The sequence below is a fragment of the Symmachiella dynata genome, from assembly GCF_007747995.1.
Classification (GTDB): Bacteria; Planctomycetota; Planctomycetia; order Planctomycetales; family Planctomycetaceae; genus Symmachiella; species Symmachiella dynata.
Window position 1 is genome coordinate 4,619,823 of the sequence record NZ_CP036276.1, and the last position, 57,671, is coordinate 4,677,493.

Here is a 57,671-nt window from a genome sequence, read left to right on the forward strand (position 1 = left end):
ATAGCCAATTGTACCCACTTAGGAGGGTCAGATCCGCGAGTTAACTTCGTTTCCAGAAGTCCTTCGTCAAAATAAGACGCCAAAGACTCCCAGTCTTTGTCCAGCTTTTTGAATGCCAGTTGGGGCGAGCCTTCACGAAGTTGTGCTCCCACTGTCTTCCAATCACATTGATCTTCAAATGAAAAAACACTTTCGGTAACGTCAAAAAAATCGGGATGTGTATATGCTCCTGACTGCTCAAGTAAAGTAGCCATAGCGGCAAACAGATCCGGTGCCCATTGGGGTACCGCGGAAATCGGTGCGTAACGTTCGCGAGGTTGCGAGGCGACGTCATGTGTGCCGTTAGTACCCATGGGAAATAACGACAATAAAAGGCCTCCGATAGTGGGGCCATCTGGCTGAGGATCGCGGGTAGTTTTTTTTAGTTTTCCACGGGAACGTGGTTTTTTCTTTTTGTCAGAATTGTCTTTTTCTGCCATCAGTGAGTGACTCCGCTACCATTCGAGAAGCGTTTTTCGACGGGCAAATGTTCTACAAAGCTGAATTCAAAGCTAACCATTGATATGGTCAAAAGCAACTTAAACAACGTCTTACCCGTTCCATTCGTCACTCTTGGTCTATCATGTCTAGTTTGGGGCACCTCGCCGCTGGCGACCGGGTGACTGCGGACGTCGCTGCCGCTCTGGTCGCTGACGCGGACGGCTAACGCCTCCTCCGGCTCCCTGGTGCAAGCGGGACTGACCGCCCCGCAACCGACGCCTGCGGCGACTGTGGGAGTTGCATGTGAAAAAGGGGGCACATCCCCCAGGTCCGTCAAGGATCGGGGCCGCGCTGCCTCTGCGGCTGCCTCCCCATCTTCATCCGCTGCGCTGCTTGCAGATCGGTGCCCTCCCCGCCGGCAGTCCTGGACTGACCTCTCCCCCTGCTTTAGGGACTTCTCGTCTCCGCTTCGCCCAAAGCATGTCTGCTTTGACTCAACGAACGAAGTTCCAATTCAGAAACGGAGAATGCCCCATGGCGACCAAGACTTCCACTGCCCAACGCGTTGACGTTTACACCCAGGTGACCAATCGCATCGTCGCAGAGCTTGAGCGCGGTGTAAGGCCTTGGCTCAAACCCTGGAACGCCGAACATGCCGCCGGACGCATTACGCGACCGCTACGGCACAACGGCCAGTATTACCTGGGAATCAACATTTTGATGCTGTGGGCTTCGGCCGAGATGCAAGGTTTTGCCTGCCCGATCTGGTTGACCTTTCAGCAAGCCAAGGAACTGGGGGGACACGTCCACAAGGGAGAGCAGGCTTCCCCCGTGGTCTACGCCAGTACGTTCAAGAAGACCGACAAGAACGAAGAGGGACAGGAACTGGAAGAAGAGATTCCGTTCCTCAAGCAATACTCGGTGTTCAACGTGGAGCAGTGCGAAGGCTTGCCGCAGCATTTCTACGCCTTGGCGGAACCGCCGAAAGAGACACTCGAACGGATCGCACACGCGGAAACGTTCTTCGCCAATACGGGAGCGAAGATCGAACACGGCGGGAACCGGGCGTATTACGCCATCGCGACCGATTCCGTGCGGATGCCCCCCTTCGAGACGTTTCGGGATGCCGAATCCCATGCGGCGACGCTGGCCCATGAGTTGACACACTGGACGAAGCACCCCTCCCGACTGGATCGCGATCTGGGCCGGAAGCGTTTTGGCGACGAAGGGTACGCAATGGAAGAACTGGTCGCCGAGTTGGGTTCCGCTTTCTTATGTGCCGATTTGCGGATCACGCCGGAATTGCGAGAGGACCACGCCAGCTACATCCACAGCTGGCTCAAAGTCCTGAAGGATGACAAACGGGCGATCTTTACCGCCGCTTCGCTCGCATCCAAGGCAGTCGATTATCTGCACGGCCTGCAACCGCAGCCGGAAGCCTGATCGGTTCCTGATGCCCGACCGTTGCGGCGGTCGGGCATTTTCTTCCCCTTATGCTTTTCTCCGATGGGAGTCTATTCCATGGACCCGAATCAAACCTTTCTCGATATGTTTAACGCCATGAAGACAGAAGACTTCGCCACCGCCCGTGAATTGGCCTTGGCTCTCCAGGAGTGGTTCGCCAAGGGGGGATTTTATCCCTACCAATACACGCCTGAGGCAATGCAGGCTTACATTGCCTCCGTCCTGCGCCGCACCGCCGGTTGCGACCCGTAGCCGATCTTTTCACTGGCCTGCTCGAAATGCGACGTCCGAACGGAGATCGCCACCGAAGTGGAAGCGCTGGAAGCAGGTTGGACCGAGATGGAATCCGCCTGCGCGGTGCAGCAGGTCTGTTTTTGCGGACGCGTGTCCTGCCTGTGGCCAGCAGGCACGACACGCGTCATAACGGCAATTGCCCGACGCGGTTCGCTGCATATTCTATGTGTCCCCGAAAATGGGGATGCCAATCTCGACGGAATCCTTAACTGAACCGCGCAAGCCAATGCAGCGGATGACGCCGGGCGTGGGTGATCGCGACGATCAGGATTTCTTTCTCCTGCTCCGGGAAGACGACCGCATAGGGAAATCGCCCCAGTTGGGCACGGCGAATCTCGTGTTTCCCGGAGTAGAACTCCCAGCGTGGGAAAGATTGGGAGCGTTCCTCAATGAGTTGAAAGGCGCGACGGACCTCCCCCAGGAACTGTTCCCCCAGTCCGGTCCGTTGCGATTCTTACCAGAGCGAAGCGTCGATGCCGTCACTCCGCGCTTCTGGAAGAACGTGCAGATTCACGCGGGCTTTCCGCTCCGATCAGCTTGCAAATGCTGTGAAATCTCCGACAAGGCGGACTCCCCATCTGTCACACGACTCGAATCCTGCCGGTGAGCCTCTAGCCGCCGGTCAATCTCCGCCGTCCAGGTGGCGGTCAGTTCTTCCAAAGAGTTCTCATCTTCTCTGAGACTCTGCTCCAGTATATCCGCCAGAAAGGCGCGGTCGTCGAGCGGCAAAGCCAGAGCCTGTTGGGCAATTTCATCACGGGTGGGCATGTTGTGACCTCATTATTATTGGGATACAGCTATTTTCACATTTCCCGGACGAATTATCGAGTTGTTTTTGAAACGCCAAGCGATCCAAGCGATTCGACTTTGCCATTTCTTGTTCGTGCGGATTCCGTGTCCCGCAAGTCCACCATCGGCCCTTGTCACTCCCAATGTCCACATCTCCAACGTTCGCCCCAACTACTTGCCCAGAATCTTGACCGATGAGACCAAAGACAAGTAACACACGATCCACAATGTTGCTGGCCCAGCCGGTCCAGAGAATTTTAACCCGAAGGCATCAAAACTCAGCAGCTTGTCACTGCCGGATTGAAACCCGAGGATTGAGACAATTGCGAAAGCGCCAATCGCTGAGAATGGCAAGGCGAAAGCATAATGACCCTTGCCTTGCCATATATCGACGATTTTCTTCCAGCTACACAGGTAGGCGATAACCAGTCCAGCGTAGACAATCAGCCCGAGTACAGTCAGAATGACGACTGCGGCACCGACATATCCCAGGAATTCTTTCATGTGTTACTCACACGTCTCTGTGAACGAAGTAGGGTATACGAAGTTGCCGCCTAATTCGCAGGTTGGCGATTCTCGAAAGTTGCATTTTAACTACTGGTTACATGTTTGTCATGCATTTTCCTGCATGAATGGCCGCCCCTGCCTGGCTCTGATCGGGACGATAGGCCAAACCGCTTGCGGGATAGCAAGTCTATTTGGGCCTAATCCTATGTCCAAACTCACGAGGCGGTGCCCGTCGCTAAGTGCTGCTGACTCGGCACGCCATTGGTTTGCCGGTAGAATTCGCGCTGCATGTCTCTAGCCCATACCACACGGTGCAGCCCAATGAAACTTACCCAGGCGTACATTCGGAACTTCCGGCGACTCGAAGACGTATCGATCGACTTCGAACCGTCCGAAACGGTCTTTGTCGGGCCGAACAATAGCGGCAAGACGTCCGCGACCGAAGTTTTTCGCCTGTTTTTGAAATCGAACGAATTCTCCATCCACGACTTCTCCGTCTCTCAAATCGCAAGGCTGGATGCGTTCGGCCGCGGCGACAACGATGAATCCCAAGAAAACGCTGACAGCAAGGGCGGGGAAGCCCTCCCCCGCATCGAGCTCGACATGTGGTTCTCGATCGATCCCGATACAGAGTTCGGCCGCGTGGGATTGCTGCTACCTGACGCTGAGCAAGTTTATGACAAGGTGGGCATTCGTCTTTGTTACGGGGCGACCGACCCTGACAAACTCCGGGAAGATTATAATTCAAAGCCCACTCTCCAAGCGACCGGAACCCCAGCAAAGCCCCTTTCACACTACCTGACGCAGCCTGGAACCCTGAAACGATATTTTACTGTTGAATATTTTTCCCTCGAAGAGGACGGCGAAAAGGTTAACGCAAGACTACTGAAGCCCGAGGAAGGAAAACGTATACTGAACTCGCTTGTTCGTGTTGAGTGTGTTGAGGCCCAGCGTAAGATTGACGACCATGGACACGGAGGGAGCACGCGACTTTCGAACGTGCTGACGACGTATTACAAACGCAACCTTGAGCAAGCTGTCGCAAGCGACGAAGCAAACCAAATCGTCGACAAACATAACGAGGAACTCACGGACCACTACACTACGGTGTTCGGCGAGCTGCTTGAGGTGATACAGGGGCTAGGCGTGCCGTCAGTTAACGACCGGCTTCTCAGGGTAGTGTCTTCACTCATCCCAGAAGTTGCGCTTCAAGGCAATACGACCCTTACATATATCGACACGCGCCGGAACCACGAGCTGCCCGAGAATTATAACGGCCTAGCAGCCCGTTGAAAAACCCCCGTTTGACACATCGATTACAATCTCCACCTGAATATGATCATCGTACGGAGGATTCCAAAATGGCGTTGGGGAAGCGGCGGTCGGAACGGCAGGGGGAGTTTTGGGTGGCGGCGACCGACTTGTCGAGCGGGCCGCAGCATCTGTTTTATGAAAAGCTTAATGCGATCCTGGCCGAGGCTGACTTCGATGACTTTGTCGAAGAGTTGTGCGAACCTTTTTACGCAGGCGGCGGTCGGCCGTCGATTCCGCCGGGCGTGTTTTTTCGCATGATGTACGTGGGCTATTTCGAGGGCATCGATTCGCAACGCGGCATCGCTTGGCGGTGCGCAGACAGCCTGTCGATCCGGCGATTTCTGGGCTACCGGCAGCACGAAGCGACGCCCGATCATTCGAGCCTGAGCCGCATCCGCACCCGCTTGCCGCTGGAAGTCTTTCACGACGTGCACGTCTGCGTGCTGCAGTTGTTGATCGCAAACAAGCTCGTCGACGGGACGACAGTCGGCGTGGATGCGACACTGCTTGAAGCCAACGCGGCGATGAAATCGATCGTCCGCAAAGACAACGGCGAGGATTGGGAAGAGTACATCAAGCGACTGGCGGCCGAGGACGGCATCGAAATCAAAACCAAGGCCGAGCTCATTCGCTACGACAAACAGCGCAGCAAAGAGGGAAAGAAGAAAGTTTCCAACGACGAGTGGGAGTCGCCGTCCGACCCCGATGCTCGCATCGCCAAGATGAAAGACGGTCGCACGCATCTGGCCTACAAGGCCGAACACGTCGTCGACCTCGACACCGAAGCGATTCTCGACGCGGAAATTTATCACGCGAACGAAGGGGACACCGCCACGCTGATTCCGAGTCTTGAGCAGGCGCAAAAGTATTTGGATCGGGCGAGCGGTTGGACACGGGACATTAAAAAGGTGGTGGCCGACAAAGGTTATCACGCAGTTGAAACGTTGGCGCGTTGTGCGACATTGGGTTGGGGGTGCGGCGGCATGAAGACGTATATCCCCGAACCGGAAAGGAAGTACGAATGGAGTTGGCTCGACCGGCCCGATGCACAACAGCAAGCCGTGACGAACAACCACCGCCGCATGCAGCGCGCGTACGGCAAGCGGTTGCAGCGTCGTCGCAGCGAAGTGGTGGAGCGCAGTTTCGCACACGTGTGCGAGACGGGCGGCGGCCGTCGCAGTTGGCTTCGCGGGATCGACGAAGTCAGAAAACGGCACCTGATGACGGCAACAGCGCACAATTTAGGCCTGGTGCTGCGCAAGCTGTTGGGAACGGGAAAAGTGCGACAATTCGGGTCGTTGTGCGCGGGAGTTTTTGTGCAATCTTGCGGCGTAATCCGCCGATTCGCGTGTCTGGGGTCGTGTGCTAGACAACTGCGCGCCATATTTCGCAAACATCACATCAACCAAGCCCAGGCCGCGTGAGCCCAAAACCAATCGTGACAGTCGCGGACGCGGAGTAATTCAACGGGCTGCTAGGTTTTAAGAACCTGATCTACTTGGCCGTGCAGCTCTGCGACTATCACTTGAGCTGGATATTCACCGAGATGAATCGGCCGCTGTCGCTGGTACTATTCATCGAGGAACCTGAGGTACACCTCCATGCCCAGGCCCAACAAGCATTCATCGCGAATGCGTGGGGCATTATTGAGGACGCGTCGAAGCGACATGGCGAAGTTGGTATGGCGCCGCAGTTGGTGGTGACGACCCACTCGTCCCACATCCTCGACACCGTCGATTTCGCCAACGTACGTTACTTCCGTCGCCGTCTATGTGAGGGGGACGACCCAACAAATACAATCACGCTGAATGCCTCGGACGTGCTGAGCCTTCGCGGTTTCCGACCTACCCAGAACACGGCTGGTAAGAACGAGATAGCAACGCCCGCACAAGTAAAGGCTAAGAAGGAGATGGACGACGAGTACGAGCGGGTAACGCTAGACTTTCTTAAACGCTACCTTAAGCTTACACACTGTGATCTCTTCTTCGCCGATGCCGCAGTCTTAGTTGAAGGCGCCGTCGAAAAGATTCTACTGCCAGAAATGATCAAGAAGACCGCCCCAGGGCTACGGCAACGATACCTCACGGTGCTTGAAGTCGGCGGCGCCTACGCGCACCGCTTTGCGAGCCTGCTTGAATTTTTGGCGGTCCCTTATCTGGTAATTACCGATATCGACTCAGTCGCCCAAAAGGACGGGGCCAAGAGGGCATCGACCTGTCGAGCAGACACGATGGACGCCGTTTCGTCAAACGGATCACTTAAGTATTTCCTCGAACTCTCGACCATTAAGGACCTCATTGGGCTAAAATGCGACTCGCAGTTGCTCCAAGATCGGCGTTGCTACATTGCCTATCAGCGGCCCTCGCTCGTTGACGGGTACACTGAGGAACAACCAATGCACGGGCGTACCCTCGAAGAAACGTTCGCCTATGAGAACCTGCCGTTGTTTCGTAACGGATCGCTCAAAATAGCGAAGGACCTCCCGGCCGAGCTAGACCACGAAAAGGAGTACGATGCGGTTTTTAAAGCAGTAAAGTCGTCCACGTTCAAGAAGACCGAGTTTGCGCTAATGGTGGCCTCATCAGGGGCCGAATGGGCTACGCCTAAGTACATCGCTGATGGCCTGAGGTGGCTCGAAGGCGAGCTACAAGCCGCTGAACCCAGTGGTCAGGAAGGTGCCGAGTAATGGCAAACTACGTTCCAACACAGGCGGATGAGGAGATCCTTACTTGTCTTAGCGAGCGGAGATCCTTTTCGGTCGTCGCTGGGGCCGGGGCAGGCAAGACCACCTCGCTGGTTGAGGCGCTCAGGTCACTCATAAGAACTGATGGGCCACGCATGCTCCGTGACGGCCAGCAGGTCGTCTGCATTACCTACACTAATCGGGCCGCTCGCGTTATCAGTGAGAGGCTTCAACAAAACCCGTTATTCGTCGTGTCTACCTTGCACAGCTTTCTCTGGGGAGAGATCCGGCATTTCCAGAAAAGCATCCGAGAATCGCTCCGCTGCCACATCCTGCCGGGGCATATCGCCAAACAAAAAGAGAAAGACAACGGCGGAAAGAGCAAGGCGGCAATTGAGGCAAGAGGGAAAGTAGCCACACTCGAGCACGCACTCCAAGAACTCGACTCAGTACCATTCTTCCGGTATGGCGACGACACCCCCTTTAGTGACTACTTGCTCGGTGAACTCGGGCACGATGATCTTCTATTAATCGCATCCGACATGATCACGACCAAGCGTGCTTTGAGCCAAGTCCTAGGCCAAAAGTATCCTTATTTTTTCGTGGACGAAGCACAAGATACGTCTCCAGAAATTGTCAATGCACTAAACGTCATTTGCTCCGGCGAAGGCCCGCCTATCATCGGTTACTTCGGCGACCCAATGCAACAGATCTATGACGAAGGCAAGGGAGACTTCGCAGGACCACCGGGATCAGAGACGGTTACCAAAGTCGAGAATTTCCGAAGTGCTCCCGAAGTGGTTACCCTACTCAATGCCTTCCGAACCGACGTCACGCAGGTTCCTGCCGGTAAGAACGCCTCAGAAATAGGCAGTGTAGGTTTGATCCTCGCGCGGTCTGAGACTCCCGAAGAACCGAGGCGGCGGTACAGCGAAGCGCAGCTGGAGCGCGCAACGCGACGGCTCGACGAAGCGGTTGAACGCTGGGGATGGGCAGTGAACACGTCGGCCAAACAGCTCTTTCTGGCACGGCGGATGATCGCTCGGCGACTTGGCTTCTTGTCCTTGCACGACCTTTTTACCGGCCCTTACGCTTCAACGAGGGCAAAGAACGATTACGAGTCCGGGGAGCACTTCCTTCTCAAGCCACTGGTTGAAATCGTCGTTCCGCTGGCCAGGGCCGACAGTGAGGGAAATACCGGGGCGGTTTTGCGACTGCTATCGACTAAGACCGTCGCCTTCAGCGCCGGCGGCCAGTATAATAAAGCGTCCATTGGAAAGGTTAAAGAGATTGCTAAAACGGTTACGAAAACGTTAGTAGGTCTGTTTTATTCAAACAAAATTGGAGACGTGATACGGTATTGCTACGAGCAAGACCTCATTCACGCGTCCGAGCGTCTCATAAAGCACCTCAACCGCGTTCCACGCGGCGATGTGTATAACGAGGAGTTGCACTCCAGAGAAAAGGCAGATTGGCTGGCCGACACATTTTTCGAGATGCGAGGCGACGAGGTCGAGAAGTATTGCACTTATCTCGACGAGAACACACCATTCAGCACGCAACACGGAGTAAAAGGTGAACAGTACGATGACGTGATCGTCGTCTTTGACGACATTGAGGCCGCTTGGACCAAGTACAGCTTTACTAAGATGCTCACCCCTGGCGTGTCCGGCGAGGCGAAAGACAGCCAGAAAGAACGGAGCCGCAAGCTAGCCTACGTCTGCTTTTCAAGAGCCAAACGAAATCTGCGAATCCTGCTGTTTACACCTGACCCGGAAACGGCCAAAAGTGAACTAACCAATCACAGGTTATTCGAGGAGTCACAGGTCAGCATCTTGGGCTAAGCTACAAAAAAGCGTACTAGCAGCCCGTTGAAAAACTCGAAAACACCATTTCAGCGGGTGCCATGTTTCATAGCCAGGGTCTAAAGCGCCATGCGAGTAGGCTTGTTTCGTCCGGCCCGGACGTTATACAAACCTACCTGGATGGCGGCAATCGTTTCCTCCCGGTCTCTCTTGCCTGCCGCTTCGACCAGTTTCTGGTAGGTCGCCGCATCCTGCACCACGACAAAGGCTTTTCCGTGGACGATCAAAACCACTGGTTCGCCGGTCTCGTCCAGCCGATCGACATACCCTGCCGTCTGGCGTTTGAAACTTGTCAATGAATCGAAGCCGCGTTCCAGATTCAGCATGGGATTCCCATTCGCATTCTATTCGATGCTAGCGGATCCCGGGTGGCTGCGTAAATGCGATCTCATTCATCCCGCATTGTGGAACGATAGTTTTTCAATGATCGCGGAAGTTCACGAGGCTAGCGAAGATTCATCGATGTGGCCAACTTTCAAACAGCAATTCGGCATCTTTGGCCATGGACACGAATTCACCATGATATTTCTTTGTTCACGCTGGCAAGTACGTCATTCCAAGAAATACTTTTGAAGAACGGATGCCAATTTGGTGGCGCGATGAAAACAGTTCGATTCCCAATGTTCCAGATCGGGACAACCGTACCAGCGAGCCCTGCGGATTTCGCGGCAAGTTGCATCGCGTCGATGGTTTCTTGCTGGTCGGTGTCGGATTTGCGGCCGAACGAAGAATTGACGGGGGCGATGACGAGGTCGACGCCTTGTTCTCGGACGTGCGCACACTTAAAACTTGGCATTGTTGAGTGCCCCAATTTGTGACGGAGAACCAACGTTTTTCCGGACTTGGATACCCCCAGTCAGTACTCGACACCAATACGGGTAGGAATTGTCGATTGTGACGCAAAACGCTGCACGAAGGCAACTTAATTCCAAAATTAGATTATGTGTCTGGAAGACTAATCGGCACTCCGATACCGGACAACGTCCCGTCTCTTGTCCGACCGCTTTGCTCGAAGCAATTTTCGAATCCCTTGCAAATGAGCACCAGGATATATCCCGGAACCTCAGGATCTCGCATTATCAAGAACACGGAGAGTCCCGTGTTTGTCGCTCATGCAAATCATTGCCGAATGTTTGCAAATAACTCGCCGGGACGAGGGATTGTTTAATTGAAAATGTCCGGCTTCGTCGCTCCAGCGGAATCTCGGCCAGCCCGTCATGCAAAGAATCCTTTCTTATCGTCCGGGAGCGGAGTATCCCAAGCGCCATCAAGCAATTTCTTTAGTCGGCGCAGCGATGTGGCCGTACGAGGGCAAACATATTTGTAATTCGCTACCGAGTAACGCTGCGCACTTGGCGCGACGATCGATTCAATCGCATCAGCCAGATCGCCAAGTATGGATTGTCCACCGTCGGAAACAGAAAACACAAGCCGACTTTGAAATCCGGACGAATTAATTTCAAGCCGATTGGTTTTCAGCCATGCTCGAACCCGTTTCCCCTTGGGCACATTTCCGCTGAGGGTTACCGTGATCTTAGTATTGGCTGTTACGTCTGCGAATATCATGCAGAAGTACGAATATAGTTTTCGATCAGCACCATTGTCCCTGTCGTCTCGGTCATCAACGATGAATGTTGACCCCTTTTCAAGGTTTTTGAGTCGTTTGTCTGCGAATCCGCCATACGCATCGAAGAAGATTCGTTTCAGTTCATTCATGAGTTTTATGCCAGATAACTCGCTTTTTCAGAAGTTCTGCCAAGCAACTGATCATCGCAGCTCGAATTGTAGCGATCGGTTTCTCGCGTGTCACTCTTTATCTACAGGTGTTAGGCCGTTTCTACCCCGCGCTCGTAGGACCGACGTGGGTGAGTCGTGTGCAACCACACGCATTCGGTTCATAGTCTCTGATACTCTTCTCACGGTGAGACGCAGCACTATTTGACTGCGATCTCTTCAATGATCGCCGCTCCCTGGGGGGCTTGGAGGTTGGCGGAACCGTCCGCTTCCTGGATCCACGGTACGCGGTGCCGCACGAGGCCGTCGAAGAGGCGAATGTTGGGGCGAACTTCCCCGTTGAGGTTCCTGCCGATGATTTTCACTGTTCTTCCTGAGAAGCGGAGGGTAATGCCTTCGGAGGGATCGAACTCTGCCGAGTCGAGCCAGGCGTAGCCCAAGGCGGTGATCCGGCCGTTCTTGTGGCGGATCTCCAGCATGATCGCGTGGTCCCGAACGCCCCGCAGCCAGCCAAACGCGCCGCAGTCTTCAAAGCCGTCTGTCTCCGGCTGAGACGGGGTGTCTTGGCTCTCGGATCGTTTCCCGACATATTTATCCAGCAAACTATCGGACATATTGCATCTCCTCCCGTTCCCGAGGTTGGCTCTCGTGAATGTTTTCGTGTTCCCGCTCCCGCAGCATCGTCGACTGCCGCTGTACGGCGCCGTTGACGAACTCGGTCGCTGAGAGGCGCTCGTCCCCATGGTTGATGGCATCGCGCAGCGCCTGCTTATCGTCGGTGTAGATCGTGACCCGTTCCCTCGCCCGTGAGGCCGAGACGTAGAACTGTTCTCGTGAACTTGCCGGGAACGATTGGCTCGACTGGCCGACGAAGACGCGATCGACCGTTTTCCCCTGGCTGCTGTGGGACGTGACGACGTAGCCATGCGTGAAGTGACCGAAGTTTTTGCCGACGGTCCAACCGTTGTTCAGGAGGATGTTCCCCTGGTCGTCGAAGCCCCGCACCTCATAAACCGCCCCGTTGTTGAGCTTGTGCTTTCCGTCCGCCGTCTGGCCGTTGTGCGTGATACGGATTTTGTCCCCCTGGGCCAGCGCGAGCGTGCGTGCCTGAAACACTTGAAACCGATTGGCCTGATCGAACGGCAAATTCTCAATGTCGTCCGCCGTCACCCGCTCTCCGCGCCGAAAGCCCTTCGCATTCTGATGGAATTGCAACACGTCCCCGGCCCGGTAATTCACGCCGTCCCCTCGCTCCGCTTCGGTCAAGTAGGAATTTTGCAGCACCTCAAACGTTCGTTCGTCCGTGCCAATGGTTCCTTCCGCTTTCAAGGACCGGCGAATCTCACTCGTGATGCGATCCCCTTCGGCATGGGTTGGTGAGACAACGAGAGCGGTTTTCCCCTTCAAGACTGACGCAACGTAATCGACGGCCAACTGCCGGTCCCGTTGATCGTCCGCAATCTCGTGCACCCAGCCGAGGTCGTCCAGCCGATCAAGTCCCACCGCTGCGTTCCCTTCACTGAGCGCCTTCACCGCTGCTTTGTACGAGCCGCACTGCCGTTGGATTTCTTTCACTTCTGCCGGTACCAACCCCGCCTCTTCCTCTAGGACCCGCAACGCGGCCCCCCGTTCCACCGAGCCGTGCTGCCGCCAGTCCCCACTGAGTAACACGCGAGAGTCGAGCTTCTCTGCCAGCTGGAAGACCTGCCGCATGGTCTTCATCCCCAGCAAGCCCGCTTCATCGATCAGGATCATTTGGCCGGCAACTTTGCTTTGGAGTTGTTCATCGACCAGCAACCGAGCCACCGTCTCCGCGTCAAAGCCCTCGCTCCGCAAGACACCACGACTAGCATCCGCCGAGGGGGCGAACGCATAGACTTTGGTTCCCGCCCCTTCGATCGTCTCGACCGCTTCTTTGAGAAGTGTAGTTTTGCCGACGCCAGCGGCCCCGCGAATGACCATCACCCGGTCGCGGGATTCGACAACATGCCGAACCGCGCGCTGCTGGTCCGCGTTGAGCCACTCCCGTTTGAATGTCTCCAATTTCCGGACAAACGGAGCACAGGTTCCCCGTCCCCGCCGCGCAAATTCGATCACCTGCTTCTCTTCCGCCAGCACGTCCAGCGTGGACGCCATGCGGCGTCCCTGTCGCTCCCCGACAATCAGCTCACTCCGTTTCGCCCGATCAAGAACCTGTTCGACCGTAGCTTGACCCACGGAATGTGTGAGCGCCGTCGCCAACACCTTCCGTTCGGGAACGACCGACTTTCGTTCGAACTCGTGGCTCAGCGCATGTTCGACGGCCCTCACCGCCGCATTTCCATCTTGCGGCTCGGCAGCCGTGCCGATTCTCTTTTCCAGGGCATCCAGTGAATTCCATTCCTGATCGGTCATCCGTTCCCGCCATGTCCCCTGCAAATCGCCGAGTGTCAAGTTCTGCTGTTTCCGTTCCCTGGTTCTGGCTCCCAGATGCGACTTGGTTTCCGGATTGTCGATCCCCAGTTTCTGCGCTTGTTCCTCAATCAGCGCCGTCCGTCGCGAAAACTTCTGGACTAACTCCGGCGTCACCTCGGCCAGTTCCCAACCATGCTTCGAACGTGTAACCGGCAAACCGAGATCCGACAAGCGACTCGCCAGCCGCGAATGGAACACCGCTTCGAAGTAGGGAGCGTCCTGCTTCAGTCCCCGAAACTGCCCCGCCTTCCAGGCTTGCTCCTCCTTGTCGTGCGTGACGTTGAAAACAAAGCAATGTGCGTGCAAATGCGGATCGGGGACACCGTCGACCGGTCTGGACGTGAAGTGGATAAACTCTCCCCAAGTCATGTTACCGGTGCGTTTGTTCTCGTTCTTGCCCTGCTTCCGGACTCGGGTTTGCATCTCCGCTTCCATATCGTGCATCGTACCGTCCACGGCATCCCGGAAAGCGTCGAGCAACCGCTCGTCCCGGGACATCCCGTAGAGCAGCGACAGACTTTTAGGGACATGGAAGTTGAAATCGTACCCCACGGTCCGGTCAGCGTTTTGCCGCAACGTCAGTTGCCGGCCGGTCCGAGGATCGCGGTTTTCGCAGAGGGCTTCCCAGTCAAACCGATCGACCTCGCCCGCCAGTCCCAGGCGACGCGCCCCCTTCCCCCGCCAGCGGCCGGGGAGTTCCTGTTCTCCGTCGAGGTAGTAATCGGCCGTCGAGTAATAACTCTTCGCGCGATCCACCCCTGTGCTCTGAGTGATGCGTAGCATGCCTCATTGTACGCCCGGAAGCTCTTAAGAAACGTTAATGCGGGTCACTGTCCCGGCGTGTCAATTTGTGGCAGGGATTGTCCGGCGATTCGGTAGTTCCGGTATCAGTCAGGCCAAGTGTCTCGTTCGTTTTCAATAGCTTGGTTCTCCGGAAACGCGCCACACGACCATTGATGAAGCACCCTAACGCCTTCGTCGTCCCACTCCAGCAGAAAATCGGCTCCCCCTGAAGGTCGCCCCCAATTTTCGACTGGATCGGGGCGCTGCGCTCCGACCGAGTGGCGTTTTCGTGAGGTGCCATCAAGGTCGCGATGGGCGTGACCGGGAACTTCAAAGGAAAACGAACAAGGAGACCAAACCATGACTGACACGAACACCAAGGAAACCGCCGCGACGAAACCCCCCAGCCACAGTGCCTATCAGGTCCGTGACCGCGAAGGCCGCAAGAGCTTTTGGACGAGAATCGGCTCGGCCTGGGCACATGCCGACGGACAGGGGTTCAACATCCAACTCGATTGCGTTCCGCTCGATGGCAAGATTGTCCTGCGGATCATGACGGAGCACAAAGAGTAACTCCCTAACATCAACCGCTGGGGCGGATCGGCAACGGTCCGCCCCCTTTTCTGTTTCGATCACGGCGCCGGGTCCCACCGCCGTTCGAAATCCATCGTCCAATTCACCGCCGACCAGCCAAACGGAAAGGTCCCCTCCGGACCGGCATTTTGAATTGAACGGTATGACGCGCCAGAGTGCGCCCAACAATTGGCTCATCTGCAGTCCGGATACGGCCTGCACTGATGGGCAATAATAGCCTCCCCGAGACCAAAGTCGACTGGCTGAATACGGGCCTCTCTGGCTCTGTTGAACAACGGCGAAAAACGAAAGAGTTGAAAACTGAACAGTAATAAAATCTGTCAGACGTCTTCCCTTAGCCCAGCTCTAAGGCTCCCAAAAATTTTTTTCACCGTGAAAACGATTCCACGACGAAGCGTGTCGGCGACTTGGCGACGATACGGAACGTCGTGTTTCCGTAAATACGACTTCACGACAATACGCTCAATCGACCGTGCGCGGCCTAAACCGTCACAGTGATCTTGATAGTTGATTTCAGTCGCGAAGAAAGTGATTGACTCCGTTTCCAATCCGGTTTACTGAAAAGGGAGAATCGTAAAATCGTAATCACGACGGAACATGCCCAAAGTCATCGCGTTACTCAATCAAAAAGGAGGTGTCGGCAAGACGACCCTCGCTGTGCATCTGGCCACCGCATTTGCGCGGAAGGGCCGCACGGTCCTGTTGCTGGATGCCGACCCACAAGGAAGTGCCCTCGATTGGGCAGCCGCCCGTCACGGCGATCCGCTGTTCCCTGTCGTCGGTCTGCCTAAGTCGTCAATCCACAAAGAACTCCCGGCCCTGACCCGTAACTACGACCTCGTGCTGATTGATGGTCCGCCGCGCGTCTACGACGTGGCCCGCTCAGCCATCATGGCCAGCGATCTGGTGCTCGTCCCTGTGCAGCCGTCCCCGTACGATGTCTGGGCCGCCAAAGAGATCATCGATCTGATGAACGAGGCAGACGTCTACAAGCCGACCCTCAAGCGGGCGTTTACGATTAATCGTAAAATCGTAAATACGGCGATCGGTCGTGACGTGGCCCAGGCCTTGTCCGAATATCCGATTCCCGTGCTGAACACGGCGGTTTGCCAACGCGTCGCCTTCGCGGAGAGTGCCGCGCAAGGGATCACGGTCTTTGAACTCGATCCCCAGATGCTGGCTTCCCAGGAGATCAGTCAACTGGCGGACGAAATCCTGGAGTTAATCGCATGAAGAAGGTAAATTTCGGAGCTAAGCGTCCCAGCCTTAGCGGACAAGGAACCGTCGATGATTGGGTTGGCAACAAAGAACCGACGAAACGACTGACGATCGACGTCCCGGTGAGTCTCCACAAACGAGTCAAGAGCCGTTGTGCGATGGACAACCTCGTGATGGCGGACGTCATTCGGGAACTTCTGGAGCAACGGTTTCCGCATTCCCCCGAAGCGGAGCACGGAGTGCCATCGTGAATACGACGCATCGTAAATACGACTTCACGATCAACCGGCTGCTGCACCTCTTTATACCTCTGCGGTGGCGTTGAGATGGTCGGCCGCCGCAGACCTCTGGGAGATCAACAACCGGACCTGTTCGCCGCCAGCTTTGCCGATATTCCCGTGCGGGATCAACGGGATACAATGGAGCGACCCTTCTTCAGTCTGGCCAAGCGGCCCAGAGTGGCTCCCATCGAATATCAGGTCGGTGACGTCTGGGTGGAGGTGAGTGCCAATCCGAAGTTCGGCATGGCCACGATCTGGGATGCCGACATTTTGATTTGGGCTTCAACGCAGATTACCGAAGCTCTCGACCGGAAGCTGAAGCCGTCACGCACAATTCAATTTCATCCATATAATCTCCTGAAGTCAATCCGCCGCACGACCGGTGGAGCCGATTACGTCCGACTGCGAGCCGCGTTAGAGCGACTCACGCATACGGCCGTCCGCACGAACATCCGGGCCGACGGGAAACAGAAATTCGCTTCGTTCCATTGGCTCGAAAGCTGGACTGAGACCACCAATGAAACCACCGGTGAACCGCTGGGGATGACGCTGACCTTACCCGACTGGCTGTATAGCGGAATCGTCAAGCGGGGAGGGGTCCTCACGATCCACGAAGACTATTTCTTGCTTACCGGAGGGATCGAACGTTGGCTGTACCGCGTGGCTCGCAAACATGCCGGGCGGCAGGAGATCGGTTGGAGATTCACGATGCGGCAACTGTACGCCAAGTCCGGCTCGGCCGCCCGCTTCTCCGATTTCGCGCTGGACATTCGCAAAGCCGTCCAGCGAAATCAACTCCCCGAATATGAACTGAACAGCTACCGTAACCCAGCGGGGGACGAGATCGTCTCCTTTGTCCATCGTTCCCGTCTCTTGATCAGCAATCCCCAGTTCAAGTGGACACGCAACCCCCAGCGTCGCTATACGCAGGGCAGCATCACCGAATCGTAGTCGTTTGCTGACCGACCGGCACCTGATTCGGGTGATTGGGCGTAAGACACGCTGTGACGTTGCTCTCGCTGATTTCCCCCTTGACACCCCCATTTGTGGATTCCGTCGGGCGATTGAGCGTATAGCCCTCGGGCGAATAGGCGCAAAGTCTCACGGGCGATTGAACGCAAATCGTCGGGCTTTTGGGCGCACCGAGCCAAGAATTGTTCTCATGATTCAACAAGTTGCCGAGCGGCTAACTGTTTAACGATTCTTATATTTAACCTTCTTTAACGGCGAGGGCTGTGGATAAGTCGATGAGCGCGGAGCCGTAGAAAAAGAAATTCTCTCTGACGCCCTGCGTCCGTGGAGGAATTCAAGTGGCATTCAGGAAGAATGAATGCCCTCAGGGACCAGGGCGATTGCGTCTCAAGTTATGTACCCAGCAGGACTTTCTCCAGGTAGCTCTCGTCCCAGCCAGCGGTCAGCCGTTTGTTTTTGATACCGACCTTGGCGGTGGACTCCTGCTTCAACAGCCCCAGTGCGGTGCGGCGGAGGATGCTATAATTGGCGTCGGCGTGCCCTTTGCGAATGCGGCACTCGTCTTCGCGGAATGTCACATCCAACTGCCAGTGCAGTTGATTTTCAACCCCCCAGTGGCTGCGGCCCGCCGCGGCAAATCGCTTCGCACTGAGGTACCTGCTGAGTATATAATAACGCGCTTCATAACATTCCTTGCCATCGCGTAGCGTGTTGCTCATCGCGATCCCGATCGCTTTCAGTCCCGGCCAACGCGCACGATCCGGCAACCCCTCGGGCACGGGACATATTATATAGTCACGAATCTCCTCCCGGCCGTGCCCTGTTTCCGTCGTGCGGTGACGACGCGCCTGCGTGCGAGCGAAGTCATCCGATAAATGATCGTTATAAAATGCCACGATGCCGTTGTATAACGCCGGCTGGTTTCCCTTGACCGCCAAACAGTAGTCCGCGCCTTGTGCGACAATTTCCTTGGCGATTTCCGTCTGGCAACCCATCGCGTCAATTGTCACCAGCGAACCGGAGATTTCCAGAATCTGCAACAGCTTGGGGATGGCTGTGATCTCATTGCTCTTGGAGTCGACGACCACTTGGCCCAAGCTGATTTGATTGGCCGTCGCCCAAGCGCTGACCATGTGAATCGCGGACTTACTACTCGCTGTGTCGAAACTGCGTCGCAAGGTCTTGCCGTCAATCGCCACGACTTGCCCGTCGGTGATGTCATGCAAAGCGGTGATCCAACTCAATAAACACTGCTCGAACTGGGCCGGTTTGATCATCGCCAACACGGCGTTGAAACGATCGTGCGAAGGGATTCCGGCGGAGAGATCCAAGAACTTGGCGAGCCAGTCGCGTTTGGTGCGGCCAAATTTGGCGATGGCCACAAAATCATCGGCGCCACAGATCACGCCGCACAGGGCGATGACGACGATATTGATCAGCGGATACGTCACCTCGCGGCGACGCGGATCGATCAGTTCGGTGAAGTTGTCTTGAATACGAACGGACTGTGTTTTGCGCATGCGCCGGCTCCTTGGCTGCCGGAAGGCGTTGTCCGATCCTGATGTCCATCAACGGACGGCAAACGCGAATCGCCCAAGACTAGCAAACCGCCCAATGTGGCGCAATCGCCCTGTTTCAACCCCCAAGCAGATAAAAAGGGAATACCCTACACTTAATCCACCAACTCTGCGGTTTCCAATCAAAATGCTTCTGTAAGTACAATCAGTATGACGGGGTTTCCCCGTAAAATTAATAAAATTGTAATAAGTGGCTTATGTTATTTTTTCAATAATGCTGATTCATAATCGTAGGTTAGTTCGCTTATTCAGCGACCTACGTCTCGAATACCTTTGTCGCCCGTCGACTCTTGCGACCCTACTTTTCGCTAGAAAAATCGGCATGAAATCCGCATTTCCTATGCCTGCAGGTCATTTTGTTGCAGTTCAGGTTTTCGGCCACATTGGCGATTTCCTGGCACTAGCAGTTAGCGACCAACATTTTTCTATAATCGTAATGTCGGTTTCGTCAACTAACTTCGATGTTGACTTGGGCAGGCCAATGGTGACTCACCAAGTCCGGTCGTCGTCGTTCTCTATAATATTTGAAAAAGTTCATGTTTAATAAACAAGGGGGGGAGAAGTGCAACGGATTATACCATGGATGGTGCTCTTTACATTAGTCGGGTGCAACGCTGTCCGAACCGAGATGTGGACGCGAGATGAAAATGATTACCTCCATCCGGACTCGGAGATTTCACCGGACTTGGATGATGATTTGGACGGCATTCCCGTTATGCTTAAAGTGCCTTCGCACATCGAAGTCGCCATCAAACAAACATTGTACGTCCACCGTGGTAAAGCCGACCAAAGTGACAAACTCGTCACCGTAAAGCTTAACCGTCCTGATTTGTTAGTAGACGCACAACTCAAATACACTGAAAAAATGTTCCTTGTTGATCCCGTCAAAGTCGGCGCCGGATCTGGCGCCTATGGCTTTGCGTTCAGTGGAGACAGCGGGGCAAATGTCAAGAACGCTAATAATGGTTCAGGAGTTGGGCATGGATATTTGCAAAGTGCTGACTACCAAGCAGTTGATACAACGATCACGACAAGCGCGACTTTGCTAAACTCAATTCTCAGTTTCGCTCCGTCATCTGCGAAACAGTCAGGTTTCGTGACCGACGATCCGGCATTTGGCCTGACGACAATTGAGCGAGTGGTCGCATTTCGGCGATTTGATTTGGGGTCTCCGACAGTTGACGAAGAAGTGTTCGCGTTTTTAGAAGAGCACATGAATTGTTGTCATGCGTGTGGCAATTGCAATGTTGCCTTGTCGTCTGGTGAGCAAGCGACTCCTGCGATAATGGAATCGCCCGGTCTGATGTCAGCGTCACATTGGGATACAGATGAGGCTCCGACACCCGGTCAACAGTAATGCCATGCTAAGTATTGCGTTCTTCATTGGACCTTCTTGGGGACCAAGTAAAACCTCCTCCATTTACAATAATAACCGTTCATCGGTAAGAGGGATAACATGCGTGCAACCACAATATTGATACTCTCAGGGATTATGTGTGCAGGAGTTGGCTGCACTTCGTTTCGGACTACCATTTTGCAGAGATGTTCTAACGGCACTTTTATAACCAATACCCCCAAAAAACATACGAGTGGCGTTCCCGTCAAGCTGAAGGTGCCGACTCACGTGGAAGTCGTCGTGACCGAAGACTTTTTTATTCTCGGCGAGGAACCAATAATGGATAAAACTGACCCTATGAAAGTTGTAGGGTACAAGAAGTACAAGGAATGTGAAGTCCTGTTTGAACCTGAAAAACGGGTTTGCCCGTTGAATGTGACAACTAAAACCATTTACACGGACAAAGTCTTTACCGTGGATTTCAAACGCCCAGCAGGCGGCACGCTTGACCTGTCTGGAGACAACAAAGGGGTCGACTTCGACGCGGAACAATACTTTAAAAGCATTGCCGTTACATATGAGGAAGAAACTTTAGCTCAAATCAACACGGCTTTGGGGACGCTGAAACCCACGCTGAATCAATCGAGCAGCGTTAGGCTCGCGTCAAACAACAGTGACATTAAGACCGCAACACGCGAGGTGGCGCGAGCACGGTTTGATATTTCGGAGCCATGTTGGGAAGAGCAGTTGCAAGCGTTTGTTGACCAACATGTCACCGATTGCTTTTTAGGGTGCAATTACGAACAGTGATCGACCGATGTGAAATTCTCTTAATCGCGGCTTTCTCTTGAGTGTAGAATCGGGCCTAATGTAAATCTTTGAATGTCGTTTTCAACGGGGAGTTCTGCTATGGCCAAACGTAGACCATCCAAGAAACCTAAAGCGGAAAAAAAGAATGCCGAGCCGCAGGGCGTGGTTGTCAACGTGTCAGGACTTGGATTACCCACGTTGGCACGGCCATTTCTTGTTGAGTTTTTTCCAACTCCTGATCAGTTTGGAGCTGAACAACAAATTCGGGAAAAGGAACTTGCGAGGAAACGGCGGGAAGCGGCAAAAGCCCTAAAAAAGGTCGAAAAGAAATGGTGGGAGGAGGAAGGCGTCGTTGGTGTTAATGTCGCCTACCGAACCAAACTGGGGCACATCGTGTCGCCGCTACAGATCGTGATCGTAGTCGATGTCGTTTTGAAACAGCCGATCGCTGCTCTTGAAGCAAAGAAGCGATTCGTGTTTCCACAACAAGTTGGCGATATACCCGTCAAAGTTCGTGAAATTCGATACATCAAAAGCGATGGAATACTCAGCAGTTCAGCGGCAACCGGCAACCGAATTCAGGACCCAGCAACGACTATCATCGGTGGTATTCAGATTGCGCCAGTCGACGCCCCCAATTCCTGGGGAACACTTGGAATATGTGTTCCGCACGAAGAATCTCCAGGAAACATTTCTCTCGTGGGGATTTCAAATAAGCATGTTGTCCGCGCTACAAATAAAAAAGTGCAAAATCCCGCTGGCTCCCAGTCGGCCGATAAAACCTTTGGAAGAGTCCGCAAATCCACGCTTACGGAATTGGCGGATGCTGCGTCTATCAAAAATATCGGTGCTGGAAACAATCGGCAATTTGAGAAAGGCATCGCTGACTTCAATCCTCCCGGAGTTCACCTTTTATTTCTCGAGGACACCATTTTGAAGACATTGGCGTTTGACAGGGTGATCAAATTTGGTGCTGCAACGACCAAACGTGACGGCCAGATTACCAATCGTCGCAAAGCGATCAGGGTTCCAGATCTTCTTAGAACAAGGCGGTTTGTGAACGTGATCGAAGTCAAAGGGCTTGAGGGACACGAAGTCACTGACGGCGGAGACAGCGGAGGAGTGATCCTTGGCCAACCGAAAGATGAAAATGTGTGGGTGGTGATCGGACTGATTTTTGCGATGTCTACTGACCGGAAAAGCGCATACGCATTTCCGTTTGGTCGCGTGATCTCGAAACTGAATTTGAACATTCCCAGTAATGCGCTATGGTCTGGCACCTAATCCCAGAACGAACGTGGAGAAATACGAATATGGCTAAGATGACTTACTTGGCGTTGCTCTCGCTCCTCTGCGGATGTGCTAGCGTACAGTCGACAGGCCGGGACGCTTTGACCTCCGAAAAAAAAACTTATCAGGCAGCAGCGGTGACGGTGAATTTATGGCAGCTTCCTGTTGAGCGCGTCCCAGTTTCCTCGCAAGGCGCAACATTGCGGCAGGTCATCACGCAGGCTCGCGATACTGCGGGGATTTATGAAGCCAACCGAGCAATTCAAAACAACCTTGATTTCGTGGAAGAGTTATTCAATGTCAAACTAGGCGATAAAGCGATAGATCATCTCCAAAGTGTAGTAGCCGGCGACGAATGTTACGTTCTCGTTCGTGGGCGACAAAGGTTCTTTTTTCCGGAAGAGGTTGTGTATGGCTCCTGTGTTGGCCAAATTCGGGTTCTGCCTAGTGACTTTGTTTTGTCCATTCCCTATAACGACATCGATAGTGTGTTGAAGCAAAGCCAGGATTCGGGGCCGGAAAGGCTGACCATATTAGTTCCAGTGGTTAACGAACGCTTCGAACCTCCTCCAAAATTCTATGAGAAGCTGGATGGCGACATTTATGGGAAAGTCGATGAGCGACTTGAAAATCTGAAAGAGAATCAGCTTCGACCGACAGTCGTAGTTGTCACACGAATTGGGCAGTGGGTCGACCAAGTGTTTGTCCCAACCGGAAAAGAGATTGCTTTTCACTCAACAGGATTCATGGATGAACGCACTTTCAATCCAATAGACGGGGATATTCTTGAGTTTATTCGCGTTGAAAATCACCCGCTGGTTGCTGCGGCTTTATTATCGCCTGCTCCCCCTCCGGCACCGGCGGCTCGCACGCCAGTGGCTTGCGATTCGCGCAAGGCCCACCACGAGGGCTCGTAGATGTGACCGTGGTGTCAGAACGATCAAAAGCTGAAGAATTTAAGTTAAACGGTCGCGGCAATGTTGGATTGACGGGTAATCGCCCTTTTGAGAGCGGCTCTACACGACGAACGGTTGGGTCATTCTCGACCTCGGATTGATCAGCCAGGGAGAAGAAATCAATAGCAGTCACTAGCGAAAATGCAGGTAGACTTTCAACCGGCGATCCCAACCCCGTCACGTTTGCTTCCACACATCCGTCACATGAGTCGTCCGTGAAGTGCGCAGCAAGATAGCCTCCGTTTTGAATCGCATTTGCGAATGCTGACGGACTTAGGGTATTCAGATCAGTTGGTACTTGTGTGATCGAGCCGTTCGGGTCAACGCGATGCCGGATGTTGACATATTCCGGCGACAGGCGGTCAGCACCAAACGCTGGTATCTCGAGACTGGACGTCGCAAATCGATTTCGACGAAGGCCACCACCCGGTCTAACGATGGTTCGTTCAGGCGGGACCTCGAAATGAACAACTTGGAATTTGTTGGCAATGGAATTTCGCTGTGCTACCGTTCTCACTAGCGATGCGCCTGGTTCAGGAACTACCAGCACGGATGAGCCGACCGCAGATAGCCGTGCAAGTTTCCCCCCATTGGTGGAGTCTCGCACGTAAGGAAAACTTGTCGGGTCAAATCCGGCGGGGACAGGAAGTCCACCGTCGTTGGCGGAGAGCCGGTGCGTCATCCGCAACTTTTCATTGCGATGATACTCGGAAAAGTGGATCGAGATATCCCGACCGCCCAAGCACTCTTTCCCCGAGAATAGCTTATGAACAGGAAATACATAGTCCGCATCGTTCGCACCATCATGGCCTCCTTATACTGAGCCTGCGGTTCCTGGCTTGGTCCGACGAGCCAAAAAAGCCGCGTATCGAGCTGGCAGGACGCAGATAGCCTCGCTCCCATTCTTTGGTAGCACCCAAAAGCTCCGGCGCCTCGCATCGTAATTGGGTTTAGAAGTCCCAATCCTGGCAACACCTGTTCGCGAATAGGCTGTATCAGCATGTCGAAGGCCGGCCGCCGTCTGCATAATACGGTTCGCACAGTTCCTCGGCAAAGTCGTCGAAGTCAGCCTCAGCAAGAATCGCATTAAGCTTTTCATAAAACACATGCCGCGGCCCGCTTGACAAGTCGGTCACCGCCACCCAAAACTCCCCCTGCCGTTCCGAACGCCGCTTCCCCAACGCCATTTTGGAATCCTCCGTACGATGATCATGTTCAGGTGGAGATTGTAATCGATGTGTCAAACGGGGGTTTTTCAACGGGCTGCTAGCCGTTTTCTTACCTTAACGGAGCGGCTAGGTCGGTTCTCGTGGTCGCACCTTTTTTCCTCTCCGCTTACACGACGAAGAATTCTGAACGCGGCTCAGCTCTGAATGGCTGGAGCGACTTCAACCTCAGCCTTTGAAGGTGCTACCTTCTCCATTGTATTGATGCTGATGTGTGGCCAACGGATAACGCCCGGGAGGCCATCGCGTCGACTGAAAAAATCAAGCAAGACTACTTGGAGATATTGAAGTCGCAGTTTCGGTTTCCCATGCTTGTCTTTTTCGGCCAGTTCTTGGATCCAGAAAGTTGACTTCATCGCCGCTGCATTGGCCTGTCGGACGACGAACGGGATATTGTGGATACCTCCGGTCTCCACAGTTGTGTCGACTGACAGCGTTGTCGTTCGTTTGATTTCGACACCTTCATTGGCCGCTCTCAATAGGTCGGTGGTTCGATGGGGAAGAAAACCCGGAAAGGCTGGATCGGTCACCACCCCTTTAAACGGGTGATCGATGAAATTCTTGTAAGGGGATAGGTAAGGGTTACCTTCAACATCAGGTGAAACTCCGATTGGCAGTCCACTGACTTCATCAGGAATGTTTGGAGGGCCGTCTTCGACGTTGCTCTTCCCCAGTGCAAGCACCGAGTCTCCGTGAGGAATGGTCGCAAGTCGACCAACATCCAGACCTCTTGTAGTTTCGTTCAACATATAAAGCCAAAGTCCCGGTTCGTGGTGAATTGGCAAATCGGCGGGGCCTGCCAACCCACTGTTGGGGAAATCCGCGGCGCCAATCTGTTTGATCTGCTGTTCATAGTCGAGCGTAACGACAAACTGATCGCTTTCTTGTGTCGCGCCAGAGGATTCGTCAACACTAATTCCGCGGTTGGGCACGCCTTTGTCGATCAACGAGAAAATCAACACCTCGTTGTACTGATTCATCAGCAAACGATAATTAAAACCCGCCCCTGGATCCGTCGCGAACGGCAGCGCGATCATGTTCCAGCCTCTTCCTGGAAGGTTAGGCTCATTCTTCCAGATACCTGGCAGCAGCTTAAGCGGCCCAAGATCGTCATCACCCGTATCCGCTGGGGCGAGATAACGCAGCTGGCTTTTCATTTTCGACAGGATGATTTCTTTTTCCATTTCGTTCTCCTAGGTAAGAGGTAAATCAACGACTCGATCCGAACAGAAAATCTATCCAACTCAATAACCAATACTGCGAAGTACCTAGATGCGTTTGATCCGGATACTTCGATATTGAACGACCTCGGTGTGACATTGCAATCCAATGAATCCGCGACGCAATGAATTGCCGATGTCTCCCTCACAAACGATTTCGTTATTGCATCTAACCGTGATGTCTTGACCTTGGACTCGGATTGCAAAGTCGTTCCAATAACCAGGGCGCCCATCGCGGGGACTGATGGCTCGACTGCACGAGCGAGTGGCGGGCTGTCGACCGTACAGAGCACCAGTCTTGTGTCGGGGACTGCCATTCGCACCCGTGCCGACATCAAAACCTCTCTCGTCGATCTGCACCTCTAATGCTTGATCGTAGAAACCGCCCTGGGTGAACAAGTTCCCAACCGGTTCAGGAGCACGCAGAAAGATTCCACCATTTGCGTAGGGTGAAAACGTTCTCCATTGAAGTCGCAGTTCAAAATCATCAAATTCATCGGAGCTGTAATAGAGAACCCCAAGCAGCGGATCTTGGTTTTCTACGCCCGCGTTGAGTATTGTTGGTTGGCCTGTTTCAGGAACAGGAAGAAAGTTCGCAGCGTCAGCGCTCCTCCAACCGCTGAATGTGCCATCGAAAAGGTCATCGAAGCCGCTCTCCGTAACCGAAATTGTTGGACTGCTAGTGAACCGCGAGGTCATGCCGCGCGCTACTTTCCTCGCAAGCGCCAACCCCGTTGGAACCGGATTGGCCGATCCCGCACTTGGAAACAAAGACTGGTCGCACGCATAAGCGTTTGGAACGTGATGAAAACGTCCGTGAACATCCGTAACCGACCCGTAGGGATCCGTACCCATCCACAGCGTTCCGCACTCATGATAGGTCGTTCCAATGCCATCCTGCTCCTCACTGCTGGCCTTGACATATCGAACTTTATTACCGGACGCCAAAAATTCTTCGAGTGTGTCAAATCGTGCTCCTGTTTCGGAGATCGGCACATCGAACATCTCTGCAATCAATTGAAATGCTGCAGCGGTTTGATCTTCGCGTACCGCACGATCCGACGGCGTTTCAACGATCCGAACGAAGGCCCGCGGCACAGGCTCGATGATGTTGCCAAATCCATCCACAAATAGCTCGTCTGCCACACCGGGGACCGGCGTGTCCATCCAACTGAACGCCTCCACTGACGGAATGTTTTTTTTCCGTTCGCCAAACATCTCTCCGCATGTCCGAATACCAATCGCAATTAACCCGTCATTCTGAGCCTGCAGAATATCTTGAATCTCATCGAAGTTCGGAAGCATGCGATACAGATATTCCTCAGCATCCAAAGGCCCTGATCCAGAATTCGGCGGTACATTGGCCGACGCGTAAAACTGAAAATGGAACTCGCCCTGGCGGTCTTGTGGCGTCACCGTCCGAGACCGACCAGGTACATGCAACGCCGCATTGCCCAATGGGTCACTCGATGGCATAGACAAAGCCTCTCGCTTGACTTGCCAAACGTGATTGCCACGTACGTGCGCCATCAGGTTTCGCCCCATCAACTCTGGCCCCACGCCGGTGGGACGCCGAAAAGAATTAAGCGCGATGCGTGTCGATTCAATCGCATGCCCCGCCAAAACGACCATGCCGCCAGGATTAACTTCAAAATTCTCAATCGAGCGAACAACTTTCGGCGCATTGCGATCAAACGGAACGCCGGATGCAATCCGATCGACCAACGCGACACGAACGCCGGTGGCGATTCCTTGATCCATTGTGACCGATGTGACGTGTGCATTGGGGACTAAAAACAGCCGGCGATTTCTATCGTCACCCTGATGGTCACGTCGGATGGCGTCCAGCAGCAGGATCAGACTGGAGTACTTATCAAACCCAAAAAGTCCCGATTGCGGGGCCGTTCCTTGGACCGCAACAGGTGGAGGCAGTGGAGTCAACAAGTGCGTTTCATTGCCGTTAGCCAGCATTACATCGCTAGCAACCGCCTTTGCTCGCGTAAGCAAAGTATCGTACAAGTCGCCTTGAATGAAATCCGTCGACTCAGACGCTCCAATTTCCCACTCGACGAACGGATAACCATCATCGATCTCTTCACGCGGCACCCCCGTTTGAAAGAGGTAATCGACAATCTCTTCGGGCCAAGGGCTATCGGCGCGGCGCAAGTTGTCTTCAAGCAAACGCGGCGTCCAGCCGCCCCAGAAAAGCGATTTCCCGCCCACACATTTCGCATGATCGACAAGATTTCCCGCGTTCAAATAGTTGGCAGGTTCCTCAATTTGCCTCTGCGACGTTGGCCCGACCAACGGCTCAAAAACGAGGCTACCGAGGTCACCGGTCCGAGTCAGATTCTGGATATGTTCAGAGATCAGAAACGGCCCAGATTCGAGCACAGCGATCCGAGGAGCTGCCGGTCCAAGTGCTTGTCCAAACTCATGAAGCTTGGCAGCAAGGTAGGCACCATACATTCCTGACCCGACAATAACGATATCGAATCCGCGGGTTCCGCGTGCGTCTTGCAACTCTTCCCAAGTATTGCAAGCGAAACGGGCCACACCATCAACGGAAAAGGTCGTCGCTTGGACGTCACGTATTCCGTTTCCAAAAAAGTCGCCCGTCTCTGCCAGTCTATTAAGCGCCATGCCTGCCCCCAGATTTTCAACGAAGTTCTTTGTGATGAACCAAAGATGGTGTTAGAAACTCGAGAGTAACCGTTCACAGGTTGAAAGAAATAAATCTACAAGTAGTTTCTAAACCCTCTGACGCGTCACGCAAACACTTGTATTATAGATTCCTGAACAGGCGCCACCGGGTTTTGAAACTGGTTCTAAGCACCACGGCAACCCTAGGCTGCCACCGTTAAAGTCTGACCCAATTAATACAGTCAAGTAGCCAAGACAACACGTACATCGTGCGCAGGGGGTTTTTCATAGTCAAGAATATAATAGATGTTTCCAATTATTTGTTGATATGAACCGACATTCCCCAGATGGAATCTATCTCGCCCACATCGGTGGACGATTAAGCCGATGATACACTGGCTGTCTCTCTCCCGCCACAACTTTCTTCTTTCACGACAGTTGTGACTCGATTTCCAGCGGTGTAAATGCCCATTTTGTGCTCACCTCGCGGACACTCCACGCGTTTGTTCATGATTTTCCGAGTTATTCAACAGAGCAGACCATCATCCTGGTACGGGAAGTGGTCGTTTCATCTTCAACCGGTTAATCCGCCGCAGGATGTCCCGGAACAATCTACGTGGAATCGCCACTTCGGCCATCTGAAACGTCACATACCGGGCGTGACGGACGATCTTGGCCCCAATCTTGACCAGCTTCTCCCGCAATGTCGTTAGCGACCAATGACTCACCTCCGGTGGCAGTGCCAACCGCCGAAGAAAATTACCCAGATTATAGGCCAGCGCGAACAACTGCAGTCGCACTTGATTGGCTACAAAACGGCAGCAGGACAGCCGCGTCCATTTCAGAGCGTACTTGCCTTCCTTGATCCACTGCTCGGCCGTCCCGCGCTGGTTGTAGAATTCCACCACGTCCCAGTCCCACCACGAGAGATTCGTCACAATGAAACCGACGCGGGGGTACAGTTCACCTCGATGCCACTCAACCTTGGCCACCACCCGGCGAGGTTGAGCCCAGGTACTCGCCTGATAGGTGAAGTCGGTGAAGTAGACAATCGGTTTCTTGGGTGGGCGACCGACGGGTCGCTTCAGCTGATAGTAGATTTCTTCGTAGAGCACGTCGTTCGCCGGAAGACGAATCGCGTAGCGGTAGTCCTCCGCCTCCAGAAACTCGTAGAGTTCCGGTTTGGCGAAGGCAGCATCTCCCCGGAAGAACCGTTTCCTGATTTTCCGGTAACGTTTCACAACCGGTCCCAACACGTTCCGCCAATCAGCGGCGCTGTGGACGTGACCTTCCCGTAATAAGGCCCGCTCCAGGTCCCCGAACTGGTTGAAGCAGAACAACGGGTGATAGCACCGGCATTCAAAGTGGCCGTTGTAGGCCGTCCCTTCCTGCTGGCCATGTGTGGGACTGACGGAACTGTCTATGTCGAGGATGACTTCCGACATCCGCTTGTGACGACGCACTTGATCGATCCAGCGCCCCGACAAGTCGATCAACTGTGAGGGATTGTCCGGTTCCGTCAGGACTTGTGTCTCGAAGCGACCGACCTGACTGGTGGACGCCGCCGCTTTTGTGGCGGCCCTTCCACCAACAACATATCGCATGGTGGGATCGACACAAAGACGCTCGGCGTCATTGGTATCTTCATAGCCGGCCAATCGGCTGTAGATCGATTGCCGCAACATCGCCGTCACTGTGTGTTGCCGATTTAATCCGGTGCGGGGATCAACAAATTGGAGCTTTTCCATTTCTGACGTCAATTTCAAGGCTTCATCAAGCTCGCGGTAGACAAACAAACCGGCATCGCTCGTCACATTGGCTCCATGAAATTCCAAGCAAATTCGACCATCGAAATCAACCCGCAAGGCCTCCTGTTTGCCTTCACCCATCACACTCTCCGTCACTGAGTGCCAAATGTGCCGCATATCACTGTTTTTGTAGCCTCAAACGGACGCTAAGAACACTATAAAATAGTTTCTATCTGGGAAATCCGGGCCCAGAGCGTGTTTCAGGGTGCAGAACGCGGTTTGCCGGGAGATTTGATTTGTTGAAAATTTCAATCTGACTTTTTGCTGATTATTTGTAAGCGTCGGGCAAGGACTCAGGTTGCGTCGACATCAGTCCCTCGACGCTTGCCAGCACATGGTAGTGCGTCATTGTGATCGATGAGTCGATCGAAATTAGTCATAGAAAAAAGCTGCAACATCAAACTCTCCCCACGTCAAAAACGGAACCTTTTTGCCGCCCCGTCGACTATTGCCATTACCTCCACTTTCGGACCGCTGGACTCGTTCGTCGATCGATTTGCCCAGCAACTCGTTCAAGAGCAAGTAGACAATGTTCACATCAATCTCAAAACCATGAGCTATGGCATTCTGCTTTGTATGGAACGCGAACCGAGTTCATTGGAGGTACAGCATCTGGCGTTGCTGATTTGCCAACAGCGAGACGTGTACGCCTCCAACAAACAGGCCGCGGCCGCACTGTTAGGCTCCGACCAGAAAGACATTCCCGACGATGACAAAATCGAACTCGCAGCCTGGACAACGTTTGTCCAGGTACTCACGAACTTCGACGAATTAATCATGCGGGAATGATGTCCCTGGACCTGAAGAAATACGCAGTTGTGGAACTCGATCGCGGTCTCGTGGGGGGCACACCGCAGCCAAACAGCAAGCATGGGAAACAGTATCACACCAATTCATTCTGCCTGAATCAGGAACATTATCGCCTTTCGAGTTTGCGGAGGAATCGTCTCCCAAGCCAGCACGACACTTTGCAAATCAGAGTCACGGGCCGTCAGAAAGTGACAATCAGAGTGCGTCAAATGCAGCGCATTTGCAGCGTGGTAGTTCTTGCAGGTGTCGCAAAGTGAAGTAGACTCGGCACTTGTATTAAAACTGCACGCGGGTTCAATTCCCGCCGCCTCCATTGCAGCCGGCTTGTGAGAAATCGCAAGTCGGCTTTTTCTATGGATATACGTATTTTCCAGGGGTTTCAAAGGCAGTTTTGCCTGTGACGAAGGTGTTGCAACCATAAGGCTGGGGCGCGCAAGGAAATTTCGCGCCGTCCAGGCGAAGAGCCAACTCAGCAGCTTTCCCCCAAGGACTTTGAGACATCAACTTTCAGATTGGGTGGCGGTGACGAAGCCGACGCAACTGTGGCGGGTGTCGCGTTAACAAAGGGAATCACGCATTAGCGGGGTGAAAGACCACGGTCTGCACTTTACCGATGAGAGGTAATTCGGCGACGACTCGGGGCGTGTGGTCCAGAACCGAAAGGATGTGTTCCTTTTCGTTTTCAGCGATTGACCGCAAAGCCAACTATTGACCAGTTTTTTCCGTCGCTCCGGGATGACGCCATCAGAAAGCTCCAGCGCATCGGTCCTCAGCAAATCATCGCTCGTTCGATGATGTTTAGCAATCACCTTATCTGGGATTTAATCAAGCTGCCTTCCCAGTCGCTTAGTAGGCTTTATTAGAAAGCACGGTGGCGATTGTCTCTCTTTGCAAGATTCATTCGGAACATCGGACTGTATCTCCACCGAACAGATTGGTCGGAAGACAACCAGCCTTTGCCGTGAGATTTGCTTTAATCCGCCACCAGAGGAACGGTACGCAATTTGCGTTCATGATTATGTGTTTGAAGCCTATTGGGGTAATCTTTTCAATGGAAGGAGTTTCTGATGATTCCATCAACTGTTAATCGTGTTCCTCAGCATACAGCCGAGGATATCAATGAACAAATTCGTTGCGACACAGAGGAAAGAGTGGCTCGATTGTCCGCTGCTGGTCGGCAAGCCATTGATCAGCGACTGTCTGAACTCGATCAGGAATGGGACATTGAGCGGACCCTTGAGGCGAATGCGGCTACTTTATCACTGGTGGGATTCACCCTAGGAGCTACCGTCAATCGCAAATGGTTTCTCTTCCCTGGTGTCATCGCTGCCTTTCTGCTGCAACATGCAGTCCAGGGTTGGTGTCCTCCGCTGCCAGTCTTTCGCCGTTTGGGAATTAGAACGGCCTCTGAGATCGACTACGAGCGATATGCTTTGAAGGCAATTCGAGGCGATTTCGATAAATTGACGGCTGAAGGAACAGCCGAGACAAACGCTGAGCAGGTTGTCCAGGCTATGCGGCGGTAGTTGGCCTCACTCCCTGGTCTTCTCCCGATACCGTGCGAGTGTCCGCTAATAGTTTGCTCTGCTCTTCCGAGCTTTCTGACACCAGAACGCCAGTTGCTCATTCAGATCATCGGGATGTTTGGCAATCGCATCCCACAGACAACGAGCGTCATGGGCTTTGGTGTCCAACCGTTTTGTGGCCTGCTGCTTGCATCCCAATGTTCGAAGTTGAGTTTTCACCAACGGACGCCAATCCAGCAGTTCCTCACGAGTGTAGAGCAGCTTCCTCTTCATCAAGGATTGGATAAACCGCCAACCGTTCGGCAAGTTCGTGGTACGTGACGAAAGCATCAGTGATTTTTCCGTAGCGAAACGCTCGATGCGAACGTGGAAATGCACGTTCTCTCGGCGCACGAAAAAAGCCGACGAATTTCGCCGGCTTTCTTTTTCAGATTGAGCAAATATTTATGCCAATTTGACGTTCTCAGCCCGGGGGCCCTTCGGTCCGCGTCCTTCAGTGTAAGACACGCGTTGTCCTTCGCTCAACTGCTCGTAGCTCACGCCTTCGAGGTTGGAGTTGTGGAAGAACATGTCTTCACCATTGCCCGTGTCGATGAAACCGAAGCCTTTGTCCGTCAGCTTCTTGATCGTACCTTCTGCCATCTTCAATCCAATTCTTAAAAGATCCTTTACGGCCTTGCCCGACACAACAGGTTCAGGCTGCTCAGCCGCAAGGCACGATCATACCGAGCGCCATTGAGAAAACAAGGCGGTGTTGAAGAAACTACCAGTGAATAGGCAGGAATTGCATGAATACTGCGCAAAACCACGCAATTCCTGCAAAGTTGTGATTTTCAAGCAGTCATCGCACTGTTGCTCGATCATTAGCTTGCGTTGCTAACGGTCCGCTTTGTGTGCCAATAAGCCCATAGGATGAACACGCCTTGGAGCGGTAAACGCAGCAAATGCAAGATGGGCGGCGCCGGCAGTACGTCTGGATTTTGATAGACGTAGATGTTGGCGGGAAAGACCGCGACTAATAAAGCGATGATTCCCCAAGCCGCAAAACGCGAATAGCGGGGAACCAATAACAACGCGCCGAGCACAACTTCACAGACGCCGCTCAGATAAACCAGCTCCAAGTGCAGCGGCAAATACGGCGGCATGATCTTCATGTAAAAGTCGGGCTTCACAAAATGCAACACCCCAGCAACGATCATAAAAATGGCCAACACGAACTTCGATACCGTTTTGAACTTCCGCATGCCGTTCTCCGTCATTCGTTCTCTTCGACCTGCGTGGCGGCTGCCTGATACCCAGCGCAGCGGAACAATGGTTGCGGTGGATACTTCGCAAATCGCGAATCGGTCAGCGACAATTCGCACAACACGAATCGTGATCCCGTCCCCGAGACGATGTCCCGTCGATGATGGCAGGTACGACACAGCGTCGGCGGTAGACCGGGTTCTGACACGTTGTTGATCTCTCCTTATCCTGCAGGATATCCAGAACCCGTTTCAAAACCCGGTTGCGCTTGTTCAAGAAACTTGCTGATCAGCGTCGGTGGGATGCGTCAGTCAGTTTTTTAAACCATTTGTCCTACAGGGCAACCGCTTCGATCACGCTGACCTCTGTCGACGTGGGAACAACGCGCGTCAGTTCGAAACCGGCTTGACTGAATAGTTCGCGATACTCCTGTTCGGTCCGTTCCTTGCCGCCGGGAATTAGTAACATCACCAAGTCAAGAAATTTGCCGCCAAACGGTTCATTCCCCTCGGGGATGACGCTTTCCACCACGAGTAGCTTGGCGCCGGTTGCCAAAGCTTGATGACAATTGTGGAGAATGCTCAGCGATTTTTCATCGTCCCAATCGTGGATGATGTGCCGCATCATATAGGCATCCGCACCTTCGGGAACCGATTCGAAAAAGTTACCGCCGATCAACTCACAGCGATCCTTGACTCCCAGCGCCTCAACGTTCGCATACGCCCGCTCCACCACGTGCGGCAGATCGAACAACATCCCGCGCATTGACGGATGCTCCTGCAGCACACTCGAAATCAACGTCCCGTTTCCTCCGCCGAGATCGGCCAACACCTTGAACTCTGAAAAGTCGTACGCCGCGGTGATCGCATCTGATTCCCGGCCATGGATGCCGGTCATGGCAGCATCGAAAATCTGGGCTTTCTCCGGATGTTCGCCCAAGTATTCGAAGATCGGTTTACCATAGACTTTTTCAAAGGCCATATTTCCCGTGCGAATGCTGTACTCGATTTCAGCCCAGGCGCGAAATTGTTCATCGCCCGCCATCAACGCCAGCGCCCGTTTCGATCCCGGTACGCCGCTGCGGAGCGGTTCGGCCAAGGGGGTTAAGGAGAACTGCCGCGACTGGCCTTCGGCAAAAATCCCGATGCTGGCCAACGCTCGCAATAACCGGTACAGCGCGTCGGGGTTGGTCGACGTGGCGGCGGCTAAATCGTCGATCGACCTCGGCCCATCGCTGAGATGCTCGGCAATATCGAACTTGGCCGCCGCATAGATCGCCTGCGAGACCCAATACCCGGTGATCATCTGATCCAATTGTTGGTGAGGTACTGCGTTGTCCATGTCGTTTCTTTCTTGAGCGGGTGGGGCCAGGCAGGGGCCGCGATATTCTGCCGGAATCAACGCAATCAGCCTCAAGCCTCGATGAACTGAGACTTGAGGCTGTAGTCCGTAGGCTTTAGGAAATCAGATTCGCCACGGCCTCCGACAGCCTAGGGTCTGCGGCCTATAGCCTAAAAAGCGGAGAGAGGGGGATTCGAACCCCCGGTACCTTGCGGTACGCTGGTTTTCAAGACCAGTCCGTTCGACCACTCCGGCATCTCTCCGGTCGTGAGGAGCGTCTGAGAGAGTTATAGCTTGTGGCGCCGGCGAGGAAAAGTCAAATGGGAACGAACCGTTGGTTCGTAGCGGACGGGCACGCGTTGCGGTGGGCTACAGGCGCACAAAAAAACCGCCGACGCACGGGCGCCGACGGTTGGAAGTTTTCTCGCAATTGGTTTCAAGCAGCCTGTTGTCGTTTGCGTCGCCAGCCGTAACCGACCAAGGCCAAGCCGCCAATGCCGAGCAGGGCAAAGGTGCTGGGTTCGGGGACGGCTGGTGCGTTTAGCAGTCCCTCCCGAAACGCTAAATCATTATCGATTAGTGGAACACCTCCTGCGATCACATCGCCCCCGGCATATGTGCTCGAACCGGGTCGACCACCATACGCGAAATAATTCATGGTGTAAGTGCCAAATGGTGGCAATTGCACGACTTCGATCACATGCGTTGTCCCTTGAGTTAAGGAAACCACATCGGTAAACGTGAAACGTGTTACAACGAAGTCCAGAAGCGAATTGACTCCAGTATTAGTGCCGTCAGCGACAACAACGGTACTACTTGTGCCAAGGATTGTTCCGGTGATCGACCCAGAACGGATATTTACAAAAAAGCTTACGCCGGGGCCAACCGCAGTGTCCGCATCCCCAATATAAAGATCGACAAAATCTAATTCGTTCAACGTCGGTGTGAACTCCTGTCCCAATGGTAAATTGGTCGCTCTGCTCGTACTATGCCCCCAACCAAATTCGATTAGATACTCTTGATCGACGATCATCCCCGCTTGGGCGGAAGAAGCCAAACTCAAACTGACAAAACTAGCAAGAAGAAGGTGTTTCATTGTGAAGAATCCCTGAGCTAAATGACGAGCTATGAAATTAATGCACCTGCATTTCAATCCATTATTGTGCCTCGGTACACCCTGGAATTCAAGCAGAAAAAACCGTTATCTTCGAATTCGCCCAAACCACTACAGTAGCACATAACCACCCGCGAATCGGCAGGCGCTCGCTACAGTGCTAGTTCCCGGAGAGTCACTCAGCGGAACGCAAATCAGCCTACAGACGGAATGAAGCGTACAAAAAAACCGCCGACGCGCGGGCGCCGACGGCTTAATCGGTTTGAGCAATTTGCTGCACGCTGCCTGCCCTCATGCGGGGCATCCAAGTCAGGGCGTTTTGGATTGCTTCAACCCGCCAACCAATTCCATCGCCGCTTCGGTCATTTGACGGCCTGCGTTGGGGCGGACGCGGGAGATTGAGGCTTCGTAGCCTCCAGTGACCGCGGCGCGGGGCGTGACGATATAGCCTAGATAGCCGTTGGAATACCCGGCGAGTACCATCGATTTGTCCAACAACTGCTTGATCCGCTGCCTGAGTTCCAGAGCGTATTCCACAAAAATTTCTCCGGGGATCGAGACGATCACCAAATCGCCGATTTGTAATACCTGCACCTCGGCCTGATACTGCTCGGGCATTTTGAGCCTGCCGTCGGCTAAGCCTTTGGCGAAACGTTCATTCATGCTGTAGAGCCGCAACCGGTTGCGGATCGCTTCGCGCAGTTCCTTGTTTGCAGCGGTGTCCTCGACTGCTTTCAACTCTGCTTCGGCTGACTGGATTGCGGCCTGCGTTTCCTCCAGTGAAGGGATCTTCCGTGCGGCTAGATTCAACGTGGTCGTCGCTCCGGCCAGTTCGATTTCTTCCTCACCACGAATAAACCCGGAGGCTTTAATCACTTCACCCGCAACGGTCCGCCCTAGGCGTTCGATCTCCATAAATGGATCGCCGCTACGGTGCACCGTCACGTCTCCGGCCGCACCTTGGGTAAAGATCGCTACACCGCCGAGCATATTCTCCACCGCCCGCTCAGCAGCTCCGGGATATTCGCCCGACAGCAACAGATTATTCGAGCCGATGATCACCGGGTGGCCGGTGAAGTTAAACAACGTGGCGATTGTCTTACGGCCCTCGCGTTCTTCGACGCGGAGCACGCCGACTTGTGTGTCAACCAGATCGTTGCGCTGCTGGCGGTTGCGCGTCGCTCCTTTGAGTTCCCCTGCATGAAATCCTGCCCGCGCGGGCACACGGTTCTTAAACGCATCCAGCCCCACTTTGGTAAACCGCTCCACAAAAAACGCGGCCGATTTCTCATTGGGATCGTCAATTTGTCCCGGCCTGTTCACCGAGGGAGAAGAATGATTGTGCGTGCTGGAGACCAAAATGTTCTGCGGCGGAATGCCGGTTTCACGCGAGATATTTTCACGCACGCGAGCGGTGATGTCGGCACTGACGTTGATCAGATCCGAACCGAGAATCAGAACTTGCGTCTGGCCGTTATCCAGCACAAGCGCGCGGGCATAGATTTCGTCATGCACCCCTGTAAACGGTTCCAACCGGTCAAAGAACCCGCCCATCTTGGTGGGAAACGGGGGAACGATACTCTCCTTGGCTGCCCCAGCCAGCAACTCCGCGCGAGCGGTGTCGACAAAACAGAGACACGAGAGAATGAGTAGCAGCGTGCTGATAAATAATCTATGAGACATGCTTGTTCCCTCGGTAACTGGGGATCTGCAGAGTTCACGGTACCAATGAAGTAACACAACCACGATCTAAACGTGCAATGCCACTCCGCGTCAAGTCGAGCAGAGTGCACAGTGCCTGTGGTATGGGGAGTCAACGTGTGGGTTACAGCAGAGGCGACAACTTGCGTCCGTCACGTCTCCGCCCAATGCTGCACCTTGCCGCCGCGTAGCGCCAAGTTGGCCATGTGTGCAGCGCTGGCTGCGGAGACGCCGGCTTCGGCGGGGGCGTTGGGGGTCTTGCGGGTGCGGATGCATTCCAGCCAGTTGGTCAGGTGCAGCAACCGGCCGTTGGGGGTTTCGTAAAAGTCCTTGCCCCGCGATCCGCTGCCGAGTACTAGTTCGCGGTATTTAATTTTGCGATTGTGCTCCGGATGGATTTCATAACGGCCGCGATCGCAATACAGCGTCGCATTGGTTCCCATGTACTCCATCATGGCGGCATTGCGGGCGTTGACGAACGTCCCTTCGAAGTAGACCTGCAGGTCTTGCCCGGGATACCGCATCAACGTTTGCACCGTATCGGGTGTTTGCCAGACGTCTTTGGCCATGAAATGATCGCCGATGCTGGTTGCCATTTGCGGATGATCCAAACCTAAGAACCAGTGGGCGACATCGACGTAGTGCACCATTAGATCGGTAAAGATGCCGCCACCGAAATCCCAAAACCAGCGCCAATGCCGAAAGCGGTATTCGTCATAGGGTTGCTGCGGCGCATTTCCCAAGAATCGTTTCCAGTCGACTGAGTTAGGATCGATGCCGTAGTTCTTTTTCTGTGCTCGCGGCGAATTGCGATTCCAGGTGAGGTGTACCTTGCGGATTTCACCCAGTTCGCCGGAGCGGATGATCTTGTTGGCTTCGATCAGGTGTGGCATGCTCCGTTGTTGCATACCGACTTGCACGATCCGTTTGTATTCGTTTTGCGCCGCAATCACCGGCGGGCCTTCGGAGAGATCGTGCGTGAGCGGTTTTTCGACATAGACGTCTTTGCCCGCCTTGCAGGCATCAATCGTAATCGGCACGTGCCAATGGTCGGGAGTACCGATGACGACCGCATCGATGTCTTTACGGGCCAGTAGTTCGTGGTAATCCTTGGTCGTCGCTGCCTTGGGGTCGGCCAGAGCGCGGCCCTTTTGTAGGTTGTCATCCCAGATGTCGCAGACAGCGACGATCTTCACGCCGGGTATTTCGCCCAGCGTCCCTAGCAATTGTCGGCAACGTCCGCCGGTGCCGATGGCTCCCACGTGAATGGTTTCGTTGGCAGCATAGCCGCGAGCGGTCGCGGTATAACCGGCCGCCATCACTCCGGCTGAAGCGGCACCCACGTTCTGCATGAACTGTCGTCGCGGCTGCTGGTCGGCCATGGCTGTTCCTTTAATGTGTTGATCAAACTGTTAGCGTGGAAAAAAGCGAACGCGTTTCCAAGACGGCCCTGCTCGGATCATTCTCGGCAACAATTGCCAATTCCAAACTATCTTGGTCGACGACCAAATGCAATCGGCGCATGACGAGCGACGATGAGGAAGTGATTCGTATTTCGACAATAGATTCGTTTGTAGCCAACCGTCATGATGCACAACAACGTAGTCGCGATCACAAAAACATAAAATTCGGTTTGCACAAAGTGTGCTACGAAACTTACAATTCGAATCGACGGAGCGAACACTCAGCAGACGGCCAAGGTTCGCAGTTACGAATCAGGATGACCGACTGAATTTGCAGGGAGCACAAACGATGGCGTCACAATCTCAACAGTTGGTCGAACAAGCCGGCGCTATTCCTTTTCGTAAGCGGAAAGGCAAGCTTGAGTTTTGCCTGATCACCTCGGCTCGCAAAAAGAAATGGGGCTTCCCCAAAGGGATGATCGACCCCGGCGAGACCTATCTGGAAACGGCGCTGAAGGAATCCCACGAAGAGGCGGGCTTGCATGGCGAGATCATCGGTGATCCGGTCGGCAGCTATGAGTACAGCAAGTGGGGCCTGGAGCTGAATGTGACGGTCGTGCTCATGCAAGTCAGCAGCGTGGATGACGAATGGGACGAACAACACATCCGCCGCCGCTGCTGGGTCAGCGAATCCAAAGCCCGCAACCTCATCGACCGCACCGAATTGCGCGCCTTGCTGGGTGATGCCGTCGAACGCATTTCGGCGCTGGATGATTGAGAGATATGCAAAAACCTGTAGGGCAGGCTCCCGCCTGCCGCGCGCTACGCGAGGACGTCCCCCCGACAATCGCCCTGCCCTAAAAAAGGGACAACGTCGACATGCCAAACTATCGACGTGCCTATGCTCCTGGTGGAACATTCTTCTTCACAGTAGTCACCTACAACCGGAAACCAATTTTTTCTGATGAGGAGTCCCGCGAAATCCTCGGCGAAGTAGTCCGCGAATGCCGCCGTGACTGGGCTTTCGAGATTAATGCCATCGTCGTTTTACCCGACCACATCCACGCGATTTGGACGATGCCCAGAAACGACTCAAATTATTCCGCTCGTTGGAGTCGCATCAAAAAAGAATTTACGAAACGCTGGATCGACACAGGTGCCGTGAACCTAACGGTCTCTCCCAGCCAACAGCGTGAGCGCAGGCGAGGTGTATGGCAAAGGCGATTTTGGGAACATACCATTCTAGACAGCGACGATTTTGATGCACGCTTCGATTACATCCACTACAACCCTGTTAAGCACGGTCTCGTACGGTGCCCACATGACTGGGCAGCTTCGAGCTTTCATCGCTGGGTCGAAAAGGATGTTTATCCCAAACACTGGGGATGCTCATGCACAAACCCTGTCACGATGGACTTTGGTGAGATTGAAGGCGCGTGTGGAGAACCAATTTGAATCGCGGCAGGCGGGAGCCTGCCCTACACCAAAAGGTCTGCACAATTGCACTCAATTTGTAGGGCAGGCTCCCGCCTGCCGCGCGCTACAACGGATTCGGACAATCACTTCCCCGGCTTCAACTGCCACGATTCGTCAAAGAAATCCGCCTCGACCACCTTCCCCGGGTATTGGCTGTTCGCTGGGGTGCGGATGTCGATGATGGCCCAGTCGGGGAGTTTGGGGACTTGCCGGGCGTTGTTGAGGTAGTCGTATTCGCGGTATGTGAAGCCGCTGTTGAGCACGATGTACTTCTCGGGATGGAGCGGATTGGGAAAAATCAATACCGGCACGTGCGATCCTGCGGGATAGGTTTGGTCGCCGACGGTCACTGAATTTTCATCCCAGCGGATCGGCAGCTTGTCAGCGATTTTCGCGAGTACGGCATTGCTCTTGGGGTCGCCCCACAGAATAAGATTCGCACTGGCGATATCGTCGTCGCTGATCGCTGCATCCTTTTTCACGCGGGCATGTCCGCGAAATTGCAGACGCCAATGTTTGACAGCGTGCTCGAATTCCTGTTGGACCCACTTGTGAACATCCGGGTGGCTGCCTTGGCCGGTGGGAGTTACGAAAATGAATGAATCCAAAAAGGCATCATCGATCGGCCCTTGCAGATCATGTTTTTTGTGCAGCCCTTGAGTAACGCGTGTGCCGAGTTTCCAGGCTCCGTCCTCTTGATACAGCGAACAGTCCCAGGAACGATCGGAACCGGGCGATGGGGCTTCGACTAGTTGCCCGTCGATATCGATTTCAACCGGCCGACGGATATCGAACGGGCACCAACCTGACGGCATGTGGAAACTGATGTCGGTGACATTTTTTGTTTTGACCTGCAGCGCCTTGTCGCCCAAGATTTTTGCATCGACACGGGCCTGCTGCCAATGTTCTCCCAATCCGTCGATCGTGACCCAATTCATTTTGTTGAACTTGAGTGTGTAGGTCACGAAATGGATTTCGCGCGGCATCCGCTCGCGACCGCGGGCAGCGAGTGCTGCGAGGCGGGTTTCGATTTCTCGCAACGAATCGGGATGAATGCGGTGTTTCGTCTGCGGACCGATGATGTGCACGAGGTCAATGTTCTCGGCTTTCAGGGCGGTCTCCATGATATCGGCGGCTTGTTTTTGGATATCCAATTCCCCGCTGTAAGCGATTGTCGGACATTGATACAAATTCACGGCATTGTCCGTGCAGTCGTAATAGTGCCACAACAGGCGTTCGTAGTTGGTCGGATTGAGTGTTTCTTTCTGAAAGAACTTCAAAAACTCCGGCGTTTCCGAAAACCCCGCTCCGGGATTGGCGGCGAACCAGCGGTCGGGGTAGTGCACCGCAAATTGCCATGCAGCGGCGCCTCCCATCGAGAAACCTCGAGCGGCGATTCGATCGTCGTCGACCCGATAATGCTGTCGGGCATGGTCCAGTGCTTCCAGGACATCGATTTCGCCGGCGAATTTGAACGCATTGCTATACCGGCCGTAAGGATGCAAAACAATCGTATCGGCGGGTGAGATATTGCCGACGCGTTTCGAGCGTTGATTGATGAAATTGACTTCGCTGAGTGTTTCGCCGCGACCATGAAACCACAAGTCCAGCCGCCGCGACTCACCGTCGGGAAATCCGTAGTTCTCGGGAATCACCAATCCATACGGCTGTGCGCTGTGGTCGATTCGCGAGCGATATCCACGGACAACCAGTCCGGTTTTCGTCGTCCAGGGGGCATTACCTTTGAGCAATTGCGTCGCCCGTTCGGTTCCGGTGACCAACAATTCTTTGGCAGCTGCGATATCGCCGGGGGCGAAGAATTCGTTGTAGGTCAGTGCGTCGCTCACGGCGCGGTGATAGATTTCGACATCGGGCAACAATTCGACGGTAAGCGGATCTTTTTTCCCTTTGAGCTGTTCGATTAGCGAATTCAGTTCAGAGAGTCCCGCCTCCAATTGCTGGCGGTCCTCATCGGGGACCTCAATGCCGGGTCGTGGCACGGGGCGTACTGTCGTCGGGTCGTTGTCGCGCAACCCGTCGGCAAAAGCGACGCGTCCCAAGAGTACGGCTAAACAGAACAGAGCTGACAAACGGAATAAGTGGTGCATCAAGGTGTCCATCTATTGAATCAAGCGGGCAATGCGTTGGGTTTGTTGCTTAAGGGATTCGTCTGTTGAAAAACGGCGCCGGTGCTAACAGTGCGGCCAATAAAAACACTGCTGGACGAGCCAGCAGTGGCACCCGACGCCTAGTACTAGGCGATGAACCTTGATTATTTCACCGGATAATCACGCCACAACCAGCGCAGCGACTCCGGTAGGATGGCGCCGCCATGTTTACCGTTGTGACCTCCGGTGCCGTAGACGAATTTGTAGTCGTACTCTTTGAAAGCCAATGACTTGGCCATTTGTTGATTCGCCAGCGGCCAATTTCCGTGGATGTTGTCGAGATCTCCTTCGCCGTCCTGCAAGAAGATACGAATCGGTTTGGGATCGGTTTTGCGGATCTGGGCTTGGTAGTCGTGGCCGCCGCGGATATTGGTGAAGCTGCCGACATGGCTGAGCACTTTGCGGAATGCGTCGGGACGTTCCCAGGCGACTGTCCACGCACAAATGCCGCCGGAACTGATGCCGCAGATTGCCCGGCCGTTGGGATCATCGGTCAAGTTGTAATCTTTACCGACGGCAGGCAGAATTTCTTCCAACAAAAACCGCGCGTATTGATCGCTGAGCGTGTCGTATTCGAAACTGCGGTTTGACTCCGGTTTTTCGTCCGGTTTCTCGGCCGGGAAGGTGCCGGGATTGAGAAAGATGCCGATCGTGACGGGCATTTCGCCTTTGTGAATCAGATTGTCGAACACGGTCGGGACGCGAAATTGCTGTTCCGTATTCACGTACCACTTGCCGTCCTGAAATACCATCACGCAGGCCGGCTTTTGCGGGTCGTATTGTTTCGGGACATAGACCCAATAGTCGCGGACGGTCCCGGGAAATACCTTGTCGCTGGTCCAGGTCCCTCTGGTAACGGTTCCCTGCGGCACACCTTCTTGGACCATCGAGTCAGGCCCGAGTTTGTATTCCTCTTCAGCGGCGGTAGCCATGGAGGCTGTGATGAGACAAACGGCAGCGAGGGGGAGAATGATTTTCATCATGGTGCGGTTTCCAAATTATTGAATGTAACAACAGGTTGATTTGGGGATTCGTCTTGAATTTGAGAGTTTAAGGACGCTGCCACGGTACGCGGCCGCTGCGCTGGATTTGTCGCCGTTGTGCGGCCGAGAGGCGTTGCCTGATCTTCGGACGCTTGTCGATCAGATTATTTTTTTCCAGTGGATCGTCCTTAAGGTTGTAGAGTTCCAGCGGTTCGTAGGGACTATTTTGTAACAATTTCCAGTCGCCGCTGCGCACAGCATCGATTGTTTTTCCACCGTAAGTTCGGCCCCCTTCGCGACGGGTGAAGAAGAGGTCGCGGTCAAATTGCGGCACCGACTCACCCCGCAGTACCGGCAGAATGCTCAGTCCGTCGATTTGATGGTCGATCTTCGCACCAGCGGCTGCGGCAACTGTGGGGAACAGATCCATAGTCAATGCGATATGATCCGAACGGGTCTCTGGTGCAATCTTGCCTGGCCAGACCGCGCACATGGGGACGCGCAGGCCCCCTTCGTACATTTCCTGTTTGCTGCCCCGCAAAGCGCCGTTGCTGGCGCCGACCTTTAAATAGCCACCGTTGTCGCTGGTAAAAATGAGCAGCGTATTCTCCAGCGCACCGGTTTCTTTGAGCGCGGCAACCACTTGGCCGATACCGTCGTCCAAATGTTCGATCAACGCCACGAGTTGCGCTCGTTGCTTATTGATTCCCGGTTCGCGGGCGCGCACTTTTTTTAACCAATCTTCGGGCGGTTGCACCGGCGTGTGCGGCGCGTTGTATGCGAGATAGAGAAAAAACGGGGCATCCCGTTGCTTGCGGTCGCGAATGTAATCGACCGCCCATGCGGTGAACAAATCGGTGGCGTGTCCGCTGGGGTCGATCGTTTCGGTATTTCGTCGCATGTAGTTCTGATCGTGACGGCGGTGATGGTAATAGTCGTCCATCATGTCGCCCAGAAAACCGTGAAAGAAATCAAAGCCGCGCGCACCGGGATGGTTTTTCGGTTCCAGTCCCAAATGCCATTTGCCAATGATTGCCGAATGATATCCGGCCGGTTTGAGGATTTGCGGAAGCAAAACGGCATCGGGGGCCAGATATCCCCAGCTATTTTCCGGATGCGTGCGAATCACACCGGGTACGCCGACCAGTTCTTGATACCGCCCCGACAACAACGCTGCGCGTGTCGGCGAACAGACGGGGCAATTTGCGTAAAAATAATCCATCCGCATGCCGGCCCGCATCAGCTGATCGACATGGGGCGTTTGCATGTCTGTTGCACCGTAACTTGACAGGTCGCCGTAACCGAGGTCATCGACCAGGATCACGACGATATTCGGGCGATTCGCCGCCTGTAGTGGCTCATCGCACACACAAACACAACTGATCGCGACGATCGCAAAGAGTGTAAGTCTCGACAAAATTGTCTTTTTTTTGTGCACTCCGAATTCTCCTCGCCTTAATTTTCCATGCAACCAATTTGATGCCTTACCTTAACACAGCCGTTGAACGTGTTGTAGTAACGCAACGCAATCACGCTGCAGGGTCGTTTAGACATTGCTTTCCGTGGAAAAATGTCGCGATTCCGCAACATCACCGTTGGGGAATACCCACCCTGGCTTGTTGTAATTTATCCTCAGTTGACGTTCCCGGTCACCCGCGTTTTTTTTCACAATCGGATTTGCCCTAAGAACAGACCAAACTCGCCCTCATCGAACCGATTCTTATGCTAAGTTTTTACTAAGAGGCGGGTGCGGTGACGAATGCCGGACCCAAGCCCGAAAATAAAAAATACCAAGCGGATTTTGATCCGCAAATACAACCGGATGCCGACGAACACAGACGCGCTGCTCTCTCGCCATTGAGCGATGAGGCCGCGAACCTTGTTCACAGGGATGTATCAAGTTTGACTCACTTCACAATCGGCCTGAGGGACACGTCGTGCCGTTAATCTCGTTTGTAAACTGGGATGCAATTCCCGGCGTTGCGCATGCTGCGTTTGGTGGCTGGGGCGTAACGGCGCTGGGCGTGATCTGTATCCTGCAATACGTCGTCTATCTGCAGCGGACACGTGCTAACCAGGATGAAACGACATCCGCGTTTGACGAAATCCGCTCGGAACTAGACAACATTCAAAAAGATCACCGAATCACTCGCCTGGAAAACCGGCTGCTGCGGGAATTTGTGAGTGAGACCGATGTCGATCGCGCCATTCGAGTGCTGCTGAACAACCTGATCCCGAATACGGATCGTGGGTTTGCTGTATCGTTGGAGATCTCGGGCAAGGATATATCTGTCGGTCAAAGCCGCGGGTTGTCGCGTGAGGCGCGTAAAGCGTTGACCGTCGATCCTGATATCCTGGCTCGCGCTGCAGGTGGAGAACCATTCGTTCTTGAAGGACCGGAATTTCGCAGCAGCCACCTGGCGGGAAGTTTGACGGTCGCGGATCGCCGTCATATCCACCGGCTGTTCATCGTAGGGATCGAATCAGAGGATGCATTATCGGGCCTCGTCGTCGCCACGCATTTGTTCCACGCCGAGACGGCCGATCAACGGCATTTCGCGCTACTGAAACAATTGGTCCAACGTATCAGCGAATTGCGTCGCGCCGCACTTGCACTCGAATCGCAACGGCACGAACTGACCCGCACGAACGACATCCTAGAACTCCGCGCAATCACGGATACCCGTTTTGAATCCCCCGTCGATATGATCCAGGAATTCATGACGGCATTGAAGGGAAAGACAGCGGCCAGCCGGGCGGTGTTGTATATTTCCACAACGGCTGAAGGGGTCTCACGAAATTCATTCGTGCGTTGCGGCACTGTGGCCAATCCCAATGTCGAACGGCAACTGTGCCAAGCCGAGGATGCCATTGCAACTCAGGCACATTCCACATTGACGACGCAAGTTTTCAATCGCACCGATCTCTTGCGACATGGAATCCGCAGCTTTTTAACGCACGCCCTGGCCGTTCCGCTGGTTCGTAAAGGGGCCACCGTGGGCGCGATCTGCTTGTCACGTGATTCGTCGGACAGATTTGACGACGCTGACATCGAACTCGCCATGTGGGCGGCTGACTACCTAGCCGGCACGATTCTCAATGCACTTCAGCATGCTCAGGTGGAACAACGAGCGCGGACCGATGGTTTGACCGGCATGGCTAATCGCGCCAGCTTCGACGAAGCCATCAAAAAAGAAGTTCTCTTAGCAAATGAGACGGATGAATGTTGTTCACTTCTGTTGCTCGACATCGACCGGTTTAAGGTGATCAACGACAAATTCGGCCACTTGGTTGGCGACCACGTTTTGCGTTCGGCAGCACAAACAGTCCTTGTTTCGCTGGAACGCCTACGCACCCATGACCGCGTTTTGGCTGCTCGGTATGGGGGCGAGGAGTTCGCCGTCCTATTGCCGGGAGTCAATGAAACCGGCGCAGCACGGATGGCTGAAGTGATCCGCACAGCGATCAGCGATCATACGTTTGTTTTCGCCGGCGCCACGATTCCCACCACAGTGAGCATTGGCGTCGCTACGCTGCCGAAGCATGCAATGGATGTCAATCAATTGATCGCGGCCGCCGACGGTGCCCTGTACTACGCCAAGGAATCGGGCAGAGACCGCGTTGCCATCGCTCGCGCTACCGATCCGCGCCGCGGCGATGCACCTGTTACTCAGCCTGGGGCTTCGCAGTCTCTTTAACCAATGCCTGCACGGTGTCGACAATCCGCGCTTCCAATCCCGATTTCCAAGAACTCGGCTGCTGGTAGGGAATCATGGAACTTGCCCCTTCGTAGCCACCTTCCTCGAGCACTCGTTCCGAGGGGATGTAACACATCACGTCGTTGGCATAACCGGTCACCCAGGTCTTACCCTGGCCCAGTTCGTTTTTTAATCGCAGGGAATAATCCACAACCACTTCGCCGCCAAGTGCGACCCACGTCAATTCGGTCCCCAATTTCCACACTTGCACGGGATAGGGATACGTGGCCGACAGCGACCCTTCTTGCTTCAAACGATCTAATAACCGATTTGCGCGGCGTACGGTATAGGCGCTTGTGCTTTTCAAATCCGCCTGTAATTCTTCGCTGGTAGGAACCTTTTGGAACTCCAGGTCGACGCGACGAAACGCGGTTGAGAGTTCCGGCCCCACCGGAGTCATTTTTCCTTCGAAGACTTCTTGCACTCCGGCGGCCAGCATGCGGCCGTATTTGACTCCCAACTCCAATTTGCGTCGCGGCAACGGATTTTGATCGGCACCGCAGCCGGCGAAGAAAAGTGCAGTCGCACCGGGGTGTCGCTCTTCTAAAAACTGGCTGGCTTCACCAGCATAATCACCCCACCACTGATAGAAACTCATCACTGTGCAATGGCAGGCATAACCAAACACGATGCCGCGGATCTGCTTTCCATCGGGCGACGTGATTCGCAGCACCGGGACTTCGTGGTCGATGGGACCGACGCCAATCGGCGGACGGCGGTTGACGGCAAATTCTGCTTTGCCAATGCCAGTCTCCAAAACCGAGGGCTGCAAATCGGCGATCGCGTCAGAAATCACGCGGATTAGTTTTTCATTCAAGACCAATTGATATTTGCGAATTTTGTCCCACTCCGCATCCGGGATATTCATCATATAGCTCAGTTCGTCATCCAGCGCCGGTCCGCAATGCGTGTGCGAACAGGTCAGCATGATGTCCGCCCGCGTCAAACCGTGCTGCTTTTCCACTGCGTCGCAAACGACCTGGGCCATTTTCACGGGGATCCCGATCAAATCGGTTGAAACCATCACCACCGTCTTTCCACCGGGGGATCGCAATGCGATCGCGCGAGCGAATAGGTCGCTCACCTTGCCTTCCACCGGTTTGTTTCGTCCGCCATAACCGGAAAGAAACTGCGGTTCCTCGGGTGTAATCACCGCCTTCGCGAAACCGGCAGACCACAGAGAAGACGACTCCTTCTCAGCAGCCGGTAATTCCGACGTGAACGAGAGCGCGACAGAAACCATAGCCAACGGTAAAAACAGACGGAAACATTTCATAAAAAGATTCGCTTTCTGGAAGACGAACGAGCAACATCGTGGTGCGGCGGGGTGTATTGGTTTGCGTTTTAAAAGATGAACCACGAAAGAAACGAAAGACACGAATAATGACCTACGTGTTTCATCCGATTATTGTTTTGAGTTCTACATCAGCTTCGCAAGTGCTTGTCATTATTCGCTGCAAGTTTTCGTACTACAAACAGTCAAAGCTTGCGCGCCGTACGCAAGTTTTCTGCGGCGGCTTGCGTTGTTCCTCGCGGATTCACACGTACTTTAAAATCAGCCACCAACTCAATCCCCCTTTTTTCGTATCATGAATTACACAGGTGCGTGGTTCGGCACGGAACGCACAATGCGACGGCAAGCCGTCGGTTTGGGATGATAGTGAGTCACGCTCGGAAATCTGTGTTTTATCCGTGTTCAATCTGTGGCTAAGAAAATAGCAGTCCTGTTGGATTGCGGCACTGCTGCGCTGGGTCTTTCGTTTTTTTCGTGGTTAACTTCCTGAATACCACAAATTAGGGATACATCACACGACCGGCTCAGTGGGTGAGTGGTGTTTGGTAATGAAAGCATCGTAGACCCAACCGCCGATCACGCCTCCGACCAGTGGTCCGACGATGGGGACCCAGAAGAAATAATCGTGTGCAGAGAAGACGCCGCTGCCCCACCCGGCCACAGCGGTAAATAGCCGCGGACCGAAATCACGCGCGGGATTGATCGCGTATCCGCAATTGATTCCATAGGTCATACCGATCAAAAACACGGCCATCCCGACGACGACCGGCGCGAAATTCATTTTCGGCGCGACGTTCTTCTCATCAGAGATCGCAAAGATCAATAACAATAAAAGCGCCGTCCCCACGACCTGATCGACAAAGCCGCCGGGGAAGTTGCTCAAATATTCTTGCGGATAGGTGGCCCAAATTCCAGCCGTCGCATGCTCGGCAGTCGGCCCGGGAATTTGCCGCACGCCGCCGTCATAATGCTCGATCGCTTCATGATACGTGGCGAATATCAATGCCGAGGCGACAAACGCACCGGCGACCTGTGCCACCATATACGGCAGGACTTTATTCCAGGCAAATCCCCGATGGCATGCCAAAGCCAGCGTCACCGCCGGGTTGAGATGTGCTCCGGAAACCCCACCCGCCACATAAACCCCCATCGCGACTGCGAGTCCCCAGCCGACGTTGATGGAAAAAAAGTCGCCGAATTGCGATCCCCCCAAGGTCACCTGCGCGTTCACCCCCACGCCAAAGACGATCAAAATGAACGTCCCAATGAATTCTGCCGACAACTCACGCGTCAGTCCTTGTTGCATGTGGGTCTCCACTACGTTGATTTTCGGTCTCGGGGAGTTGTTTAAAGACAGCTGTGAGCCAGTCCACGATCTTCTGAAATAGGGAACGTCTGTGTTTTGGCACCGGCTTCGCCCCATCTTTATCGTTCGCACCCTTTTCATCAAGACACTTGCGACAACCGATGGCTATTTGATGGGACCGATGAGTTCGTGGTTCCAGGAAACGCCTGCCAACCACAGCGCACCCGCTCATCATGTGGTTGAAATACGGAGCGGAGTTTCTATGCTGTGTAGGCACAAATCGACATTCGTTTGCGAAGTGCCTGCCTCACCATGGCACACTGTTCTACTCAGTCTCCGGGGACGTTCATGTTACGTATGCTAGCGGGCTTGCCGGTGCTAGGCCGAGTCTGGCTGTACTCCCTGCTGGTGGGGGCTTATAGCGGGTTGGCAGTCTGGAAAGAGCATTCACCGCTCAGAGACCGATGGGACCAACCGGCGCAAATCCATGAGGTCTTCGGACTGATCTTGGGATTGTTTTTGGTCTTTTGGACCAATCGCGCCTACGAACGTTGGTGGGAAGCCCGCACCTTGTGGGGACAATTGGTCAATACCAGCCGCAACCAGGCGGTCAAACTGAAGAACCTTCTCAAACTTCCGGCGAGTGACTTACGTCAATGTGAGTCCATCCTCATCGGCTTTCCCTACGCACTGAAGGCACATCTCCGAGAAGGCTGCGAGCTGAAACAAGTGCCCGGCTTTGCAGACTCGGCTGACAATCCAGACCACGTCCCCATTTATTTAGTGTCGTTGTTATATGACCGTTTTCGCAAATGGCATCAAATGGAATTGATCACCGGCGATGAATTGCGGATCTTGGACCTGGAGGCGACCCAACTGTTAGAAATCTGTGGCGCCTGTGAACGGATCCGCAATACACTGATTGCCAACTCCTATCGACGCTTCATTCAGCAACTGGTGATTCTGCATCTGATAGCGCTCCCCTGGGGTTTGGCACAGGAGTTCGGCGATGCCACGGTGGTCATTGTGACGATCGCCGCCTATTTCATGATTGGCGTAACGGTCATCGCTCATGCGATCGAAGAACCGTTCGGCCGCGACGAAGACGATCTCGATTTGAATCAGCTATGCGATAAAATCGAGGGCGGGGTGCGAGAGATATTTGCGAGGCAAATGCCGCTGAATTCGCAAAGTTCTTAGTTCCCAGCCAAATTCAGCGTAGTCATTTTAGGATTATAAGGACTATGCGGGTAAAAAATGTGAAAGCGCGTCTACCCGAGCGAGTGTTGCGGTGTATAGTCTTAAGTAAGCGAACCTCCCGCAAAACACGTTTTACTGGGAATTTCGTCCGGATTCACTGCAAGTCGTTTCAAAACCCTCTGCTGCATCTCGCGGACACTAAAATGTAAGTGTCCGCAACAAGCGCAAAGTGGTTTTGAAACTGGTTCTAGGGCCCCTTCAGGTAGCGGATCCCCAACGTTAACAAGCCGAGACCCCATCAGGGCGGACTTGAGGATGGATACGACCGGAAAAGAGAATCCTCCAGAAAACGACGCGGATGGTGTTTCTCAAAGCGCTGAGGCTGCCAGCCCGGACGCTGGGGATACCAAACCGGACGCGAATCGTGACATGTATCAGTCGACGATTTCTTCGGGAGTCGTTAGTGATGACGAAGGCTCGATGCAAATCAATGCCACGCCCAACGACAAAGCGTCGATTGACCCCAAAGCCCGCGTGGGCACCTTTGTCGGGAAATACCGCATCACGAAAATCATCGGCAGCGGCGGCATGGGAGTTGTCTATGCCGCGCATGACCCGATTATCAGTCGCGAAGTCGCCATCAAATTTCTCTCAGGAAAAGCGGCGGGCGATGACACTGCACTGAAACGTTTCGTGCAAGAGGCGCGGGCAGTCGGGCAACTACAACACCCCAATGTGGTGGGCTTGTTCGAAGTCGATCAAACCGACGGCATTTGGTATCTGGTAATGGAACTGGTGGACCAAGGGACCGCCTCGGACTTGCTCGAATCGGAAAAGACAATCTCGTGGCAGCGTGCCACACGAATCATCGCCGATGCGTGTCGAGGTTTGGTCGCCGCCCACGAGAAAGGGCTGATTCATCGCGACATCAAACCCGATAACATTATGCTCACCGGCGACGGAACGGCGAAGATATCGGATTTTGGATTAGCGAAAATCGAAGACAGTGCCGCGCCGACATTGACACAAATCAATCAAGTGCTGGGCACGCCGCACTACATGAGTCCCGAACAGTGCCGCAGTTCCACGGTGGATGCCCGGAGCGACATTTATTCGCTGGGAGCGACCTATTTTGACTTGCTGACCGGCGCGCCCCCCTACGCTCATTCCACAGACGTGATGCAAATCATGTTCGCGCAGTGTAACGAGCCAACCCCCGACCCGGGAGAACTTGCCGAGGACTTGCCGCCGCTATGCCGTGGAATCATCGAACAGGCAATGGCTAAGGATCCCGCCGACCGTTATCAGTCCGCCCAGGAAATGCTAACGGACCTGCAAATTTTACTTGAGACTTCGACTGATAGCCGTGACTCACTGGCTGTCGCGGAACGTCTGTCTCAACTCAGCGGCAGCCGCTCCGCCCTGCGGTCCGGAGTCCAGGAGCCTCACGCTGGTGCCGGACGTCGCAAGTTTCTGATTGCCGGTCTTATCAGCCTGCTCACACTGGCCGTGTTGAGTATTCCGTTTATCCTCCTGCGTGGCAAACATTCCGAGTTTGATTCCAGCGCAGCGCCGAGCGTTGTCCCTCCAGTAATTCCTGAAGGACCGCCGATCAAGATTGGGATTCTGCATTCCCTGTCTGGAACGATGGCGCTCAGCGAAAGCGGGGTCGTCGATGCCATGTTGCTGGCCGTGGAGGAACTGAACAACAGTGGCGGTGTATTAGGTCGCCCTGTCGAAGCGGTCGTCGCGGACGGAGAGTCGAACGACGCAGTTTTCAAAAAAGTGGCCGAACAGCTGATCAACAAAGATAAAGTCGTCACGATTTTTGGCTGCTGGACCTCTTCGAGTCGCAAACAGGTCAAATCGGTTGTTGAAGAACACGACCAACTGTTGATCTACCCTTTGCAATACGAAGGGTTGGAGCAATCGCCGAACATCATCTACACCGGAGCTGCGCCGAATCAGCAAATTCTGCCGGCAGTGCAATGGGCCTATGCGTTTCAGAAACGGCGGCGGTTCTTTATCGTGGGATCTGACTATGTCTTCCCCCGCGCCGCAGGCGCCATCGTGACCGATGAATTGCGGGAGATGGGACTCGAACCGGTCGGCGAAGCCTACGTCCCGATGGGACATTCAGAGTTTAGTGAGATTGCTGCGCAAATCGTCGAATCCAAGACCGATGTCATTTTGAATTTGATCAACGGCGAAAGCAACGTCCATTTTTTCCATGCTTTGCGTATGGCGGGCATCCACTCGGAAGATGTGCCGACCATTTCGTTCAGCATTGCCGAACCGGAACTCCGCGCCCTCAATACCAGCGAGATGGAGGGGGACTTTGCCGCCTGGAACTATTTCCACTCGTTGGATACCCCGGCGAATGAGGAATTCGTCGCCAAGTTCCAAAAGAAATACAACGCGACTCGACTCATATCCGACCCCATGGAAACCGGATATTTCAGCATCCTTCTGTGGGCAAAAGCCGTGGAACAAGCAGGAACCACCGATGTTGCTGCAATCCGCGCCGCTATGCTCAACCAAAGTCTGGCTGCTCCCGAAGGGGAGGTCAGCATCGACCCCGAAACCGGGCACACATGGCAGCCGTTTCTGATCGGCCAAGTCAATGACAAAGGCCGATTCGAGATTGTTTGGAATTCCCCCAAAGCCATAGCTCCGGAACCCTTTCCGGACACCCGTACGCGGAAAGAATGGGAGCAATTCTTGAACGAGCTGAAGGCCGGGTGGAATGGCCAATGGTCGGCGCCGGCGGACTGATTTCGTCCAGCAGCCCCAGAAACTTCCCCGTAGCGACACCGGTCCGCCTTGGCAGTCGCCTGATTTCCCTTGGCGCAAGGCAGCAAAGCACTTACGCTACATACTAATGAACATTGATGTGTTCCTGCCTCTCAGTGGCAAATGGTTGACGCTCGGTGCGTTTAACTTGCCCGTAGAGCATCCGCTTTGCCCAAGGGAAACGAACATCGTGCGTGGGATTGTCTTTTTGCTCAGCGGGATTGCCCTGGCTGCCGTGCCCGGCAACTTACATGCGGACCATTCGTCCGAGACGCTGGAGACGTTGTCCCACCTAGCAGTCGCTCCCCAACAAGTCGTGCTGGAAGGACCGCGTGCGCGTACGGTTCTGATTGTCGATGGAACCACAGCCAATGGGCAAAAAATCGACGTCACCCGCGATGCGCAATTTGCTGTGCTCGACACTTCCGTGGCCAACATCGCCCCCAACGGTGTGGTCCGCGGCATCGCGGATGGGAAAACAGAAGTCGTCGTGACTGTTGCCGAGAAAACGATCCACGTCCCGGTCACTATCTATGCTTCCCAAGCACCCCAACAGTTCCATTTCGAAAACGACATCGTCCCACTGCTCACTCGATACGGTTGCAACACGTCTGGTTGTCACGGTAAAGCCGAAGGACAAAACGGTTTCAAACTGTCGGTGTTCGGATTCCAACCCGATGATGACTATGCGGCACTGACCAAAGAGAACCGAGGTCGTCGCGTGAGCACGACGATGCCCGAGACCAGTTTGATGCTCACCAAGGCCAGCGGCGGCGTACCACACGGCGGCGGGATTCGACTGCGCAAAGGCTCGGGCGATTATCGCACGCTCCGCAATTGGATCGACGCCGGCACACCCTTTGGCAACGACGATGCGGCAACCGTTGCCAAAATCACCGTGTCTCCTAGTGAGCGGCAATTGACCATGCAAGCGCAACAACAACTGCGCGTCGTGGCGACTTATACCGATGGCCGCGAAGTTGACGTGACCGCTCATGCACAATTCCAATCGAACAACGACGCGCTGGGCAAGGTCGATGAGTTTGGGCTGGTGACCGCCGGCGACTCTCCCGGCGACGTAGCCGTCATGGCCAGTTATATGGGCGCCGTCGATGTCTTCCGCTCGTTGATTCCTCGCACCGAGACCATCGCCGATTACCCCGCTGTCACGGAATCAAACTTCATCGACCCGCTCATTCACGACAAGCTGCGAAAACTAAATATCTTACCGGCTGGTCCGGCAGATGACGCCACCTATTTGCGGCGGGTCTATCTGGACGTCATCGGTACCTTACCGACACCGGCTGAATCCCGCGCATTTTTGTCCGATTCGCGTCCCAATCGCCGCGCACTTCTGGTGGACAAGTTGCTCGCGCGTCCCGAATACGCCGATTACCAGGCGCTGAAATGGTCGGACTTATTACGTGTCAATCGTTTGGCCTTGGGGCATAAGGGGGCTTATGCCTATTACCGTTGGATTCGCGACACCTTTCGCGACAACAAACCGATGGACGCCTTTGCTGCCGAATTGGTTACAGCCGCCGGCCCCACGTCCGAAGCGCCGGCGGCGCACTTTTATAAGGTCGCCGGAGATGCACACAAACGGGCGGCAACATTTTCGCAGGTCTTTTTAGGCGTCCGCATTGAATGTGCACAGTGCCACCACCATCCGCAAGACCGCTGGAGTCAAACAGACTATTACGGCATGCACGCGTTCTTCACGCAGCCGACGTTCCAAGCTTCCAATCTGGGAGAACTACTCACCACCAGCGGGCAAGAAAAGTCGGTGCATCCGCGCACCAACCAAGAAATCTTCGCCTATCCACTCGCCACGCCCTACCCCAAACATACCCCCACCGGAGACCGCCGCGAACGACTCGCGGATTGGCTGACCGACGCTGAAAACCCGTGGTTCGCCCGCAACATTGTGAATCGTGCCTGGGCGCATTTTCTGGGACGAGGGTTGGTGGAACCGATTGATGATTTCCGTCTGACGAATCCTCCGTCGAATCCGCAATTGCTCGATGCTCTGGCACGCGAGTTTGTCGAGAATGGTTACGACTATCAGCACCTGATCCGCACCATCACCGCTTCAGCCGCCTACCAACGCGCCTCGACGGTCAATGAAACCAACCGGCGGGATGAACAAAACTATTCGCGATTCCTGTTCAAGCGTATCGACGCCGAAGTCTTGTTGGATGCCGTGGTACAGGTCACCGGCGTGCCTGAAAAGTTTGCCGGAGTCGCCGCCGGCTATCGCGCGATTCAATTGTGGGACAGCCAAGTCCCGCACTATTTCCTCAAAACATTCGGCCGACCGGTGCGAGCGACCGCCTGCAGTTGCGAACGGACCGCGGCGCCGACCGTGGGGCAAGTGCTACACGTTTTGAACTCACCCGAGATTCAAGAAAAACTCTCCCACCAAGGGGGCCGTATCGCCGGCATGCTGCGGAGCGGTACGGATGACGAGACGTTTATCAACGAATTATCACTGGCCTGTTTCAGCCGCCCCCCGACCGAGGCGGAACAAGCCAAGTTGATGGAGCACTTGCAGGGCAAACAGGGTCCCGCGCGGCAACAGGCGGCTGAGGATATAGCTTGGAGCATGTTGAATTCGATGGAGTTTTTGTTCAACCATTGATGATCAGTGGTTAGTGGCCGGTGGCCAGTGGCCAGAATTAATACAATACAGCGTTTGCTGGAGGCGATTGGGATGGGTCGATCACGATTTTGCGATGGGGTTCGTCGGCGGGATATGTTGACAATCGGCGCCGCCGGGATGTTTGGTGCTGGCTTGTCGATGTCGCAGATGTTGCAGCTCCAAGCGGCCGCTGCGGAACAGGGAAAATCGACCGACGACATTTCGTTGATCATTCTGTTCCTGCAAGGTGGAATCAGCACGATCGATACCTGGGACATGAAGCCCAATGCTCCCGCCGAATTTCGCGGCGAATTCGATCCCATCGCGACCAGCGTGCCGGGCATCCAGCTCTGCGAACATCTGCCCCATCTCGCCCAGCAAATGGACAAGTTTTCCCTCGTCCGCAGTTTCGCGCACCGCAACTCCAGTCATGGACATGCCGACCATTTTATTCTCACCGGCTATCACCCGACGCCGGCGTTTGATTCCAAACTCAAACCAAACAATGAAAAACCCTCGCACGGCTCGGTGATCGCCAAGAAGCTCGGCCCCCGCGGCTCGGTTCCCGCTTATGTCGCGTTGCCCAAGATGCACAACAGTGGCGGCGGCGCGTT

49 protein-coding genes and 1 tRNA gene (2 of these 50 cut by a window edge) are annotated in these 57,671 nt (G+C 54.2%); 23 read left to right on the top strand and 27 right to left on the bottom strand.

Annotated elements, in window-relative coordinates:
* Positions 1-479: the 5' portion of a hypothetical protein gene (locus Mal52_RS17480; RefSeq protein ID WP_145377612.1), read on the bottom strand. It extends 1,567 nt beyond the left edge of the window; only the first 479 of its 2,046 coding nucleotides appear in the window; it begins with the start codon at positions 477-479; its stop codon lies off the left edge, out of view.
* Positions 480-1,014: 535 nt separating this feature from the next.
* Between Mal52_RS17480 and Mal52_RS17485 the strand changes: the two genes are divergently transcribed.
* Complete coding sequence (locus tag Mal52_RS17485) at positions 1,015-1,923, top strand: ArdC family protein (RefSeq protein WP_145377613.1); 909 nt, start codon at positions 1,015-1,017, stop codon at positions 1,921-1,923.
* A gap of 78 nt (positions 1,924-2,001) precedes the next feature.
* On the top strand, positions 2,002-2,196 hold the full coding sequence (locus Mal52_RS17490) for a hypothetical protein (protein ID WP_145377614.1): 195 nt from the start codon (positions 2,002-2,004) through the stop codon (positions 2,194-2,196).
* A 552-nt stretch (positions 2,197-2,748) separates the two neighbouring features.
* On the opposite strand, the gene Mal52_RS17495 is transcribed toward Mal52_RS17490, so the two are convergent.
* Both Mal52_RS17495 and Mal52_RS17500 read right to left on the bottom strand, forming a co-directional pair.
* Positions 2,749-3,006 carry an addiction module protein gene (locus tag Mal52_RS17495; protein WP_145377615.1) on the bottom strand — a complete coding sequence of 86 codons (258 nt, stop codon included), beginning with the start codon at positions 3,004-3,006 and terminating at the stop codon, positions 2,749-2,751.
* A 192-nt stretch (positions 3,007-3,198) separates the two neighbouring features.
* Positions 3,199-3,531, bottom strand: a complete 333-nt coding sequence (locus tag Mal52_RS17500) for a hypothetical protein (protein ID WP_145377616.1) — start codon at positions 3,529-3,531, stop codon at positions 3,199-3,201.
* Between the two features lie 324 nt (positions 3,532-3,855).
* Between Mal52_RS17500 and Mal52_RS17505 the strand changes: the two genes are divergently transcribed.
* The 4 genes from Mal52_RS17505 to Mal52_RS17520 all read left to right on the top strand — a co-directional run bounded on the left by Mal52_RS17505 (position 3,856) and on the right by Mal52_RS17520 (position 9,375).
* A complete protein-coding gene (locus Mal52_RS17505; protein ID WP_197534284.1) occupies positions 3,856-4,827 on the top strand; it encodes an AAA family ATPase in 972 nt (323 codons plus the stop codon).
* A gap of 68 nt (positions 4,828-4,895) precedes the next feature.
* Entirely contained in the window at positions 4,896-6,272 is a 1,377-nt protein-coding gene (locus tag Mal52_RS17510) for a transposase (protein WP_197534285.1), read from the top strand.
* A 47-nt stretch (positions 6,273-6,319) separates the two neighbouring features.
* Positions 6,320-7,534 carry an ATP-dependent nuclease gene (locus tag Mal52_RS17515; protein ID WP_145377618.1) on the top strand — a complete coding sequence of 405 codons (1,215 nt, stop codon included), beginning with the start codon at positions 6,320-6,322 and terminating at the stop codon, positions 7,532-7,534.
* Entirely contained in the window at positions 7,534-9,375 is a 1,842-nt protein-coding gene (locus Mal52_RS17520) for a UvrD-helicase domain-containing protein (RefSeq protein ID WP_145377619.1), read from the top strand. The genes Mal52_RS17515 and Mal52_RS17520 overlap by 1 nt, the downstream gene beginning before the upstream one ends.
* Positions 9,376-9,455: 80 nt before the next feature.
* On the opposite strand, the gene Mal52_RS17525 is transcribed toward Mal52_RS17520, so the two are convergent.
* From Mal52_RS17525 to mobF, 5 genes are all read right to left on the bottom strand, one after another.
* A complete protein-coding gene (locus Mal52_RS17525) occupies positions 9,456-9,722 on the bottom strand; it encodes a type II toxin-antitoxin system prevent-host-death family antitoxin (RefSeq protein WP_145377620.1) in 267 nt (88 codons plus the stop codon).
* Between the two features lie 188 nt (positions 9,723-9,910).
* Positions 9,911-10,192: a hypothetical protein gene (locus tag Mal52_RS17530; RefSeq protein ID WP_145377621.1), complete on the bottom strand. Its 282-nt coding sequence runs from the start codon at positions 10,190-10,192 to the stop codon at positions 9,911-9,913.
* A 419-nt stretch (positions 10,193-10,611) separates the two neighbouring features.
* Positions 10,612-11,112 carry a hypothetical protein gene (locus tag Mal52_RS17535; RefSeq protein ID WP_145377622.1) on the bottom strand — a complete coding sequence of 167 codons (501 nt, stop codon included), beginning with the start codon at positions 11,110-11,112 and terminating at the stop codon, positions 10,612-10,614.
* A 218-nt stretch (positions 11,113-11,330) separates the two neighbouring features.
* Positions 11,331-11,744: a hypothetical protein gene (locus Mal52_RS17540; protein ID WP_145377623.1), complete on the bottom strand. Its 414-nt coding sequence runs from the start codon at positions 11,742-11,744 to the stop codon at positions 11,331-11,333.
* The gene (mobF, locus tag Mal52_RS17545; protein WP_145377624.1) at positions 11,734-14,367 is read right to left on the bottom strand and encodes a MobF family relaxase; all 2,634 of its coding nucleotides are present in this window, start codon (positions 14,365-14,367) and stop codon (positions 11,734-11,736) included. The genes Mal52_RS17540 and mobF overlap by 11 nt, the downstream gene beginning before the upstream one ends.
* 360 nt (positions 14,368-14,727) lie before the next feature.
* Here mobF and Mal52_RS17550 point away from each other — a divergent pair, with 360 nt between their 5' ends.
* From Mal52_RS17550 to Mal52_RS17565, 4 genes are all read left to right on the top strand, one after another.
* Positions 14,728-14,940, top strand: a complete 213-nt coding sequence (locus Mal52_RS17550; protein WP_145377625.1) for a hypothetical protein — start codon at positions 14,728-14,730, stop codon at positions 14,938-14,940.
* Positions 14,941-15,558: 618 nt separating this feature from the next.
* Positions 15,559-16,194, top strand: coding sequence for a ParA family partition ATPase (gene parA, locus Mal52_RS17555; RefSeq protein WP_145377626.1), 636 nt, complete (start codon positions 15,559-15,561; stop codon positions 16,192-16,194).
* Positions 16,191-16,430 (top strand): hypothetical protein, encoded by a 240-nt coding sequence (locus Mal52_RS17560; RefSeq protein WP_145377627.1) that lies wholly within the window; start codon positions 16,191-16,193, stop codon positions 16,428-16,430. The genes parA and Mal52_RS17560 overlap by 4 nt, the downstream gene beginning before the upstream one ends.
* Before the next feature lie 75 nt (positions 16,431-16,505).
* Positions 16,506-17,411 carry a replication initiator protein A gene (locus Mal52_RS17565; protein WP_145377628.1) on the top strand — a complete coding sequence of 302 codons (906 nt, stop codon included), beginning with the start codon at positions 16,506-16,508 and terminating at the stop codon, positions 17,409-17,411.
* Positions 17,412-17,824: 413 nt separating this feature from the next.
* Here Mal52_RS17565 and Mal52_RS17570 read toward each other — a convergent pair whose 3' ends face one another.
* Positions 17,825-18,952: an ISAs1 family transposase gene (locus tag Mal52_RS17570; protein WP_145377629.1), complete on the bottom strand. Its 1,128-nt coding sequence runs from the start codon at positions 18,950-18,952 to the stop codon at positions 17,825-17,827.
* 685 nt (positions 18,953-19,637) lie between these two features.
* Between Mal52_RS17570 and Mal52_RS17575 the strand changes: the two genes are divergently transcribed.
* The 4 genes from Mal52_RS17575 to Mal52_RS17590 all read left to right on the top strand — a co-directional run bounded on the left by Mal52_RS17575 (position 19,638) and on the right by Mal52_RS17590 (position 23,362).
* Positions 19,638-20,366 (top strand): hypothetical protein, encoded by a 729-nt coding sequence (locus Mal52_RS17575; RefSeq protein WP_145377630.1) that lies wholly within the window; start codon positions 19,638-19,640, stop codon positions 20,364-20,366.
* A gap of 279 nt (positions 20,367-20,645) precedes the next feature.
* On the top strand, positions 20,646-21,155 hold the full coding sequence (locus Mal52_RS17580; RefSeq protein ID WP_145377631.1) for a hypothetical protein: 510 nt from the start codon (positions 20,646-20,648) through the stop codon (positions 21,153-21,155).
* A gap of 99 nt (positions 21,156-21,254) precedes the next feature.
* Positions 21,255-22,439, top strand: coding sequence for a hypothetical protein (locus tag Mal52_RS17585; protein ID WP_145377632.1), 1,185 nt, complete (start codon positions 21,255-21,257; stop codon positions 22,437-22,439).
* Positions 22,440-22,468: 29 nt separating this feature from the next.
* Positions 22,469-23,362, top strand: a complete 894-nt coding sequence (locus Mal52_RS17590; RefSeq protein ID WP_145377633.1) for a hypothetical protein — start codon at positions 22,469-22,471, stop codon at positions 23,360-23,362.
* Between the two features lie 1,034 nt (positions 23,363-24,396).
* Here Mal52_RS17590 and Mal52_RS17595 read toward each other — a convergent pair.
* The 4 genes from Mal52_RS17595 to Mal52_RS17610 form a co-directional block, all read right to left on the bottom strand.
* Entirely contained in the window at positions 24,397-24,588 is a 192-nt protein-coding gene (locus Mal52_RS17595; RefSeq protein WP_145377634.1) for a hypothetical protein, read from the bottom strand.
* Positions 24,589-24,764: 176 nt separating this feature from the next.
* Complete coding sequence (locus Mal52_RS17600; RefSeq protein ID WP_145377635.1) at positions 24,765-25,811, bottom strand: heme-binding protein; 1,047 nt, start codon at positions 25,809-25,811, stop codon at positions 24,765-24,767.
* 84 nt (positions 25,812-25,895) lie between these two features.
* Positions 25,896-28,490 carry a 3-keto-alpha-glucoside-1,2-lyase-like domain-containing protein gene (locus Mal52_RS17605; RefSeq protein WP_145377636.1) on the bottom strand — a complete coding sequence of 865 codons (2,595 nt, stop codon included), beginning with the start codon at positions 28,488-28,490 and terminating at the stop codon, positions 25,896-25,898.
* A 542-nt stretch (positions 28,491-29,032) separates the two neighbouring features.
* Complete coding sequence (locus tag Mal52_RS17610) at positions 29,033-30,379, bottom strand: IS1380 family transposase (protein WP_145377637.1); 1,347 nt, start codon at positions 30,377-30,379, stop codon at positions 29,033-29,035.
* Between the two features lie 276 nt (positions 30,380-30,655).
* Here Mal52_RS17610 and Mal52_RS17615 point away from each other — a divergent pair, with 276 nt between their 5' ends.
* Positions 30,656-31,087, top strand: a complete 432-nt coding sequence (locus Mal52_RS17615; protein WP_145377638.1) for a hypothetical protein — start codon at positions 30,656-30,658, stop codon at positions 31,085-31,087.
* A gap of 1,088 nt (positions 31,088-32,175) precedes the next feature.
* Positions 32,176-32,634, top strand: coding sequence for a DUF2892 domain-containing protein (locus tag Mal52_RS17620; RefSeq protein ID WP_197534287.1), 459 nt, complete (start codon positions 32,176-32,178; stop codon positions 32,632-32,634).
* 45 nt (positions 32,635-32,679) lie between these two features.
* Here Mal52_RS17620 and Mal52_RS17625 read toward each other — a convergent pair whose 3' ends face one another.
* The 9 genes from Mal52_RS17625 to Mal52_RS17665 form a co-directional block, all read right to left on the bottom strand.
* Positions 32,680-32,964, bottom strand: coding sequence for a hypothetical protein (locus tag Mal52_RS17625; protein ID WP_145377639.1), 285 nt, complete (start codon positions 32,962-32,964; stop codon positions 32,680-32,682).
* Between the two features lie 114 nt (positions 32,965-33,078).
* Positions 33,079-33,276, bottom strand: a complete 198-nt coding sequence (locus Mal52_RS17630; RefSeq protein WP_145377640.1) for a cold-shock protein — start codon at positions 33,274-33,276, stop codon at positions 33,079-33,081.
* 221 nt (positions 33,277-33,497) lie between these two features.
* Positions 33,498-33,878 (bottom strand): DoxX family protein, encoded by a 381-nt coding sequence (locus Mal52_RS17635; protein ID WP_145377641.1) that lies wholly within the window; start codon positions 33,876-33,878, stop codon positions 33,498-33,500.
* A gap of 11 nt (positions 33,879-33,889) precedes the next feature.
* The gene (locus Mal52_RS17640) at positions 33,890-34,087 is read right to left on the bottom strand and encodes a hypothetical protein (RefSeq protein WP_145377642.1); all 198 of its coding nucleotides are present in this window, start codon (positions 34,085-34,087) and stop codon (positions 33,890-33,892) included.
* A 125-nt stretch (positions 34,088-34,212) separates the two neighbouring features.
* On the bottom strand, positions 34,213-35,220 hold the full coding sequence (locus tag Mal52_RS17645) for a methyltransferase (RefSeq protein WP_145377643.1): 1,008 nt from the start codon (positions 35,218-35,220) through the stop codon (positions 34,213-34,215).
* Positions 35,221-35,398: 178 nt separating this feature from the next.
* Positions 35,399-35,483: transfer RNA gene (locus tag Mal52_RS17650), tRNA-Ser, on the bottom strand.
* A 173-nt stretch (positions 35,484-35,656) separates the two neighbouring features.
* A complete protein-coding gene (locus tag Mal52_RS17655) occupies positions 35,657-36,316 on the bottom strand; it encodes a PEP-CTERM sorting domain-containing protein (RefSeq protein ID WP_145377644.1) in 660 nt (219 codons plus the stop codon).
* Between the two features lie 327 nt (positions 36,317-36,643).
* On the bottom strand, positions 36,644-38,017 hold the full coding sequence (locus tag Mal52_RS17660; RefSeq protein WP_145377645.1) for a neutral/alkaline non-lysosomal ceramidase N-terminal domain-containing protein: 1,374 nt from the start codon (positions 38,015-38,017) through the stop codon (positions 36,644-36,646).
* 170 nt (positions 38,018-38,187) lie between these two features.
* A complete protein-coding gene (locus tag Mal52_RS17665; protein ID WP_145377646.1) occupies positions 38,188-39,417 on the bottom strand; it encodes a Gfo/Idh/MocA family protein in 1,230 nt (409 codons plus the stop codon).
* 370 nt (positions 39,418-39,787) lie between these two features.
* On the opposite strand from Mal52_RS17665, the gene Mal52_RS17670 reads away from it, so the two are divergent.
* Together Mal52_RS17670 and Mal52_RS17675 are read left to right on the top strand one after the other, a co-directional pair.
* On the top strand, positions 39,788-40,216 hold the full coding sequence (locus tag Mal52_RS17670; RefSeq protein ID WP_145377647.1) for an NUDIX hydrolase: 429 nt from the start codon (positions 39,788-39,790) through the stop codon (positions 40,214-40,216).
* Positions 40,217-40,317: 101 nt separating this feature from the next.
* Positions 40,318-40,893 carry an REP-associated tyrosine transposase gene (locus tag Mal52_RS17675; RefSeq protein WP_145377648.1) on the top strand — a complete coding sequence of 192 codons (576 nt, stop codon included), beginning with the start codon at positions 40,318-40,320 and terminating at the stop codon, positions 40,891-40,893.
* Positions 40,894-40,997: 104 nt separating this feature from the next.
* On the opposite strand, the gene Mal52_RS17680 is transcribed toward Mal52_RS17675, so the two are convergent.
* The 3 genes from Mal52_RS17680 to Mal52_RS17690 all read right to left on the bottom strand — a co-directional run bounded on the left by Mal52_RS17680 (position 40,998) and on the right by Mal52_RS17690 (position 45,482).
* Positions 40,998-43,022, bottom strand: coding sequence for a prolyl oligopeptidase family serine peptidase (locus Mal52_RS17680; protein WP_145377649.1), 2,025 nt, complete (start codon positions 43,020-43,022; stop codon positions 40,998-41,000).
* Positions 43,023-43,186: 164 nt separating this feature from the next.
* The gene (locus tag Mal52_RS17685; protein ID WP_145380693.1) at positions 43,187-44,062 is read right to left on the bottom strand and encodes an alpha/beta hydrolase; all 876 of its coding nucleotides are present in this window, start codon (positions 44,060-44,062) and stop codon (positions 43,187-43,189) included.
* A gap of 70 nt (positions 44,063-44,132) precedes the next feature.
* Positions 44,133-45,482, bottom strand: coding sequence for a sulfatase-like hydrolase/transferase (locus Mal52_RS17690; RefSeq protein ID WP_420824957.1), 1,350 nt, complete (start codon positions 45,480-45,482; stop codon positions 44,133-44,135).
* Positions 45,483-46,002: 520 nt separating this feature from the next.
* On the opposite strand from Mal52_RS17690, the gene Mal52_RS17695 reads away from it, so the two are divergent.
* Positions 46,003-47,763, top strand: a complete 1,761-nt coding sequence (locus Mal52_RS17695; protein ID WP_145377650.1) for a sensor domain-containing diguanylate cyclase — start codon at positions 46,003-46,005, stop codon at positions 47,761-47,763.
* Here the strand turns inward: Mal52_RS17695 and Mal52_RS17700 are convergent.
* Complete coding sequence (locus Mal52_RS17700) at positions 47,732-49,099, bottom strand: neutral/alkaline non-lysosomal ceramidase N-terminal domain-containing protein (protein WP_145377651.1); 1,368 nt, start codon at positions 49,097-49,099, stop codon at positions 47,732-47,734. The two genes, Mal52_RS17695 and Mal52_RS17700, sit on opposite strands and share 32 nt — an antisense overlap.
* A gap of 529 nt (positions 49,100-49,628) precedes the next feature.
* Entirely contained in the window at positions 49,629-50,423 is a 795-nt protein-coding gene (locus Mal52_RS17705; protein WP_145377652.1) for an MIP family channel protein, read from the bottom strand.
* Positions 50,424-50,771: 348 nt separating this feature from the next.
* Here Mal52_RS17705 and Mal52_RS17710 point away from each other — a divergent pair, with 348 nt between their 5' ends.
* The 4 genes from Mal52_RS17710 to Mal52_RS17725 form a co-directional block, all read left to right on the top strand.
* Positions 50,772-51,623 carry a bestrophin family protein gene (locus Mal52_RS17710; RefSeq protein ID WP_197533271.1) on the top strand — a complete coding sequence of 284 codons (852 nt, stop codon included), beginning with the start codon at positions 50,772-50,774 and terminating at the stop codon, positions 51,621-51,623.
* Positions 51,624-51,938: 315 nt separating this feature from the next.
* Positions 51,939-54,398, top strand: coding sequence for a transporter substrate-binding protein (locus tag Mal52_RS17715; protein WP_145377654.1), 2,460 nt, complete (start codon positions 51,939-51,941; stop codon positions 54,396-54,398).
* 208 nt (positions 54,399-54,606) lie between these two features.
* Positions 54,607-57,057: a DUF1553 domain-containing protein gene (locus Mal52_RS17720; protein WP_197534290.1), complete on the top strand. Its 2,451-nt coding sequence runs from the start codon at positions 54,607-54,609 to the stop codon at positions 57,055-57,057.
* Positions 57,058-57,129: 72 nt separating this feature from the next.
* Positions 57,130-57,671, top strand: partial view of a DUF1501 domain-containing protein gene (locus Mal52_RS17725; protein WP_145377656.1) — the start only. The gene runs 799 nt beyond the window's last position; 542 of the gene's 1,341 nt are visible here — the first part of the coding sequence; the start codon lies at positions 57,130-57,132; its stop codon lies beyond the right edge, outside the window.

What these genes read in the sequence shown, in the direction of transcription:
- Mal52_RS17565 (WP_145377628.1), top strand. Translation starts at nt 16,506, where the DNA reads ATGGTCGGCCGCCGCAGACCTCTGGGAGATCAACAACCGGACCTGTTC.
- Mal52_RS17550 (WP_145377625.1), top strand. Translation starts at nt 14,728, where the DNA reads ATGACTGACACGAACACCAAGGAAACCGCCGCGACGAAACCCCCCAGC.
- Mal52_RS17520 (WP_145377619.1), top strand. Translation starts at nt 7,534, where the DNA reads ATGGCAAACTACGTTCCAACACAGGCGGATGAGGAGATCCTTACTTGT.
- Mal52_RS17505 (WP_197534284.1), top strand. Translation starts at nt 3,856, where the DNA reads ATGAAACTTACCCAGGCGTACATTCGGAACTTCCGGCGACTCGAAGAC.
- Mal52_RS17530 (WP_145377621.1), bottom strand. Translation starts at nt 10,192, where the DNA reads ATGCCAAGTTTTAAGTGTGCGCACGTCCGAGAACAAGGCGTCGACCTC.
- parA (WP_145377626.1), top strand. Translation starts at nt 15,559, where the DNA reads ATGCCCAAAGTCATCGCGTTACTCAATCAAAAAGGAGGTGTCGGCAAG.
- Mal52_RS17540 (WP_145377623.1), bottom strand. Translation starts at nt 11,744, where the DNA reads ATGTCCGATAGTTTGCTGGATAAATATGTCGGGAAACGATCCGAGAGC.
- Mal52_RS17490 (WP_145377614.1), top strand. Translation starts at nt 2,002, where the DNA reads ATGGACCCGAATCAAACCTTTCTCGATATGTTTAACGCCATGAAGACA.
- Mal52_RS17495 (WP_145377615.1), bottom strand. Translation starts at nt 3,006, where the DNA reads ATGCCCACCCGTGATGAAATTGCCCAACAGGCTCTGGCTTTGCCGCTC.
- Mal52_RS17655 (WP_145377644.1), bottom strand. Translation starts at nt 36,316, where the DNA reads ATGAAACACCTTCTTCTTGCTAGTTTTGTCAGTTTGAGTTTGGCTTCT.
- Mal52_RS17700 (WP_145377651.1), bottom strand. Translation starts at nt 49,099, where the DNA reads ATGAAATGTTTCCGTCTGTTTTTACCGTTGGCTATGGTTTCTGTCGCG.
- Mal52_RS17635 (WP_145377641.1), bottom strand. Translation starts at nt 33,878, where the DNA reads ATGCGGAAGTTCAAAACGGTATCGAAGTTCGTGTTGGCCATTTTTATG.
- Mal52_RS17570 (WP_145377629.1), bottom strand. Translation starts at nt 18,952, where the DNA reads ATGCGCAAAACACAGTCCGTTCGTATTCAAGACAACTTCACCGAACTG.
- Mal52_RS17575 (WP_145377630.1), top strand. Translation starts at nt 19,638, where the DNA reads ATGTGGACGCGAGATGAAAATGATTACCTCCATCCGGACTCGGAGATT.
- Mal52_RS17645 (WP_145377643.1), bottom strand. Translation starts at nt 35,220, where the DNA reads ATGGACAACGCAGTACCTCACCAACAATTGGATCAGATGATCACCGGG.
- Mal52_RS17590 (WP_145377633.1), top strand. Translation starts at nt 22,469, where the DNA reads ATGGCTAAGATGACTTACTTGGCGTTGCTCTCGCTCCTCTGCGGATGT.
- Mal52_RS17585 (WP_145377632.1), top strand. Translation starts at nt 21,255, where the DNA reads ATGGCCAAACGTAGACCATCCAAGAAACCTAAAGCGGAAAAAAAGAAT.
- Mal52_RS17705 (WP_145377652.1), bottom strand. Translation starts at nt 50,423, where the DNA reads ATGCAACAAGGACTGACGCGTGAGTTGTCGGCAGAATTCATTGGGACG.
- Mal52_RS17510 (WP_197534285.1), top strand. Translation starts at nt 4,896, where the DNA reads ATGGCGTTGGGGAAGCGGCGGTCGGAACGGCAGGGGGAGTTTTGGGTG.
- Mal52_RS17710 (WP_197533271.1), top strand. Translation starts at nt 50,772, where the DNA reads ATGTTACGTATGCTAGCGGGCTTGCCGGTGCTAGGCCGAGTCTGGCTG.
- Mal52_RS17615 (WP_145377638.1), top strand. Translation starts at nt 30,656, where the DNA reads ATGAGTCGATCGAAATTAGTCATAGAAAAAAGCTGCAACATCAAACTC.
- Mal52_RS17685 (WP_145380693.1), bottom strand. Translation starts at nt 44,062, where the DNA reads ATGAAAATCATTCTCCCCCTCGCTGCCGTTTGTCTCATCACAGCCTCC.
- Mal52_RS17605 (WP_145377636.1), bottom strand. Translation starts at nt 28,490, where the DNA reads ATGGCGCTTAATAGACTGGCAGAGACGGGCGACTTTTTTGGAAACGGA.
- Mal52_RS17525 (WP_145377620.1), bottom strand. Translation starts at nt 9,722, where the DNA reads ATGCTGAATCTGGAACGCGGCTTCGATTCATTGACAAGTTTCAAACGC.
- Mal52_RS17595 (WP_145377634.1), bottom strand. Translation starts at nt 24,588, where the DNA reads ATGGCGTTGGGGAAGCGGCGTTCGGAACGGCAGGGGGAGTTTTGGGTG.
- Mal52_RS17500 (WP_145377616.1), bottom strand. Translation starts at nt 3,531, where the DNA reads ATGAAAGAATTCCTGGGATATGTCGGTGCCGCAGTCGTCATTCTGACT.
- Mal52_RS17560 (WP_145377627.1), top strand. Translation starts at nt 16,191, where the DNA reads ATGAAGAAGGTAAATTTCGGAGCTAAGCGTCCCAGCCTTAGCGGACAA.
- Mal52_RS17680 (WP_145377649.1), bottom strand. Translation starts at nt 43,022, where the DNA reads ATGCACCACTTATTCCGTTTGTCAGCTCTGTTCTGTTTAGCCGTACTC.
- Mal52_RS17610 (WP_145377637.1), bottom strand. Translation starts at nt 30,379, where the DNA reads ATGGGTGAAGGCAAACAGGAGGCCTTGCGGGTTGATTTCGATGGTCGA.
- Mal52_RS17670 (WP_145377647.1), top strand. Translation starts at nt 39,788, where the DNA reads ATGGCGTCACAATCTCAACAGTTGGTCGAACAAGCCGGCGCTATTCCT.
- Mal52_RS17630 (WP_145377640.1), bottom strand. Translation starts at nt 33,276, where the DNA reads ATGGCAGAAGGTACGATCAAGAAGCTGACGGACAAAGGCTTCGGTTTC.
- Mal52_RS17660 (WP_145377645.1), bottom strand. Translation starts at nt 38,017, where the DNA reads ATGTCTCATAGATTATTTATCAGCACGCTGCTACTCATTCTCTCGTGT.
- Mal52_RS17535 (WP_145377622.1), bottom strand. Translation starts at nt 11,112, where the DNA reads ATGAATGAACTGAAACGAATCTTCTTCGATGCGTATGGCGGATTCGCA.
- Mal52_RS17600 (WP_145377635.1), bottom strand. Translation starts at nt 25,811, where the DNA reads ATGGAAAAAGAAATCATCCTGTCGAAAATGAAAAGCCAGCTGCGTTAT.
- Mal52_RS17620 (WP_197534287.1), top strand. Translation starts at nt 32,176, where the DNA reads ATGATTCCATCAACTGTTAATCGTGTTCCTCAGCATACAGCCGAGGAT.
- Mal52_RS17715 (WP_145377654.1), top strand. Translation starts at nt 51,939, where the DNA reads ATGGATACGACCGGAAAAGAGAATCCTCCAGAAAACGACGCGGATGGT.
- mobF (WP_145377624.1), bottom strand. Translation starts at nt 14,367, where the DNA reads ATGCTACGCATCACTCAGAGCACAGGGGTGGATCGCGCGAAGAGTTAT.
- Mal52_RS17485 (WP_145377613.1), top strand. Translation starts at nt 1,015, where the DNA reads ATGGCGACCAAGACTTCCACTGCCCAACGCGTTGACGTTTACACCCAG.
- Mal52_RS17625 (WP_145377639.1), bottom strand. Translation starts at nt 32,964, where the DNA reads ATGCTTTCGTCACGTACCACGAACTTGCCGAACGGTTGGCGGTTTATC.
- Mal52_RS17665 (WP_145377646.1), bottom strand. Translation starts at nt 39,417, where the DNA reads ATGGCCGACCAGCAGCCGCGACGACAGTTCATGCAGAACGTGGGTGCC.
- Mal52_RS17675 (WP_145377648.1), top strand. Translation starts at nt 40,318, where the DNA reads ATGCCAAACTATCGACGTGCCTATGCTCCTGGTGGAACATTCTTCTTC.